The following is a 56829-nucleotide window of genomic DNA, read 5'->3' as shown; positions in this document are numbered from 1 at the left end:
TGCTGGCGGCCCGCGCGCCGGACGCGGTCGCCGAGGCCTGCGCCCTGACCCTCGATGCGCCGGACCCGCCACCGGTGGACGCGGCCACGGATCCGGCCGGGGCCGAGGCTCACCCCGTAGGACCGTCCTTCGCGTCCAGCAGTTCGCCGTCGGGCCCGTAGAGGAAGACGTGCACCATCCAGGTTGCGTACTGGGCCCTGTGCACGGTGAGCGTCGTCGAGTTTTCCGTGGGGTCGTAGGGGAGCAGGCCGGTCGATTCACTCCCGGTGTAGCCGGTGCCGGTGCCTCCCCCGTGCCCGTCCGGGTAGTAGGACGCCCATTTGATGACGCACTCCTGCCCTTGCAGCCCCGAGAGCTCGGCATCGACCTCGATGTCCTGGTACGAGGCGTTCCCGGCATCCCTTCCCTTGTCCACAATGCGCTTGATCCGCCCCGACACGGTCGGGGACGGGGGAACCTCGTTCTCGGTCGGCCCCGCCACGTCGGTGTCAGCCGTCTCGGTCACCGTGGTCGTCGGAGCGGGGTCCGGGCTGTGCGCCCCGCAGCTCTGCACCTGGTACAGCAGTCCCACCACCGTGGAGACCACCAACGCGGCGGAAGCCCAGCCCGTACCCCCGTGCCACCCCCCTTGGTTACCGGGCTGCCCGCCCTGCGCCCCGTTCGTCATCCATACCCCCGAGATGATGACGCATCAGCACTGTGTTCCCTCCACAGTAGGGCATCTGCCTTTACCCATAAGGACGTTGGGTGTCACTTCGGACTAGGCGGCGTTGCGCCAGATGGTCAGGTCGCCGGTGAGGAAGGCGATGTCGGGCATCGCGGTGGACTTCGTCTGGATCACGTACAGCCCGATGTCGCCCTCGTCGTCCTTCATGCAGAACTCGGTGCCGGCCGCCGCACCGCTCAGCGTCCAACTGTGCTTCGTCGCGTGCTTGAGGAGGAGCCGGCACTCGTCGAGGGTGGTGCCGGGTCGGCCGTAGATCTGAAGGAACACCACGCTGTCACTCTTGAGTTCGCAGCTGACCGTCTGGCAGTCGAAGCGGATGTCACCCTTGCGGTCCCTTCGCTGGGGCGTCTCGTCCTTGAGGCTCAGCGAGGTCTTCGCGTCCAGCCAGAGCTGGGCGAAACCTTCTGGCCGCGGGTCCCGCGGAGAGGCCGAGGGCCCGACGTCACCGGCCCCCGAGGCGGACGCGCCTTCGGAGCGGGACGAGGAATCTGACGAGGAGACCGGCGCGGACGCCGACGAGGAGGACTGTGGGGCGGATGCCGTGGCGGCCGTCCGGGAACCGGCCGTGTTCCGCCCGCTCGCCCGGCCCTTCGCGTCCATGACCGACCACGCCAGGAGGGCCACCAGCAGCGCGCCGCCCGCCACACCCGCGACCGAGATCAGCGCGGCGCGCCGGCGGCGGGCCTTCCGCTGTTCCGGCGTCGGCTGCGGCCAGCCGGCCGGCGCGGTCAGCGGCTGCCGGGCGTACGCGGGAGTGGGCACCGGCGGCTGCGCATACGCGGGCGTCGGCTCCGGGACGGGCGCCGGGACCGCGACCTCCGGTCCGGTGATCTCCCGCCACACGGCCGGCCCCCCGCCCCCGTCGGCGTCCGCACCCAGCCGCTGCCGGCACCACTCCACCACCTCCGCCGGAGTGGCCCGCTGTGCCGGGTCGGCGGTTAGGCACCGGGCGAGCAGCGGGCGCAACGGCTCGGGCAGCAGGTCCAGGCCGGGTTCCTCGTGCACGATCCGGTACAACACGTTCACGGCGGGGCCGTCCCCGTACAGCGGCCGGCCCAGCGCCGCGAACGCGGCCGTCTGCCCGAGCGCGAAGACGTCGGTCGCCGCCGTCACCTCGCCCCCGGACGCCTGCTCCGGAGCCATGAACGAGGGCGTGCCGATCGTGCCGCCCGTCGCCGTGTACGAAGTCCCGTCGGCCGCCAGCGCGATACCGAAGTCGATCACCCGGGGCCCGTCCGCGGCCAGCAGCACGTTCGACGGCTTCAGGTCCCGGTGCACGATGCCCTCGGCGTGGATGGCCTGGAGCGCCTCGGCCACCCCCGCCATCAGCCACAGCACGGCCGGCACCGGCAACGGCCCCCGCCGGGTCACGGCCTCCGTCAGGGACGGCCCCGGCACGTACAGCGTGGCCAGCCACGGCGGAACGCCGTCGGCATCGCCGTCGATCAGCTCGGCGGTGTACGCCCCCTTCACCCGCCGAGCCGCCTTGATCTCCCTGCCGAACCGCCGCCGGAAGTCCGGGTCGTCCGCCAGCTCCGGCCGTACGACCTTCAGCGCGACGGGCCGTCCGCCCTGCGTGTGGGACAGGTAGACCCGGCCCATACCGCCCGCGCCCAGCCGCGCGGCGAGGCGGTAGCCCGCCACCACGGGTGGATCGTCCGCCTGGAGTGGCTGGAACACCTCCGTCGACTGGTTCACCGGCCCGTACCCCCCAGTAAATGCGTTGGCCAACGGCAGCAGCCTAAGCGGAGTGTCAGTGCGGGCCGCTACGGTCCCTCCCCATGACCGACACCCGCGCCTTCTACGACACCATCGCCGAGGACTACGCCGACCACTTCCGCGATCCCCTCGCCGAACGGCCCCTGGAGCGGGCACTCCTCGCCGCGTACGCCGAACAGGTCGGCCCCCACGGCACGGTGGCCGACCTCGGCTGCGGCCCCGGCGACGTCACCGCCCACCTCGCCGGTCTGGGCCTGTCCGTCTTCGGCGTCGACCTCTCGGACGCCATGATCGCCATCGCCCGCCGCCGGCATCCCGCGCTGCGGTTCGAGCAGGGGTCCATGCGGGAGCTGTCTGTCGCCGACGGTTCGCTGGCCGGGGTGGTGTCCTGGTACTCCAGCATCCACACACCCGCAGACGAACTCCCCGACCTGTTCGCCGAGTTCCACCGCGTACTGGTCCCCGGCGGGCGCCTCCTGCTCGCCTTCCAGGTGGGCGACGTACCGCTCCGCCTCGAACGCCCCTTCGGCCGCGACGTGGCCCTGGACTACGAGCGGCGCCGCCCCGAGCAGATGGCTGAGCTGTTGTCGGGGGCGGGCTTCACCGTCCGCTCCACCACCGTGCGGGGGCCCGAGGTGACGCGCGGCGAATCACCCGTCCCGCAGGCGTTCCTTCTCGCCCAGAAGGAAGGCTGACCAGGCGGACGGGGTGACGGTGAGGTGGGCGGCGAGGGGTTGCTTCGAGTCGCGGATGTGGATGGCGGTGGGGTGGGCGGCGACTTCTAGGCACTGGCCGCCTTCGCCGTCGCTGTAACTGGACTTGCGCCAGGTGTAGGCGAGTTCGACGCATTCGCCGCCCTCGCCGCCGCTGTAGCTGGACTTGAACCAGGGAAGTTCCTTGGTGTTCATCGCTCTCCCAGCAGTTTCTCGATCAGGGCCACGGACTCCGTCGGGGTGAGTGCCATCGCGCGCATGATCCCATAGCGGTCGGCGATCTTGCGTACCTCCTCCGGGTCGGTGATCAGTCGCGGGTATCCCTGCACCTCCACGTAAGCGACCTGGGCTCGCTTGCTGGGCGTCAGCAGGTTGAACGGGCCGTCCATGTTGGGGTGTTCGGTCTGCGCGGAGGGCATCACCTGGATCTCCACGTTGCGCATGCTGCCGATCCTCAACAACCTGCGCAGTTGGTCCTTGTGCACCTTCGTACCGCCAATGGGCCGGTGCAGCACCACCTCTTCCAGGACGTAGCTGCACATCGGCAGTGGCCACTGCTCCAGGACCTGCTGACGTGCCAATCGGTCGGCGACGCGCTTCTCGATGGTGTCCTCGTCAAGGAGGGGACGGCGACGGGAGAACACGGCACGCGCATAGTCCTCGGTCTGCAACAGCCCCGGCACACCCTGGTTGGCGTAGAAGTGCAGCTCGACGGAGACCGCCTCCAAGTCGGCGTAGCTCCGGTACCACTCTGGATGCCGCGTCCGCGCCCTGGTCATCGCCTCCTCCACCTCAGGAATCACCGCGATGAACATGCCGTTGGCGCCCAGGATCTCGTCGGCCCGCCGCAGGAACTCCGGCCTCGGCGTACGCACCCCCCGCTCCATGGCGGAGATCTGGTCCGGGCCGTACCCCACCAGTTGGCCGAACTCCCGTTGGTTCAGCCCCGCCCGCTCCCGCACCAGCTTCAGCTGCTTGCCCAGTACGGCGAACACCGCAGCCGACCCGTTCTCCTCCGCCGGGGTCTCCGGCCTCCGCTCGCTCTCCTCCGTCACGCGCCCCTCCGACTGACCCGTACTCCCACGAACCGCACCCGTACGACTACGCACAGTCGCCAGGTCTCCCCTGGTCAGCGTAGGGAGAAGTGACCACGCTCGGTGATGTGAACGTAGAAATCTCCACCCCCACAACCGAACTCGTCCAACGGCTCAGCCCGACTCCCCGGGGCGCCCGTCTGGCCCGTCGGCTCACTGCCACCGCGCTCGCCACCTGGGGGTATCCCCATGACGGCGAGCTCAGCCACACCGCCCAGCTCGTCGTGGCCGAGCTCGCCGCCAACGCCGTCACCCACGGTCGCGTACCGGGCCGGGACTTCGAACTGCGGCTCGCGCTGCGCCGCGCCGAGGACACCCTGCGCATCGAGGTGAGCGACGCCCGGGGCGACCGCGCCCTCCGCTTCCTCGACGGGGGGCTGGAGGACGAGGACGGCCGGGGTCTCGTGATCGTTCAGGTGCTGGCCACGCTCTGGGGCGTGTCCGAGCGGGACGTCGGCAAGACGGTGTGGGTGGAACTGGCGCTCAGCGCAGGGCGGCGACCGTGTCCGCGAAGGCGCGGGCCGGCGGGCTGAGCGCGTCCCAGCGGCGGACGGCCCAGCCGACGGGGAGGGGACGCAGGCCGGGCAGCGGGACCAGGCGCAGCGGGCCGTCGCCGGGGACCGGCAGCCCCGGTACGGCCGGGACGACCGCCCTGCCGATGCCCAGCTCGGCGAGGAGCAGGGCCGTGTCCCAGTCGGCCACGCTCGGCTCGTAGGCGAACCGGACGCCCCGCTCGGCGCACGCCGCTTCCAGGTGGGCGGCGGACGTGGAGTTGGGCGGGAGCCGGATGACCCGGGCGCCGGACAGCTCGGCCGGGTCCAGGTGCGGGCGGCCGGCCAGTGGGTCGTCCGCCCGGACCGCGAGGAGCCACGGCAGCTCCGCGACCGTCCGCTGCTCGATGCCCCGGACCGGCGGGCCGATGGTGATCCAGGCGAGGTCCAGGGTGCCGTCGGCGAGTGCGTCGAAGCTGCCCCGGCCCGAACTGACCGTGCGGAACTCCAGGTTGACCGTGGGGTGGCGGCGGCGGAACGCGACGACCGCGTCGGACATGAAGTGCCGGACGGTCGTCGCGCCGGTGGCCACGCGCACGTACCCGCTGTGGCCGTCGACCAGGTCGCGCAGCTGCCGTACGGCGACGTCCAGGGCGTTGATGCCCTCGCCCGCGGCAGCCTCCAGTATCCGGCCGGCCCGCGTCGGTACGACGCCGCGCGGGCGGCGTTCCAGCAGGGCCACGCCGGTCTCCCGCTCCAGCCGCTTGACGTGCTGGCTGACGGCGGACTGGGTGCGGCCGAGGTCACGGGCGACCGAGCTGAGGCTGCCCGCACGGCACACGGCGACGAACACGCGGAGGTCTTCCAGAGTCACAAGACCCAAGCTAACACTGGGGTTTGGTGAGAAAACCCAAGGATTGACTGGGCTCAGCACGGCGCGCGAGGATCGTACGCGGGCCGCGACCGACCCAGGCGGCAACCCGCTCCCCGCCCCGCCGAGTCCGGAGGAGGCGGGACCAGCGAGGAGCGGGTGCCGACCGTCGCCGGTGCGGTGAAGCCCAAGCCCACCTTGGGCCGGGGTGGAACACCCCCTCAGCGCTCGTGCGACTCGTACAACCCCTCCACCTGCGCCGCGAAGTCCCGCAGGATCCGGTCCCGGCGCAGCTTCATCGAGGGGGTGAGGTGGCCGGCCGACTCGGTGAAGTCCACCGGGAGCACGGCGAAGCGGCGGATGGACTCGGGGCGGGACACCATCCGGTTGGCCTCGTCCAGCGCCCGTTGCAGGACGGCGCGCAACTCCTCGTCGTCCACCAGGAGTTCCGGCGGGACCGGGTGCTTGCCGATCATCTGGCGCCAGTGCGTGATGCCGTCGCGGTCCAGGGTGATGAGCGCCGCGACGTAGGGGCGGCCGTCGCCCACCAGCATCACCTGGGAGATCAGCGGGTGCCGGCGCAGCCAGTTCTCCATCGGGGCCGGGGCCACCGACTTGCCGCCCGCCGTGATCAGGAGTTCCTTCTTGCGGCCGGTGATGGTCAGGTAGCCCTCGTCGTCCAGTTCGCCGAGGTCGCCCGTGGGCAGCCAGCCGTCGCGGGTCGCCGGGACCACTCCGCCCGCCTGGGGGTCCCAGTAGCCGCGCAGCACGTGGTCGCCGCCGATCAGGATCTCGCCGTCCGCCGCGATCCTCACCCGCGTGCCGGGCAGCGGCCAGCCGACCGTGCCCAGGCGGGGTTTCAGGGGCGGGGTGACAGTCGAGGCGCCGGTGGTCTCCGTGAGGCCGTAGCCCTCGAAGATCTCGATGCCGGCACCCGCGTAGAAGGCGGCGAGACGGCGGCCGAGCGGGGAGCCGCCGCAGATGGCGTACCGGACGCGGCCCCCCATGGCGGCGCGGATGCGGCGGTAGACGAGGGGGTCGCAGAAGGCGCGCTGTGTCTTCAGGGCGCGCCCCGGGCCGTTGCCCGCGCCGGTCTGGCGGGCCTCCAGCGCCTCGCCGTAGCGCTCGGCCACGGCCGCGGCGCGGTCGAAGACGGACGCCCGGCCGCCGGCCTCCGCCTTGGCGCGCGCGGAGTTGTAGACCTTCTCCAGCATGTAGGGGATGGTCAGCAGGCAGGTCGGCTTGAAGGCGTCCAGGTCCGGCAGCAGGTCCTGCGGGGCGAGGCTGGGGGCGTGGCCGAGGCGGACCCGGGCGCGGACGCAGGCGATGGCCACCATGCGGCCGAAGACGTGGGACATGGGGAGGAAGAGCAGGACCGACGGGTCTTCGCCCTTCGCCTTGAAGACGGGGTGGAGGAGTTCGATCGCGTTGTCGACCTCGGCGAAGAAGTTGCCGTGCGAGAGGGCGCAGCCCTTGGGGCGGCCGGTGGTGCCGGAGGTGTAGATGAGCGTGGCGAGCGTGTCGGGGCCGAGCATGCCCCGGCGTACGCCGGTCTCGCCCTCGGGCACGAGTGCGCCCGCTTCGGCGAGCCGGGCCACGTGGTCCTTCTCCATCACCCACACGTGGCGCAGGTCGGGCAGGTGCGGGAGTTCGGGGCCGATGGCGGCGGCCTGGGCGGCGGTCTCGGTGACCAGGGCGACCGCGCCGGAGTCGTGCAGGATCCAGCGGGTCTGGAAGACGGAGGAGGTCGGGTAGACCGGGACCGTGACCAGACCGGCCGCCCACGCGGCGAAGTCGAGCAGGGTCCACTCGTACGTGGTGCGGGACATGACGGCGATGCGGTCGCCGGGCATCAGCCCTTCGGCGATCAGGCCCTTGGCCACGGCTTGCACCTCGGCGGCGAAGCGCGCGGCCGTCACGTCCGTCCAGCCGCCGTCGGAGCGCTTGCGGCTGAGGACGACATGGTCGGGGTCGGTCTCGGCGTTCTCGTACGGGAGGTCGGCGAGGGAGCCGTGGGTGACCGGGGGCGCGAACGGGGGGACCGTCACTTCCCGTACGGCCCCGTCGAGCCGGACCGTCGCGGGTTCGACGAGGACCGGGCGGCCGTCGTAGTCGGTGGCGGAGACCGGGGTGCCGGAGGAGACGGGCGGGGTCGGGTACGACGTGGACACGGGCGGCTCCTCTGGCGTGCGTGCACCTGCGGTGGGCCTTTCGGGGAAAGGGGGTTACCGCTGGTTAGGCAGGTGATCGTACGACTCCGCTGTGAGGGGGTTGTGCGGGTCCGGGGATGATCCGGGGCCGGGGATGTGCAGCCTCGGGGGTTATGTGACGGGTGCTCACCTTTACCATCCACGCGCCCGGCTCCGCCTGGTCCCGTACGCCCGCCGGCCCGGTTCCGGGGGTGTGGCGGCGGCTCGCCCGGCAGTGGTCCACCATGACTTACCTTCGGTAACCTTACTCCAGAGTAATCGCATTCCAGCTCTTCGGAACCGAGTCGCGCGGGAGTCGCAGATGGCCGACCGCTACCTCAGCTTGACCGCGCCCCCCGCGCTGGCCCCGCTGCTGGCCCGGGGCGCCCTGCGCTCGCCCTTCAAGCGCCCCGCCCCGGACGCGGCCTTCCCGCGCACCCGCCTGGTGCTGCCCGGCGTCCGCGTCGACCTGACCAGGCTGGCCGCGTACGAGCGGGTCTGCGGCTTCCCGACCGGCGAGCCCGACCTCCCGGTCACCTACCCCCATGTCCTCGGCTTCCCGCTGGCCATGCGGCTGATGAGCGGCCGGGACTTCCCGCTGCCGCTGCTGGGACTGGTGCACACGTCGATCGAGATCACGCGCGGTGCCCCGCTGGCGGCCGACGGGGAGTACGAACTCGGCGTCTGGATCGCCGGGTTGACGGCGCACCGGCGGGGGACGGAGGCGACGGTGGCGACGGAGCTGCGCTCGGGCGGGAGCGTGGTGTGGGAGTCCCGGAGCACGTACCTGGCCCGGCACCGCACCGGCCCGGTCCCCACACCCGCGCCACCAGAGCACGCGGACGCCGTGCTGCCCGCCGTCGCCGAGTGGCGCCTCGCCGGGGACGTGGGACGGCGGTACGGCGCCGCGTCCGGCGACCGCAACCCCATCCACCTGCACCCCCTCACCGCCCGCCTCTTCGGCTTCCCCCGCGCCATCGCCCACGGCATGTGGACCCTGGCCCGCTGCCTGGCCGCCCACGGCGCGGACGGCCCCGCCGTGGTGCGGGCGCGGTTCAGGGCGCCGGTGCTGCTGCCGGGGACGGTGGTGTACGGGGCGGACGGGAGCGGGCGGTTCGAGTTGCGCGGTGCCGACGGCGGGCGGGTGCATGTGAGCGGGGAGACACGCGGGAGTTGAGGCCCGGTGCCGGGTGCGGGCGGGCAGGTCACTCGCGCCCCCGCGGCGGAGCCGCGTATCGGATACAGCCCCGCGCCCCTCAGGCCGGCTCGGCCGGCGGTGTCCACACCTCGCCGCGCATCAGGTTGCCCAGGCCCGCCCAGGCGAAGTTCATCAGGGTGGCCGCCGCCTGGCGGGCCGTCGTTCCCGGGGTGGCGTTGGCCCAGGCGGCGAGGGACTCGGCGGCGCCGACCAGGGCCTCGGCCAGGCCCGCCACCTCGTGTTCCGGCAGGTCGGGATCGCGGTGGGCCTCGCGGGCCGCGACCGCGACCAGCCGGGTCACGAACGCGACGATCTCCGCGCGCATCGCGGCGACCTCGGCCGCGAAGGGCTCCCCGTGCGTACGGGCCTGGAGGTGCAGCACCGACCAGCCGTCGGGGTGCTCGGCGGTGTGCGCGAAGAACGCCCGCAGGCCGTCCCAGAGTTGCCGGTCGGCGGGCAGCCCGGGCCGGACGCCCGCGCGCACGGCCTCGGTGAGCGCGGCGGCCTCGCGGCGGATGCACGCGGTGAAGAGCTCTTCCTTCGAGTTCAGGTACAGGTAGACCAACGGCTTGGACACGCCCGCGAGTTCGGCGATCTCGTCCATCGAGGCGGCCATGTACCCGCGCTGCCCGAAGATCCGTACGGCAGCGTCGAGCATCTGCCGCTCCCGCACCGCCCTCGGCATCCGTTTGGTCTTGACGGCACCCATGGGGGCAAGCCTAGTGGGGCCGGCGGCGCCTTCAGCTGGACGCGGTGGCCCCGTCCTGTGCCCGCGACGTGTCGTCGGCGACGTCCTCCTGGCTGCGGTTGGCGTCCAGGTTGGCCTTCATCCGGTCGACCCTGTGCACGATCTGCACGGAGGCCCGGTCCCGTTCCCTGCGCAGCGCCACCCAGCTGATCGGCGCGGAGAGGACGAGCGCGAGCAGCAGGACCCACAGTCCGTTGGACTCACCGAAGCCGCGCGGGAAGATGCCCGCGTACACGGCTCCCCAGACGATCAGGAGGCAGCCCGCGAAGATACCGAGGCGCATCAGCGTGTAGCGGAGCATCTCAATCCACTCGTCCGATTCCAAAAGGGGTCATCGTCCAGTGAAGCACGAGCGCCGGGCGGTCGTGCAGGGGGGTCGGCGTCAGCGGAGCGGCAGCAGCATGACGATGTCGTCGCGGTCGTCGCCGGGCGCGACCCGGATGGCGTCCGGGACGCGGCCGACCTCCTTGTAGCCGCAGGAGCCGTAGAAGCGCTCCAGGCCCAGCCCGCCCCGGCAGGTCAGCCGGACGGCCTCGATGCCCTCCATCCCGCGGGCCGCGTCCGCGGCGGCGGCCAGCAGGTCGCGGCCGTAGCCCCGGCCCTGGTGGCGGGGGTGGACCATCACCGTGTACAGCCACAGCCAGTGGGTCATCAGCCGGTGGGTGTTGCGGGTGAGGAAGGCGGTCGCGGCGACCTCGCCGGCCTCGTCGTGGCCGACGAGCAGCCGGGTGCGGCCCTCGGCCATCTGCGCGAAGTGCCGTACCAGCTCCGGGCGTATCTCCTCGCGGTTCGCCGGCGCCACGAAGCCGACGGCGCCGCCCGCGTCGGTGACGTCCGTCCACAGGTCGAGGATGCCGTCGCGCAGGGCGGGGGTGATGGCGGGGTCCAGGGTGAAAGTAAGAGGCACGTCCGCAGTTTACTTATTACCCCAGGGCGTGTGCGGCCACTTCCAGGTCGGCCACCAGGCCCTGGTACGCCTGCTCGCGGTCGTCCGCGCGCAGCACGGCCGACGGATGCACGGTCGGCACCAGCCGCTCCGGCCGGCCGTGGACCTCCTCCTCCAGCACGGTCCCGCGCACCTGCACGAGCATCACGCGGGCGTCGGTGTTCCCGGCGGCGCCGTCGGGCACGAAGGGAGCCGCGCTGTAGGCGTCCGCAGGGGCCTTCGTTGCCGGCGTGCCGGGCGAGCACCCCTCGTTCCGGCGGGGAATCGAGGGGTCGTACAGGCCGCCGCCCGGCTGCGGCACCCGCCGTGGCCTGTCGCGCGGTTCCCCGCGCCCCTGGTCGGCTCAGCCGGCCCTCGCCGGAAAGTCACACCCGCATCGGCTGGGGCGACTCCCGGCGCGCCGGGTCGGGACCCTCGTACTCACGGATGATCTCGTACCGCGTGTTCCGCTCCACCGGGCGGAAGCCCGCGTCGCGGATCAGTTCCAGCAGGTCCTCGCGGGTCAGCTTGTTCGGCGTGCCGAAGTTGTCCGCGTCATGGGTGATCTTGTACTCCACCACCGACCCGTCCATGTCGTCGGCGCCGTGCTGGAGGGCGAGCTGGGCGGTCTGCACGCCGTGCATCACCCAGAACACCTTGACGTGCGGGACGTTGTCGAACAGCAGCCGCGACACGGCGAAGGTCTTCAGCGCCTCCGCACCGGTCGCCATCCGGGTGCGCGCCTGGAGGGTGTTGCGCACCTTGCCGTCCTTCACGTCCACGAAGTCGTGCTGGTAGCGCAGCGGGATGAAGACCTGGAAGCCGCCGGTCTCGTCCTGGAGCTCACGCAGGCGCAGGACGTGGTCGACGCGGTGGCGGGGCTCCTCGATGTGGCCGTACAGCATGGTGCACGGGGTCTTCAGACCCTTCTCGTGCGCCAGGCGGTGGATGCGGGACCAGTCCTCCCAGTGGGTGCGGTGGTCCACGATGTGCTGCCGGACCTCCCAGTCGAAGATCTCGGCGCCACCGCCCGTCAGCGACTCCAGGCCCGCGTCGATCAGCTCGTCCAGGATCTCGGAGGCCGACAGACCGCTGATGGTCTCGAAGTGGTGGATCTCCGTCGCCGTGAAGGCCTTCAGGGAGACGTCCGGCAGCGCCTTCTTCAGCTCGCGCAGCGAACGCGGGTAGTACCGCCACGGCAGGTTCGGGTGCAGGCCGTTGACGATGTGCAGCTCGGTGAGGTTCTCCGACTCCATCGCCTTGGCGAGCTTGACGGCCTCCTCGATGCGCATCGTGTACGCGTCCTTCTCGCCCGGCTTGCGCTGGAACGAGCAGTAGGCGCAGGAGGCCGTGCACACGTTGGTCATGTTGAGGTGGCGGTTGACGTTGAAGTGCACGACGTCACCGTTCTTGCGGGTCCGCACCTCGTGCGCGAGTCCGCCGAGCCAGGCCAGGTCGTCCGACTCGTACAGCGCGATGCCGTCCTCGCGGGTCAGCCGCTCACCGGAGCGGACCTTCTCCTCCAGCTCGCGCTTGAGCCCGACGTCCATACCCACACCTTTCCACGACGACTCGACCACGGTATCCCTAGACCTCTTCCGGCAGTTCCCCGACCCGGTTCTCCCACTTGGTCGACAGCACGATCGTGGTACGGGTGCGGGAGACGCCCTTCGTCCCGCTGAGCCGGCGGATGGTCTTCTCCAGGCCGTCCACGTCCGTCGAGCGGACCTTGAGCATGAAGGAGTCGTCACCGGCGATGAACCAGCAGTCCTCGATCTCCGGCAGGTCCCGCAGCCGCTGGGCGACGTCCTCGTGGTCGGCGGCGTCGGAGAGCGAGATGCCGATCAGGGCGGTGACGCCGAGGCCCAGGGAGGCCGAGTCCACCGTGGCGCGGTAGCCGGTGATGACACCGGCCGCCTCCAGCCGGTTGATGCGGTCGGTGACGCTGGGGCCCGACAGGCCGACCAGGCGCCCCAGCTCCGCGTACGAGGCCCGGCCGTTCTCCCTCAGGGCCTGGATGAGCTGCCTGTCCACCGCGTCCATGCGATCGAAGCCTTCCGGTGAATGTTCCTGGAGTGATGGGGGGTACTGCTGCTTGCCTTACGTACCGGGTGTGCCGCCGCCCAGCTCGCCCTTCCAGCGCCGGTACAGGCCGTGCGCGACACCGGCCGCGTCCAGCACACGGCCGGCGACGAAGTCCACCAGGTCCTGGATGTGGGTGGCGCCCGCGTAGAAGGCGGGCGAGGCCGGGACGACCGTGGCGCCGGCGTCGTCCAGCGCGACGAGGTGGCGCAGCGTCTGCCCGTTCAAGGGGGTCTCCCGCACGGCGACGACCAGCGTCCGGCGCTCCTTCAGTGTGACGCTCGCCGCGCGCTGGAGCAGATCCTTGGACAGGCCGAGCGCCACACCGGCCACCGAGGCGGTGGAGGCGGGCACGATGAGCATGCCCTTGGCCGGGTACGACCCCGAGGACGGGCCGGCGGCGAGATCGCCCGCGCTCCAGTACCGCACCCCGCTGATGTCCACGTCGAAGGTGCCGGGCTTGCCGTCGGCGCCACGGGCCAGCCACTGCCGCAGGTCGTCCCGCCAGTGGGCGTCCCGGAACGCGATGCCGGTCTCGTCCAGCAGCGTCAGCCGCGAGGCCCGGCTGACCACGAGGTCCACCGCCTCCCCGGCCTCCAGCAGCGCCCGCAGCACGGCAGCGGCGTACGGCGTCCCGGAAGCTCCGGACACCCCCACGATCCAAGGCACACGCTGCGTTTCTCCTGCGTTCACACCTTGAGCGTACCGGCGCGCCCGACCGCCCTCAGGCCGGGTGGTGCCGGGGCGCTCACACGGTCAGACCGCGTACGAGGAGATCGAGCAGCGCGCACACGAACAGGGCGATGCCGATGAAGCCGTTGACGGAGAAGAACGCCCTGTTGAGGCGGGACAGGTCGTGGGGCCGGACGATGGAGTGTTCGTAGAGGAAGGCGCCGGCGACGATCAGCAGGCCCAGCCAGAAGAACGCTCCGGCGTCGGTGGCCAGGCCGTACCAGACGAACAGGGCGGTCGTGATGGTGTGGCAGACCCGCGCTCCCCAGATCGCGGCCGGGACGCCGAAGCGGGCCGGGACCGACAGGACGCCGATCTCGCGGTCGGTCTCGACGTCCTGGCAGGCGTAGATCAGGTCGAAGCCGCCGATCCAGATGCCGACGGCGAGGCCGAGGATCACCGCCGTCCAGGACCACTCGCCGCTGATCGCCAGCCAGCCGCCGATGGGGCCCATGGACTGGGCGAGACCCAGGATGGCCTGCGGGAAGTTCGTGAACCGCTTCCCGTAGGGGTAGACCACCATCGGGACCACCGCCACCGGCGCGAGCGCCAGGCAGAGCGGGTTGAGCAGGGCCGCCGCGCCCAGGAAGACCACCAGGGCGATCAGGGCGCCCGTCCAGGCGTGCCGGACCGACATCGCGCCGGTGACCAGTTCGCGGTGGGCCGTGCGCGGGTTGCGGGCGTCGATCTCGCGGTCGATGATCCGGTTGACGGCCATCGCGAAGGTGCGCAGGCCGACCATGCAGACCGTGACCAGGAGCAGACGGCCCCAGTGGATGTTGCGGTCCCACTCGTACATCGCCGTGAGGGAGGCGATGTAGGCGAAGGGCAGCGCGAAGACCGAGTGCTCGATCATCACCAGGCGCAGGAACGCCTTGGTGCGGCCGGGCCGGGGGATGGCGGCAGAGGCCGACGTCACAGTCCGTACTCCTTCCAGCGGCGGTCCACCAGGGCCGCCGTATCCGGGTCCGAGAGGACCATGTCGGGCCAGCCGCCGTCGCGGGTGTAGCCCTCCTCGGGCCACTTCCGCGTCGCGTCGATGCCCGCTTTGCCGCCCCAGAACTGCTGGTAGGAGGCGTGGTCCAGGTGGTCGACGGGGCCTTCCACGACCGTGAGGTCACGGGCGTAGTCGGTGTTGCCGAGGGCCCGCCAGGCGACCTCGTGCAGGTCGTGCACGTCACAGTCGGCGTCCACGACCACGATCAGCTTCGTCAGGGACATCATGTGCGCCCCCCAGATCGCGTGCATCACCTTCTGCGCGTGCTTGGGGTACTTCTTGTCGATCGAGACGATCGCGCAGTTGTGGAAGCCGCCGGCCTCCGGCAGGTGGTAGTCCACGATGTCCGGGACGATGATCTTGAGCAGGGGCAGGAAGAAGCGTTCCGTGGCGCGGCCGAGCGGGCCGTCCTCGGTCGGGGGGCGGCCGACGACGATCGACTGGAGCAGGGGACGCCTGCGCATCGTCACGCAGTCGATCCTGAGGGCCGGGAAGGGTTCCTGCGGGGTGTAGAAGCCGGTGTGGTCGCCGAACGGGCCCTCGGGCAGCATCTCGCCCGGCTCCAGCCAGCCCTCCAGCACCACCTCGGCGTTGGCCGGGACCTGGAGCGGGACCGTCTTGCAGTCGACCATCTCGATCCGCTTGCCCGCGAGGAACCCGGCGAAGAGGTACTCGTCGATGTCGCCGGGGAGCGGGGCGGTGGAGGCGTACGTCACGGCCGGCGGGCAGCCGAAGGCGATGGCCACCGGGAGCCGCTCGCCCCGGCGCGCGGCCACCTGGTAGTGGTTCCGGCTGTCCTTGTGGATCTGCCAGTGCATGCCGATGGTGCGCTTGTCGTGGCGCTGGAGGCGGTACAGGCCCAGGTTCCGGATGCCGGTCTCGGGGTCCTTGGTGTGGGTCAGGCCCAGGTTGAAGAAGGAGCCGCCGTCCTTCGGCCAGGTGAACAGCGCCGGCAGCCGTTCGAGGTCGACGTCGTCGCCCTGGAGGACGACCTCCTGCACCGGCGCGTTGTCGGGCTTCACCTTCTTCGGCGGGACGTGGGCCATCGCGCCCAGCTTGCCGAAGGCCTCGCGGACGCCGACGAAGCCGTGCGGCAGCTCGGGCCGCAGCAGGCCGCCGATCTTCTCGGAGATCTCGCCGTACGACTTCAGGCCCAGCGCCTTCAGCAGGCGGCGGTCGGTGCCGTACACGTTCATGGCGAGGGGCATGTCCGAGCCGCGCACGTTCTCGAAGAGCAGCGCCGGGCCGCCGGACTTCTGCACCCGGTCGACGATCTCCCCGACTTCCAGGTACGGGTCGACCTCGGCCTTGATGCGCTTGAGGTCGCCCTCGCGCTCCAGCGCCCGGAGCAGGGAGCGAAGATCGTCGTAAGCCATGTGCCCAAGTATCGCCGACGTACCGCTTTGTCCTCGCGGCCACCCCCGCAAGCGGGGTCCGTGCGGCGCCGGGGAGTGGAAACATGGCTGCTGTGATTCCCACCATCGATCTGCGGATCTGGACCGAGGGGGACGCGATGCGGCGGGCCGTGCTCGCCCGCACCGTCGACCAGGCCCTGCAGTCCGCCGGCTTCCTGCTGGTCACCGGGCACGGCGTGGACCCCGCCCTGCGGGCCGGGATCCGGTCGGCCGCCCGGGAGTTCTTCCTGCTGCCCGCCGGCGTCAAGCAGCGCTACGCGGCGAAGGTCGGCGGGCGCGGCTGGCTCGGGCCGGGCGCCGAGGCCAACGGGTACGCGGAGGGCACCGAGACCCCGCCGGACCTGAAGGAGTCGCTGACCTTCGCCACCGCCGAGCCGTTCGAGGACCCTCGCGTCAACGCCGAGTGGTACGCGCCCAACGTGTGGCCCGCGGAGGTGCCCGCGCTGCGCGGGCTGTGCGAGGAGTACCTGGGCCGGATGGTCGCGCTGGAGAAGGAGCTGCTGGCCCTGCTGGCCTGCGCGCTCGGACTCGGCGCCGACTTCTTCACCCGGCACATGGACCACCCGACGTACGGCTTCAACATCAACTGGTAGCCGGGCACGGAGATCGTCGGCACACCCGAGCCGGGGCAGTTCCGGATCGGGCCGCACACCGACTTCGGGACCGTCACCGTCCTCGACCGGCAGGCCGGCAAGGGCGGGCTCCAGGTGTACACCGACACCGGCGGGTGGCAGGACGCGCCGTACGACCCGGCCGCGTTCACGGTCAACATCGGCGACCTGCTGGCCCGTTGGACCGGGGACCGGTGGCGGTCCGGGCGGCACCGGGTGCTGCCGCCGCCCGTGGACGCGCCCGCCGAGGAGCTGATCTCGCTCGTCTACTTCGGCGAGTGCACCCCGGGCACGCTGGTGGAGTCCCTCCCGGCGCCGGTGGGCCGGGTGGCGTACCCGCCCGTCGACTCGCACGTGTACCTCCGCGAGAAGCTGGACTCGATCACCGTCGAGTGAACCCCTGACCGGTCACCGACGGTTATTCACTTCCACGTTCGGCCCGCCACCCGTTCCGTTGAATTGAACCGGCCGGGCATGTCCCGCCCGCGTCCCACGGCATTGGCTTCCAGGGGGCCCGCATCCAGGGGCCCCTTGTGCGATGGGAGACGCGTGCGAATCACTGACATCCAGCGCTGCGAGGTCCGGCCGGGACGGCTCGTCGAGTGGACGTTGAGCCCGGCGACCGTCGCGGCGGCGACGGCGCTCCCGGACGACTCCCGGCCGCCCGCCTACATCCAGGAGTCGCACATCAGGACGGCCAGGTGCGTCCGGGAGGACGGGCTGTTCGTGCCGACCTGGCTCGGCACCGCCTTCGACCTGCCCGGCCCGGTCGACCTCGACGTGCTGGAGCGGGCACTGCGCGCCTGGACCGTACGGCACGAGACCCTGCGCAGCGGCTTCCGCTGGGCCGGTGACGAACTGCGCCGCTTCACGCTCGACGCGGCCGACGTGTCCCTGAGCCGGGCGGAGGCGGGCGACTTCCCCGACGCCGGCGACCTCGTCCGCCACCTCCAGGACCGCTTCGACACGGTCGCGGACGCGTTGCGCTGGCCCAACCTGATCTACACGGCCGTCGTCCGGGACGACGGCGCGAGCGTCTACATGGCCTTCGACCACAGCAACGTCGACGCCTACTCCCTGCACCGGCTCGCCGCCGAGATCCAGGAGCTGTACGCGGCGGGCCTGGCCGGCACCCGACCGGACTCCGCCGCGCCCGCCGCGAGTTACGTCGACTTCTGCGAGATCGAGCGCGCGGACGCGGACGGCATCGACGGCCGGCACGCGTTCGTGGACCGCTGGCGGGAGTTCATCCACCGCTGCGACGGCACGCTGCCGGGCTTCCCGGTGGACCTGGGCCTGACCCCGGGCGGCCCGCTGCCCACGCAGCGCATGCTGTGCGAGCCACTGGCGGACGCGGACGCGGCGGCGGCGTTCGAGGCGTACTGCCGGCCGTACGGCGGCAGCCTGGTCGGGCTGCTGGCCGCGACCGGGCTCATCGTGCACGAACTCGGCGGGCAGCCGGTGTACCGGACGGTGGTGCCCTTCCACACCCGGGTGAAGTCGCGGTGGACGGATTCCGTGGGCTGGTACGTGGGCGGCGCCCCGATCGAGGTGCCCGTGGGCCGCACCCGCGGCTTCCCGGAGGCCCTGCGGGCGGTCCGCGCCGAACTCCAGGCGAACCGGTCGCTGGCCCGGATGCCGCTGGCCCGGGTGCTGAGCCTGCTCGGCGCGGACTTCCGGCCGACCTCCCCGGACCTGTACTCGATCGTGTCGTACGTCGACACCCGCGCCATCCCGGGCGCCGAGCGGTGGGCGGAGCTGAAGGCGTACGGGCTGATGCGGGTGTCGTACGGCGACCAGGTGTGCGTGTGGGTCAACCGGCTGCCCGACGGGCTGTGGCTGGCGAGCCGGTACCCGGACACGGACGTCGCGGCGAAGAACATGCGGCTCTACGTCGAGCGGCTGCGGGACCGGATCGCCTCGGTGGCCCACGACAGCCTGTCCGCGGTCTCCTAGGCGCTCAGCCGCGCCCCGGCTCCAACGCCTCGATCAGCCGCTGGAAGCGACCCCGCCAGCGCTGTTCCGACTCCTCCTCGCCCTGGAACTCATGGGTGAAGCGGAGGACGCTGCCGTCCTCCCCGTCCCGCTCCAGGTGGAACCGGAGCCGGCCGCCGGCCCCGACCGTGTACTCCGCGACCCGGTCCACGTCCCACGCGGTGACCTGCCCCTCGCCCAGGTCGCGCAGGGTGACCGCGCCGCCGAGCCGGGGTTCGAGCACGTCGGCCGCGGTGAACCAGGACGCCAGCCCCTCCGGCGTGGCCAGCGCGGCCCAGACCTCCTCCATGCGCCGGGGGAGCCGCACCACGAAGTGCAGGATGTGCGTGTTCCCGTGCGTCTGGCTGGTGCCCTGTGCGATGGAACCGCTCATGACACCAGCCTGCCTCCGGGCCCGGGGATGCGCACGTGGTCACGGGCGCTCCCCCGCGGGCGCGGGCGCGCGGTCGCCCGGCGGTCACACGCCCGCGTAGGAGTGCTTGCCGGTGACGAAGATGTTGACGCCGTAGTAGTTGAACAGCCAGCAGCCGAAGGCGATCAGCGCCAGGTAGGCGGCCTTGCGGCCCTTCCAGCCGGCGGTGGCCCGGGCGTGCAGGTAACAGGCGTAGGCGACCCAGGTGATGAAGGACCAGGTCTCCTTCGGGTCCCAGTTCCAGTACCGGCCCCAGGCGTCGCCCGCCCAGATCGCGCCCGCGATGATCGTGAACGTCCACAGCGGGAAGACGGCCGCGTTGACCCGGTAGGCGAACTTGTCCAGGGACGCGGAGGCGGGCAGCCGCTCCAGCACCGAGGAGGCGAACTTCCCGGGCTTGCCGCCGAGCTGGAGCTTGTTCTCGTACGAGTCCTTGAACAGGTACAGGATCGTGGCGACCGCGCCGACGTAGAACACGGCACCGCAGAAGATGGCGGTGGAGACGTGGATGTACAGCCAGTACGAGTGCAGGGCCGGCACCAGCTGGTCGCTGGCCGTGTACAGCACGGTGACCGCGAGGCCCAGGTCCAGCAGGACCGTCGTCACGAGGAACAGACCGAGCCAGCGCACGTTCTTCTTCAGGGCCAGCAGCGTCAGGTACACGCCGACGGCGACCGTGGAGAAGGTGATGTTGAACTCGTACATGTTGCCCCACGGCGCCCGCTCCACGGAGGCCGCGCGGGCGACGACGCCGCCCAGCTCCACCAGGAACGCGAGCACGGTGAGGGAGATGGCGATCCGGCCGTAGAGGTCGCCCTGCTCGTCGCCGCCGTGGGCGCCGGGACCGTCCGGCACGTCCCGCGCGCCGGACACCGAGCGGACGACGACCTTCGGCCGCTCCAGCACGGCGGTGCCACCGGCCCGCTGCACGGTGACGGCGGGCCCGCCCGCCGTCCGCTCGCTGTCGGCGGTGAGCGCGGCGGCCGTACGGGCGACCTTGCTGCGGCTGCCGAACAGCCACTCGGCGATGTAGGCGAAGAAGGCCAGGGTGTAGACCGCCATCGACGAATAGATCAGCGTGTTGCTGATGCTCGCGAGGTGTTCGTTGGTCGCGGCGGCGAGATCGGTTGCGGCGGCGAGAGTCACTTCTCAGCCCCTTCGGCAGGTACGGCTTGGGGGTCGGGGGTTGCTGCGGGGTCGCCGGGGTCGGGTGCCCCCGGCGCCTGGTCGTAGAGGATCGCGGCGAGGTCGCCCAGCTCCTCGGGCACCTTCGCGGACTCGCTGCGGCCGAGCCCGGCCATCTCGACCACCGTGACGCCGTCGGCACCGCGCACCGCGCGCACCCAGACCCGGCGGCGCTGGATGAACAAGGACCCGGCCAGGCCGAAGATCGCGGCGAGGGCACCGGTGAGCGCCCAGCCGCCGCCCGGCTCCTGGACGATCTCGAAGCCGGCCCACTCCTTGACGTCCTTCTCGAAGGTGATGGAGCCGGCGCCGCCCGGCAGCTTCATGGTCTCACCGGGCTTGAGGTTGTCCCTCAGCTGCGCGCCCTTGGCGTCCTTGTAGTCCTTCATGTGGGACTTGTCGAGCTGGTACACGCTCTGCGGCAGGCCCGAGTCGACGCCCAGGTCGCCGTGGTACGGCTCCAGGTTCAGCACCGGGTTCAGCAGCGCGGGGAAGGCCGAGGCGATCTCCATGCCGGCCCCGCCGTAGGTCGGCAGGAAGAAGGCCTTGATGCCGAGCTGCTCCTTCTTGCCGTCGGCGTCGCGGTAGCCGTCCATGACCTTGACGACACCCTGGGAGGTGACGTTGCCGTCGAGCGGCAGCAGCGGCACGGCGTCGCGGTAGACCACCTTGCCCTTGCCGTCCCGGACGGTGATCACGGGCGCGTAGCCATGGCTGACCAGGTAGACCTTGGAGTCGTCGATCTTCAGCGGCTCGTTGACCTTGATGGTGGTCGTGGTCTGCTTGCCGTAGGCGCCCTTGTTGTAGGCGATCCTCGCCTGGAAGGTGCGCGCGGTGCCCCGGTTCGGGCCGCTCAGCTCGTAGGTCCCCTTGAAGTCCTTCAGGGTGAAGCTGAACGGGACCAGGTCGTCGGGCTGGAACAGGCTGCCGGACTTGAAGTCGTCGTACATCGGCAGCGCGTTGGAGAAGCCGTCGCCCTCCACCATCAGCTTGGTGCCGTCGGACTTGTACAGCTGGCCCGAGGCGAAGGCGACGAGCAGCACGATCAGGGCGATGTGGAAGACCAGGTTGCCCAGCTCGCGCAGGTAGCCCTTCTCGGCGGCCACGGCGTCACCGACGACGTGGGCGCGGAAGCGGCGCTTCCGCAGCAGCGCGAGCGCGGCCTCGCGGACCCGCTCGGGGTCCTCGGTGGTGCGCCAGGTGGTGTGGGCGGGCAGCCGGTTCAGCCGCCTGGGCGCGCCCGGCGGGCGGCCCCGCAGCTGGCCGACGAACTGCCACGTGCGCGGGACGATGCAGCCGATGAGGGAGACGAACAGCAGGATGTAGATCGCGGAGAACCACACCGAGCTGTACACGTGGAACAGGCCGAGCTTGTCGTAGACCGGCGCGAGCGTCTTGTGGGCGGCGCGGAAGTCCTCGACCTTGCTCACGTCGGCGCCGGTCTGCGGGATCAGCGAGCCGGGGATCGCGCCGAGCGAGAGCAGCAGGAGCAGCAGCAGCGCGACCCGCATGGAGGTCAGCTGCCGCCAGAACCAGCGCGCCCAGCCGGTGACACCGAGGCCGGGCAGGATGGTCTGCTCCTCCTGCGGCGCGGTGGACAGCTGGGAGCCGGCCGCTCCCAGCTCCTCCCGGTCCCGGCTGGTGTCGGTGTCGGTCTTGCTCATCGGTCAGATCCCCACATTGAAGCCGCCGGACCAGGTCTGCATCTGCTGCACCAGGCTGTTCCAGGCGCCGGTCAGCAGCAGCACACCGGTCACGATCATCATCGAGCCGCCGATGCGCGTCACCCACACATAGTGGCGCTTGACCCAGGCGAAGGCGCCGAGGGCCTTGCGGAAGCCGATCGCGGTGAGCACGAACGGCACGCCGAGGCCGAGGCAGTAGACGACCATCAGCAGGGAGCCGCGCGCCGCGCTCGACTCCTGGAAGGAGAGGAAGTTCACCGAGGAGAGCGTCGGGCCCATGCAGGGCGTCCAGCCGACGCCGAAGAGGGCGCCGAGCAGGGGCGCCCCCAGCAGGCCGCCCGTCGGCCGCTTGTGGAAGCGGAACTCGCGCATGGTGAACCAGGGCAGCAGCCCCATGAAGAAGACGCCCATGGCGATCATGAGCACGCCGAGCACCTTGGACAGGGTGCCCTGGTAGTCGATCAAGCTGGCGCCGAAGTAGCCGAAGAGGGCGCCGCCGGAGACGAACACGGCGCTGAAGCCGAGCACGAACAGGGAGGCGCCGGCCACCATCCGCCCCCGTCTGGCCTCGGCCAGGTCGGTGCCCGCGACGCCGGTCACGTAGGAGAGGTAACCGGGGACCAGCGGCAGCACACAGGGCGAGAAGAAGGAGACGAGCCCGGCGAGCAGCGCGACCGGCAGGGCGACCAGCAGGGCGCCGTGCAGGACCGTCTCGTTCTGACCCGTCTCCGCGGCCAGCGTCAGCAGCGCGCTCACGTCACTTCTCCGCGAGGACCGGCTTGATCATCTTGAGCAGGCCGGTGTCGTCGAGCGCCTCCAGGGCCCGCGCGGCGACCTTGCCGTGCCGGTCGATGACGAGCGTGGAGGGGATGATCTGCGGGTTGAGGGTGCCCTTCTTGAAGCGGAGCATCAGCTTGCCCGTGGGGTCGTACAGGCTCGGGTACTCCACGCCGTGCTCCTTCTCGAAGTTCACGGCCGGGGTGGTGCTGGTGTCCCGGGTGTTGATGCCGACGAACTGGACACCCTTGTCCTGGTACTCCTTGGAGACCTTGGCGAAGTACTGCGCCTCCTCGCGGCACGGTCCGCACCACGAGCCCCAGACGTTGACGACGACGACCTTGCCCTTGTAGTCGGCGACGTCCAGGGTCTTGCCGTCGATGGTCGTGCCCGACAGGTCCGGGGCCGTGGCGCGCTTGCCGGCGGGGACGGTGTCGACGCCGTTGTTCCCGGTGACGAAGTGGGTGTCGCCACCGCCTCCGGAGGTGCCGCCCTTACCGCACGCGGACAGGGACAGGGCCGCGACGGCGGCCACGGCGCTGAGCAGGACGGCGCGGCTACGGGTACTCATGTGAAAAGTTTCGCATGCCCGTTCCGGGGATCTCGCGCACCCCCCTGCCGGGCGGAAAACCGCATTTCAGGGCGTATTTACACAGGACATTTCAGACAGAGGACCCGGTCGGCGCCGCCTCAGGCGGCATCGGAGGAGGCGGAGCCGCCGGCCCGCAGGAACTCCTTCCAGCCGCCCGCCGGCCGCTGTCCGACCTCGAGCGTCCGCAGCCTGGCGAGCACCTCGGGCTTCTGCACGTCCATCCAGTCCACGAACTGCCGGAAGGAGACCAGCCGCACGTCGGCGCCCTTCTCCTTCTCGCGCGCGATGTGCTTGAAGGCCTCCTCCACGGAGTCCATGTAGATGCCGCCGTTCCACTGCTCGAAGTGGTTGCCGACGAAGAACGGTGCCCGGTTCGTCTCGTATGCCCGCTGGAATCCCTGGATGTACGCCTGCGCGGACTGCTTGCGCCAGCCGGGGTAGTTGTAGGCCGGCGCCTTGGTGGAGTTCAGGGACTGGTTGGCGAGCATGTTGTAGTCCATGGACAGCACCTCGAAGGAACGTCCGGGGAAAGGTATCTGCTGCAACGGCAGGTCCCAGATCCCCAGCTTCTTCCCCGGCCACATCTGACGGCCGCCCGGCGAGGAGGCGTCGTAGCGCCAGCCCAGCTTCCGGGCGGTGGGCAGCAGGTGGTCCTGGCCGAGCAGACAGGGCGTACGGCCGCCGACCAGCTCCTTGTCGTAGTCGAACGGCAGCGAGGGCAGGTCGGTCCAGCCGGTGTTGGTCCGCCACTCCTTCACGAACGCCTTGGCCTGCCGGATCTCGCTCTCCCACTGCTGCGGGGTCCAGTTGCCGACCGTGCCCGTGCCGGCGCAGAAGTGCCCGTTGAAGTGGGTGCCGATCTCGTGCCCCTCCAGCCAGGCCCGGCGCACGTTCGTCAGCGTGGCCTTGATGTGCTCGTCGGTGAGGTAGCCGATGTCGGAGGCGCCGCGCGGGTTGTTCGGCGGCTCGTACAGCCGCTTCTTCGACTCGGGCAGCAGGTACAGGCCCGAGAGGAAGAAGGTCATGGACGCGCCGTGCTCCTTGGCCAGGTCCAGGAAGCGCGGGAAGAGCCCGTTGCCCACCTCGCCGGCACCGTCCCAGGAGAAGATCACGAACTGGGGCGGGGTCTGTCCCGGCTCCAGCGGCTCGGGCTTGGCCGGCTGGTGCGGCTGCCTGCCGGTGAAGGAGGTGGAGCCGTCACCGATGGGCCGCGCCGGATGCGCGGTGCTCCCCTTCCCGTCCCCGTGCCCCCGCCCGGGCTCGCCCCGGCCGGAACCGTCCGGGTGGCCACCGCCGTCCGAGGACGTAAGGCTCCCGCAGCCGGCGAGCGAGGCGGCGGCCGCCGCGCCCGCGCCGAGGCCGAGCATTCCCCGCCGGGAGAAGGTCCGGGAGAAGGTGGGCATGGAAATCCCCGATTCGTCGCTGCCTGCTGGACACCCAGTCAGAGGGCAGGACGATCGGGGAGGTTCCGCGCATTCTTATGTTTTTCGTAACAGTAACCGTGAAAGTGCGCTAAGCGACACCAAACGGACCGTCAGTGACGAGTGAGCCCGGTCAGGCGCCGAAGGCCTTCCCCTGGGGGGTGCCCTTCCCCTTCTGGGGCTTGGCACCGGCGCGCAGGTGGACCGGGACCAGATCGATGGCGGGCTCGCTGTAGCCCACGGACACGATCTTGTCACCCAGATATGTGAAAGTCGTCAGGGAGGCCAGCGTGCACTGCCGCTTGCGCGGGTCGTGCCACAGCCGCCGCCGCTCGACGTACGAGCGCACGATCCAGATCGGCAGCTGATGACTGACCAGCACCGCCTCGTGGCCGCGCGCCCGGTCCTTGGCCGTGTTCAGCGCGCCCATCATCCGTACGACCTGGTCCACGTACGGCTCGCCCCAGGACGGCCGGAACGGGTTGACGAGGTGCTTCCAGTTGTCCGGATTGCGCAGTGCGCCGTCGCCGACGCCGAACGTCTTGCCCTGGAAGACGTTCTCGGCCTCGATCAGCCGCTCGTCCGTGTCGAGATCCAGCCCGTGCGCCTTGGCGATCGGCGTGGCGGTCTCCTGCGCCCGCTCCAGCGGGGAGGCGCAGACATAGGTGACGTCCCGCGGGGCGAGGTGCTCGGCGACCCGCTCGGCCATCTGCCGGCCCAGCTCGGACAGGTGGTAGCCGGGCAGCCGCCCGTACAGGACCCCGTCCGGGTTCGCGACCTCGCCGTGCCGCATGAGGTGGACGACGGTGACGTCCTTGCTGCTGTCGCTCATTCTGCCGTGGCCTCCGCAGCCGCCCGGGCCGCCGCCGGAAGGGCGTCGGCGATCTTCTGAAGGGCCCGCTCGTCGTGGGCCGTGGACACGAACCAGGACTCGAAGGACGACGGCGGCAGGTACACGCCGTTCGCCAGCATCGAGTGGAAGAACGCGGTGAAACGGTACGACTGCTGCCGCTTGGCGTCCTCGTAGTCGCGCACCTGCCGGTCCGTGAAGAACACGGAGAACATGTTGGAGGCGGTCTGCACCCGGTGCGCGACGCCCTCCTTCGACAGCGCCTCGCCGACGAGCGTCCGGATCTGCTCGGAGACGGCGTCGACCTTGGCGTAGGCGGCGTCGTCGAGCAGCCGCAGCTGGGCGAGGCCGGCGGCGGTGGCGACGGGGTTACCGGAGAGGGTGCCGGCCTGGTACACCGGCCCCGCGGGGGCGAGGTGGGCCATCACATCGGCCCGCCCGCCGAACGCGGCGGCCGGGAAGCCGCCGCCCATGACCTTGCCGAAGGTCATCAGGTCGGGAGCGACGCCCTCGACGCCGTACCACCCGGCGCGGCTGGTACGGAAGCCGGTCATCACCTCGTCGGAGATGAACAGGGCGCCGTTGCGCCGGCAGGAGTCCCTGAGGGCCTGGTTGAAGCCGGGGTCCGGCGGCACGACGCCCATGTTGCCCGGCGACGCCTCGGTGATCACACAGGCGATCTCCCCGGGGTGCCGGTGGAAGGCCTCCTGCACGGCCTCCAGGTCGTTGTACGGCAGCACGATCGTGTCGCCGGCCTGGGCACCGGTGACGCCGGGCGTGTCCGGCAGCGCGAAGGTGGCGACCCCGCTGCCGGCCGCGGCGAGCAGCGAGTCCACGTGCCCGTGGTAGCACCCGGCGAACTTGATCACCTTGGACCGCCGGGTGAACCCGCGGGCGAGCCGGATGGCGGACATGGTCGCCTCGGTGCCGCTGCTGACCAGCCGCACCTGCTCCACGGGCGCCACCCGGGCGACGATCTCCTCGGCGAGCGCGACCTCACCCTCGCCGGGCGTGCCGAAGGACGTACCGCGGGCCACGGCCTCCTGCACGGCGGCGATGACCTCGGGGTGCGCGTGCCCGAGGATCATGGGCCCCCAGGAGCACACCAGGTCGACGTACTCGCGCCCGTCGGCGTCGGTGAGGTAGGCCCCCTTGCCCGACACCATGAACCGGGGCGTACCGCCGACGGCGCGGAAGGCGCGCACCGGGGAGTTGACGCCGCCCGGGGTGACGACGGAGGCACGGTCGAAGAGCGCCTGTGACACGGGCGCGTCGTAGGGATAGGGCGTTTCGCTCATGGCACTCATGACGTGCGGCTACTCCGGCTTCTCGGACTCCGGTTGCGGGCTGACCTCCTCAGGGTAGGCCGAACCCCGCGCCGAGCCCCGGCCGGACCGCGGTGAAGACCGCGACCGGAGGCGGTGGTGACCGCGACCGGAGGCGGTGGTGACCGCGACCGGGCGCGGCGGGTCCCAAGATCACAGCGAGGACATCCCTCATCTGCGAGACTGAGAGCTGATACACAAAGCCCATACGCACGTACTCATCAGGGGCCGGATGATCAGGGCCGGGAATCCCCCCGCGTGGACTGTTGTTCCACCGCACGTTTCGGCGGGCGGCCGTGGGGGAGGTCACTGACACGATGATCGGGTTGCGCGGCGGGGGCCACGCGTCCTAGAAAAGCAGTCGGGTGGAGATATGCATCGCGGTGGCGGACTGGGCGAGGGGACTGATGACCTGGGTCCTCGACGTGCCCGGCGGGGAAGGCACCGGCGCGACGCGGAGGAAACGACCGAGACACGTCAGACCGACGCACGACAGACACAGGGTGTACCGAGTGAGCCCGAGCGGTACGACCGGCAGATCGACCGGGATCTCGACCGCCGGCTCGACCAGCGGGCCGACCGCCTCCGGGCGGGGAGCAGGAATGGTGGTCGGGTGGGGGTGACGTACAAATACTTCGGCGCGCCGGACGGCGCGACCGCGGCCCGGGTCCCCATCTCGATGCGCCCCGAGGAACTCGGCGGCGACGAGCTGGGCATGAACGGCATGTTCACCAAGATCAAGCCGGAGACGATGGCCGCGATGGTGCTGACCGGCATCGAGGGCGTCCCCCTGCACAAGGTGCCACCCCTGGAACTGGTCGTCCTGCACCCCGACTACGCGGTCGTCAAGCTCCCCATGACGGTCGTCGATCCCCTGCGCGGCATCGGCGAGGAAGCGGTCGGCGCGGCGGCCTTCATCTGGTCGACGGTCCCCGACCGGGGCGGTCCTCGGGACGCGTTCAACGTGTACCAGTTGCTGCACGAGTGGCAGGACTTCTCGCACCGGCTGCACGAGGCGGGGCATCAGCCGTACTGCCTTGTGTGGCCCTGACCTGGGGTTTCGGTGGGTTCGGGCGGGGCTCTCGGGTCCCTCTCTCGCTCGTGCCCGAGGGAGGCCGTCAGGCGGCCGGGGCACATTGAGGGCACACCGGTTTCGCTGAGGGCGGGGTGCCGTCCGAGCCCTGCGCACCGCGCCGGTCACCAGCAACGGCTCCGGGCTGGCGATGTTCCTCGACATCGCCGTCCTCATCGTCATCGCCACAGCCCGCTGGCACCAAGCCCGCCGGCACGACCAGCAGGTCGCCGCCGCCCACCAGACCCTGGCCCATCTCCAGACCGCCTACCGACAGGCTGCTGCCGGGCCGCTGGCCGCCCTGGCTCAGCGCCAACCACCGGCACGCGCCGTGGAACGGCACGCCCAGCGGATCCTCGTGATCCTGCCCGACCACGCCCAACAGGTCCTCGACGACCCTGCCTGGCCCGCACTGGCCGCAGTCCTCACCGAAGCCGAGAACTCTGGCCACGACCCCGAGCAACTCACAGCACGCCGCACGCCAGCGCACCCTCGACGACGCCCGCTCCACCGCCAGGACCCTCACCTGGCGCGTCCAACGCCTCGCCGCCCGGCAGGCTCCCAGCGCCCGAGCACGGGCTGCCCAAGCCCGCACCAGCGTTGCAGCCCGGCCGGCACAGCCTGGCCAGACTCCGTCCAGCCCGTCACAGCCTGGCAGGGCGGCACCTGCTCGACACCGGTGATGCCGTCAGCGGGCGCGGAGGTACCTGCCGCGTCCACCCTTCAGGTTTCCCACACCGAGGGAACAGCGTCACCGCACCGTGTTGACCAGAGGCTCCAGCAAGTCCAGTGCTTCCTCCCAGCGGAAGCGGTCCGCCGCGCCGCCGGCCCTCGGCCGGTGCGGTTCGCAGGAACCGATCAGGACACCCATCCCCCGTAGCCGGTCCAGGCTCTGCTGGTAGGCGAGATGGGCGGCCTGGGCGGAGTTCAGGTAAGGCAGCACCACAGTCGGGATGTCCATGCCGTACGCCTCGCACAGGATGCCCAGGGCGAGGGTGTCGGAGATCCCGGCGGCCCACTTGTTGATCGTGTTGAAGGTGGCGGGAGCCACGGCGATCGCGTCCGCCGGGGGCAGTGGGCGCGGGTCTCCCGGTGAACGCCAGGCGGAGCGGATCGGGTAGCCGGTCTGTGCCTCGATCGCCGTAGCATCGATGAAGCCAAATCCCCGCGGTGTGGCGATGACGCCGACATCCCAGTTCGCCTCCTGGGCGGCCGTGATCAGCCTGCCGACGTCACGGGCCACGCCGGCCGCGCACACGACGACGTACAGGAAGGCCTTCTTGTCCGGGGCAGTCGGTTCGGTCACGCGGGGACTCCCAGTTGGCGGCTGAAGTGGTGCAGTTCCGGCAGGGTACGTCGGCGGTCGCGGGCGGCCATATCGGCGACCAGGTTGCGGACGTCGGGGCGGCGGATGTCCTGGGCGGCGCAGGTCTCGGCGATCCTCAGGGCTTGGTAGCCGTCGGCAAGGTGGCCCTGCTGGCTGTAGGCGCGAGCCGCTTCGACCCATAGTGCGGCCCGGCGTTCGGGGACCGGGATGTGCCGGCGCATGAGGGGCCGGGCCGCCTGAAGGGCGAGGCCGGCGTCGCCGAAGGCCACCAGGGCGCTCAGCTCGTGCAGGGCGACGTTGGTCGGGCTGAAGGTGGCCCAGGCGTCGGGCCGGTCGAGAGTGACGTACCGCGAGACTTCTTTCGCTTCGGTGAGGAATTCCTTCGTGGCCGCGCGATCACCACGACTGCTGGCCGCGGTCACACCTCGCAGGAGCAGCAGTCCCACGGCGGCAAGGTACTTCGGTGAACGCCGGTCGTAGGAGCCGGTGAGCTGGTCGGCGGTGTGCCGGACCAAGGTGACGGCCTCCGTGGCGTGCTTCTCACGGACCAGCACGTGGGCCTGGACACGGACGCTGGAGGCGAGGACCACCGGATCCCCCGAGCGTTCGGCCTCGGCCATCGCCCGGCCGACGGCGAGCCATGCGTTGCCCTGGTCGTGCTGCTTGAGCAGCAAGCTCGTCGTCGTCTGGTACGCCGTGGCCAGGAGCCGGGACACCGTTTCCCCGTCCGTCGCATCACCGACCGCCAGTCGCAGGTCGGCAATCAGGCTCGGGAGGGTGCGCTCCAACTCCGTGTATTGGCAGGTGTGGAAAAGCCTCAGTGCTGATCCGACGCGTTCATACAGGACGGCCGTGTCCTGGGGGCCACCGGTGCCCGCGGGGCCGGGACCGGGCAGGAGGGCCTGGACGAGGGCGGTGTGCGAGGCCGAAGAGCCGGCCGGGGCCGCGAGCGCTGCGATGCTCGCGGCGAGGAAGGTGCGGCGGTGCATGTCGTCAGCTTCTTGATCGGCGGCGGAGACGTCCTGAGACGGGGCGAGGCCCAACTCATGAGGCAGGATGTTCAGTTCCTGCGCGATGGCGCGTAATACGCGGATGTCCTCCGTGCCGCGACCACTCTCCAGACGGCTCACCTTGGACTGGTGATACCCGAGCGCTGCGGCCACGTCGTGCTGTGAACGCCGCTGTAACACCCGCGCCTGACGGATCCGGTCTCCGATCCGTCTCGCCTCCCCATGCGCGTCGGCCATCTGCCACGGCTCCTTCCGCCGTCGCTGATCCTGCCTGCTCAATCGAGCATAGATCAGCCGTAGTTGGCCGTGATGCAGCCCCTGCATAAGTCATGCATCGCCCGCGTCAGGGCTCACCACTCACGGCGACGGACTGGTTGCTTGGTGTGGCCCCACCTACACCGGGAGGCCGCTCATGGAAGCGCACCAGCTCGCCCTTTCCCTACCCGCGACGCCCGCCGCAGCAAGCCAGGCCCGGCACCAGGCCGTGGACGCGATAGCGGGCTGGGGCTCGGGACTGGGCGCCGAGGTGGTGCACACAGCCGAACTGCTGGTCAGCGAGCTCGTCACCAACGCGGTCCAGTACGCCGGCACCGGATCCGTCTCGCTCGCGGTCTGTCTCGACGAGGCCGTCCTGCGGATCGAGGTCTGCGACACGAGCCCGGTCCTGCCCCAGCCGGCTCTGCCCGACGCGGACAGCGAGGGCGGCCGGGGTCTGTTCCTCGTCGCCGCTCTCGCCGACCGGTACCACGCCGAACCGACGAAGGACGGCAAGCGCTGCTGGGCCGAGATCGATCTGACCAGCAAACCCAGCCAGGAAGTCGCCTGTTTCCTGCCCCTCCAGAGGAGTTGATGATGACGACCACCCACGCCCCCGGCGTGGCCGCCGAGGTGATCGCCGTACGCCCCGGGCCGCCGCTCGCCGGCACCGTGAGCGTCGACGGCTCCAAGAACGCCGCTCTGCCGCTCCTGGCCGCCGCGGCGGCCCTCGGTCGCCCGGGCCGATTGAGCAACGTCCCGGACAGCACGGACGTCCAGATCATGCTCACTCTGCTGCACCAGGCGGGTTGGCATGTCACGCAGCCCGTCGGCGAACCAACCACTTACGTGATCCTGCCGACGGAGGCATCTCAACGACTGCCCGATCTGGCGCAGGCAGCCCACATCCGCGCCTCGTACTACCTCGTCCCCGCCCTGCTCGCGCGTTACGGCCGGGCGCGGCTGCCTTGGCCGGGTGGCTGCCGGATCGGTGCGCGCGGGATGGAGCTGCACTTCAAGGTGTGCGAGGCGTTCGGCGACCGGAGCCGGCAGAACAGCTCCGGTTACGGCATCGAAGCCCTCAGCTCTCACACGGGCACCGTCTCCATCGCACTGCCCTTCCGCTCTCGCGGTGCGACCGTGGCCGCGACACTGCGCGCCCTCACAACCGGCCGCCCCTTACGGCTGGGCCAACCCAACCTCTCGCCCGAAGTCCTGAGCATGCTCGACGCCCTGAGTTCGGTGGGCTGGGAGACGCGCGCCAACGAGCATGTACTGACTCTCTCGCCGCCCTCTTCGCCGCCGACTGCCCCCGCTGCCTGGACCGTGCCCGGAGACAAGATCGAGGCAGCCACGCTGGCCTGCGCGATCGCCGCGACGCGCGGTACTGCCCGTATCGACGGCGTGCAGGGCAAGGACGTAGGCCCGTTCGTGGCTGCCCTTCATCAGCTCGGCATCCCCGCAGACGCGGAGCCGGGTGGCCTTACTGTCCGCGCGCATGAGACAGCCCCCACTGGTCGTCCCCTGCGGGCCATCGCCTCTCTGAGCCCTGCGGGCCTCGACGCCGACTTCGAACCACCGCTCATGGCACTCGCCCTCGGACTGCCCGGCACGCATCTGTTCGCCGACGCCATCAATCCCGGCCGCCACGGCAACCTGCTGCCGCAGCTGACCCGCCTGGGCGCCCGGATCGAGGAGATCTCCCCCACCGAATGCCGCCTGACAGGGCCCCAGCAGCTGACGGGCGCGGGCGTCGAAGCCACCGACATCCGCACCGGGTCCGCCCTCATGGTCGTCGGCCTCACGGCCCGGGGCGTCACCACCATCGGCGGCCTCAACCAGCTGCGCCGCGGCCACGCCGACCTGTCCGGCAAGCTGCGCATCCTGGGCGCCGACATCTGCGAGGTCACCCCATGACCACCGACGACCGGAACCTGCGCCAGATCGTCGCCACGACGGACGTCCACTCCTCCTTCGACAACGCCGCGCCCTTCCTGACCCACCTCCACGCGCTGCGCCCGACCTCGCTCATCGTGGACTGCGGCGACTTCTTCGAAGGCAGCGGCTACTACCGCCTCGCCCGAGGCACCATCGAGCGGGAGATCCTGCTGAAGCTGTATGACGTGCTGGCCCCTGGCAACCACGGCTGGCCCCACCACTTCGAACCCGACCTTCACCGGCGCACTGTCTGCGCCAACGCCGTCGATGCCAACACTGGCGACGCTCTCTTCAGCCGCCTGCACATCGCCGACATCGATGGACGGCGCGTCGGCGTAACCGCCGTAATCGGTCAACAAGCCTTCCACTCGATCCCGGCCGCCCAACGAGCCGGCCACTGCGTCACCGATCCCCTCCAGGCCCTGCGCGAGGTGATTCTCGCCCACGTTCACGAGGTGGACAGCTGGGTTCTGCTCAGCCACTCCGGCTTCGACGAGGACCGGAAACTCGCGGCGGCTTGTCCGTTCCTCGACGTGGTCTTCGCCGGGCACTGCCACAGCGATCAGTACGGGCCCGTCCGAGTCGACGGCACCCTGGTCGTCAAGGGTCGGGAGCTCGCCGAAGGCTATGCGATCGCCACGCCCGTGGGCGCGGGATGGGGCGCGGGCACTACATCCTTCCCGGATCAGGTCCCGAGCTTCGTCCCTGCGGAGCTTGCGGGCCTGCGCTCACGCATCGAGGACGTCGGACAGCAGCTGGCCGCCGTCCTCGGCGCCATCAGTCCGACCTACCGCCACCAGCCCCTCGACCGGCGCAACGTGCTCCTGGACCTCGCCGCCCGCCTGCGTACGGCACTCGGGGCAGACACGGTCATCCTCAACGAGACGGCACTACGCGCCGTACCACTCGGCGACACCCTCACCCAGGGCCACCTGCTCTACATCGAGCCGTTCGCCAACCAGCTGGTGCACGCCCACGTACCTGAGCTGGCACGCAGCGACCTCCCCGGCTGGCTGTCACATCTGACCACCCAGACCGGCCCGCTCGTCACCGCCCCCGATCCCTTGCCGGATGCCGTGACCACCGTGCTGACCACCGACTACCTCGCCGACACCTACCTCGGCGAGCGCACGCACGAGGCCGGCCTGCGTCTGGACCAGGCTGTCCAGCACGTCCTCACCGCCCCCGACACCGCGGAAGGAGGCAGTTAATGATCCTCACCGGCCCGGAGATCACCGCAGCCGCTCACGACGGCCGCCTCCGCATCACCCCCTTCGCCGCCGACCAGGTCAACCCCAACAGCTACAACGTGCGTCTGGGCCCCACCTTGATCACGTACACGAGCGCGGTCCTGGACGCCCACCGGCCCAACCCCACCCGCGAAACCACCATCGGCCCGGACGGGTACGTCCTCCAGCCAGGCGAGCTCTACCTCGGCCACACCCTCGAAGAGGTCGGCTCCGACACCTTCGTCCCGCTGCTGTTCGGCCGCTCCTCCGTCGGACGTCTCGGCCTGTTTGTCGAGATCACCGCCCCCATCGGCGACATCGGCTTCCACGGCCAGTGGACGCTCATGCTCACCCCGATCCGACCGCTGCGCGTGTACGCCGGCATGAAGATCGGGCAGATCATGTTCTTCCTCTCCACCGGCGCCATCGAACCCTACCGGGGCAAGTACCAGGCCGCCGCAGGACCGCAGCCCTCCGCCTACTGGCGAGACCTCGCCCGGCTCCAGGTGGTGGCATCGTGATTCTCACCGGGCCCGCCATCGCCGCCGCCGTCGAGGCCGGCGAGATCACCATCGACCCGTACGAGCCCAGCCGCGTCTCCCCCAACGCCTACGACTGGCGCCTCGGCAACACCATCCGCGTCTGCGACGGCGACCTCGACGCCGCAATGCCCACCACCTTCACCGAGCAGGCCATCCCCGACGTCGGCCTGGTGCTGCGCCCTGGCCTCCTGTACCTGGGCATCACACTGGAGCGGACTGGTTCGGAGACGTACGCGCAGATGCTGAACGGCGACCGCACCACCGGCTCCCTGGGCATCTGGGTCCACGTGTCGGCTCCGCTTGGGCACCAGGGCCACGCGATCCGCTGGACGCTGGAGATCCGCGCCGTCCGACCGGTGCGCGTGTATCCAGGCATGACCTTCGGCAAGCTCGTCTTCCTCACCACCTTCGGCGCCCCGGCGAGCTACCAGCAGCAGCCGGCCAAGTACGCGTCCACGGAGGGCATCGACATCTCGCGCCTCTACGAGGAGATCGACGGAGGAGTGCGATGAACGCCACCTCGGCCACCGGCCCGATGGCCGCCACCTTCCTGGATCTCCCCGCCGGAAGCCCCGGCGGCAGCGTCGTGCTCTTCCTCGACCTCTACACCGGCGAGCAACCCCTCATCCCGGCCCGCGCCTTCATGCTCGCACCACCTGGTCACGCTCCCCGTCCACCCACCGGCCTCAACCTGCTCCCCGCAGCAGGCAAATGCCTGGAAGGAGCAGCCTTCAGTCGCTACGTCACCACCCTGCGCAGAGCGCTTACAGCCACGCTCGATCCCACACGGATCGACGTCCTCCACTTGCAGCACCTCGCGTTCGGCGCCACCCCAGCCCTCATCCGCGCCCTACCCGCACACCCCCGGATCGCCCTCGTCCACGGCACGGACCTGCTCTTCGCCGAGACCCACCGAGACCAGCTCCAAGTGCTGCGCGAGACAGCCAGGGCCGCCGACGCCATCGTGGTCCCCACCAACGCAATGGCCGACCGCCTCCTCAAGCTCGCCCCGCAGATCGAACGCCGCAAGATCACCCACATCCCCTGGGGCATCCCCGACCACCTGCTTACCGCCCCGCCCGGCCGGCCGGCACGCACGTCCACCAGCCACCTGCGGATCCTGTACGCAGGACGCCTGACCGCCGAAAAGGGTGTCGAGGCCCTGATCAAGAGCCTGGCTCCCGTTCCCGGTGTCGAGCTGAGCGTCGCAGCGCCCAAAGCCCAGTTCCACGCACTGGCGCCACTGCTGCAACGAGCCGGCGTACGAGTCCGCTACCTCGGCTGGCTCCGCCGCCCACAGCTATGGAGAGCCTTCACCGAACACGACGTACTAGCCGTGCCGTCCACCACCCTGGAAGCCATGGGACTCGTCGCACTGGAAGCCCAAGCATGCGGGCTCCCCGTCCTCTACCAGCCCGTCCCCGGCCTCAACCAAGCCCTCGCCGCTTCCGGCATGGCCACCGACTTCACTCACTCCGCCGCACTCGCGCGCGACCTCGACCGGCTGCGAAGGACACCCGGGCTGATGACCGCCCTCCAGCAGGCGGGCTATGCCAACGCGGCACGCTATCCCCTCTCGGCGACCGCACGATCCCTGACCGACCTCGGCCGACAGCTCACCTGAACCGACCGCCAGACAACCCGACACGTCACTACCCGAACCGCTCCACGAACGTCACTACGCTGACCGACGGGACACCCCGGCGAAGAGGGAGACCATGACGTACGACCGCGACCGCATCGAAGCCCTGCTCGACGAGGGAGTCCGCGACAAGGTGTACCCGGGCGCCGTGTGGGCCCTCGGCGACGCCACCGGCACCCTCGCCCGGGGCACCACCGGCGTCCTCGACCCCGACGAGCCGGAGGTGCCCATGCGCACCGACACCGTCTTCGACGCCGCCAGCCTCACCAAGATCCTGGCCGTCTGGTCATCCATCGGCGCCCTGTGGGAGGACGGAACCCTCGACCTCGACCAGCCGCTCGGCAGCTTCTGGCAGGAGGTCACCGGACACCCACTCGGATCCGTCACCGCCCGGCAGCTGCTGACGCACACCGCCGGCGTCCCACTGCGAGCCCAGCTGAAGAACCTTTACGGCACCAACCCACAGGAGATCCGGCGAGGCGTCCTCCGTGAGCAGCTCCACCGACCTCCGGGTGAGGCAGTCGAGTACACCGACCGGGCCGCCCTCATCCTGGGCTATCTCGCCGAACACCTCTCCGGCCAGCCCTTGGACCAACTGGCCACCACCCGCACCTGGCTCCCACTGGGCATGACCTCCACCCGCTTCGGCCCCTTGCCCGCCAGCCTCGCGGCGCGCTGCGCGCCCACCGAACTAGACCAGGACACCGACACCCACCTCAAGGGGGTCGCCCACGACTTCTCGGCCCGCCTCTTGGGCGGCGTCTGCGGCATCGCCGGCGCCTTCACCGTCTTCGACGACCTCGCCGTCTTCCTCCAGTACATGCTCGCCCCTGCCGCTTCCCAGTTCCGGGCTGGTTTCGGGAGCGAGTGGGTGACCCACTCTCTGACGATCCAGACGGGCCAGCTCCAGCCTGCTCGTGGCCTGTTCTGGCACCCCGCTCCCGGCACGACCGCCGACGAGGACGCCTGGGTCCACTACGGCTTCACTGGCACAGGCATGTGGATCTCCACCACCAAGGACCGCTGGGCGGTTCTCCTGACCAACAAGCTCTACTACACAAGGGATCGTGGGCCATTGACCGAGGTTCGCAACACCTTCCGTGAACTCGCCTTCAACTGATTGGTCAAAACGGAACCCAGGCCCCATCCGACGTCCGGTGTTGAGCGCAACGCTGCCCGCCCACCCGCTAGACGGCTGGCCGTATTCGGACAGCGGACACACGGTGCGATGCAGCTGAGACCGAACAAGCGCTACCAATGCGACGGAGATAACAGGACCGGCTCCAGTGGCCCACCCTTTTCGTCCGACTTAGCGTGGAATGCACCGCTCTTCAGACAGGGGTGATGTCAGTGCCATAGGGAAGACTCTGGATGTGGGGGAGGGAGACTCATGACTGACCAGCAAAATGGCTCTGACCAGCGCATACCTGCTCCGAATGGTTGCCGATGGTGTGGGCTTGAGGCGCGGGAGCATGCGCAGCGCTGGAAGCCTCCGGTGGGCTGGCACAAGTGGGAACCGCCGACATTGGAACAACGCAAGGAACGCATGCTCGCACGGCGGCGGCGCCGCGGCGGTACCAGTGAGACCAGGTCAGCGCTGCGCGCTCTTACCCTGCGGCCAGCTTTCTGATCTCGCCGAAGATCTCCCGCAGCTGTGCGGGCACCTGATCAGGGCTGGTGAGCGTGCTCACCAGCCCGAACATCATGTCGGGTTTGCCGCTGGGCCCGTTCGGGCTGTCGTTGCGGAGCATGTTCAGCACTTCCTTGCTGAACTTCTTGCCGCGCTGAGCGGTGAAGTCGTCCGTGGTCCACGGCTCGCCGTCCTTCGGCCAGAGCTCATTGGCGGTCGCGGCCCACAGGTCGTCCGGGAACAGTTCCTCCAACTCATTGAAGGCGTCCGGCTCGCCCACGAAACGGACGACCTCACTGAAAGCACTGCCGAAGAACTGCTGGAGTCGGGCTTCCTTGAAGAGCCCCTTGGGCAAGGTGCGGCTGTCGGCGTCCACCATGAGCATCACGGAGCGGCCATGCGCGACCAGATAGTGAGCGAGGTGCAGGGCCCCCTCATTGTTGAAGCACGCCCACAAGGCGATGCCGGCCGACTGGAGAGACTGGCCCTCCGACAGCCGGAACAGCATGGGGATCACCCGCTGTTCGGTGTCGCCCTCGACAGCCAGAAAGCAACGCTCATGCAGCAGAACAGAGTTGCGAAGGCCGACTGCCGCGGCCATGCGCCCCAAGTGCACGTCGATGTCGTCGTGGGTGTCGGCCCCAAGCCGCTCGATCACCGTCCGTCCGTGCTCCAGTCGCAGATGCACGACGTCGGCGATGTCGACACCGTCGATAAGGTTCATGGAGTGGGTGGCGACGATTACGTTCACATGGGGCAGCGCGCTCTGGTCACGGATGAGCTGCATGATCTTGCGCTGGTGCCCGTAGTCGAGGTGCGTGTCCGGCTCGTCGTAGATCACGATCGTCTGTACCGGAGGCGGGACATCCTCGGCGGCCTCAGGGTCAGCTGAAGAGTCGACGTCGGCGAACTCCTCGCGTGTGAGCAGCTGGCTGTTCCACTCCCAGATCGCCAGGGAGATACGGCGTGCGCTACCTAGGCCGGAACGATCCAGGCCCACGGTCTCGCCCTTCGTACGGGCGATTCGCAGCGGCGCACCCCGGAAACCGTGAGTGAACGAGACCACAGGCTCGACATCAACATCAGTGAGGTCGTCGCAACGGCTCTGAATGTGCTCGCACAGAGATCGGGCGTCGTCCTGAAGTCGCTCCTTGATCCCGGCCTCGATCGACTGCAACTGGCCCTCAAGCGTGGGGTCCGCCATATGGGCCTGGTAGCGGCCCATCAGCGCGGTCTTCACCGCAGCGTCGGGATCGGCCGACTTCCCGTCAAACGGCATCAGCCGGGGCATGCGGCGCTCCATCTCCCTCAGAGCAGGAACCCAGCCCGACATTGAGGCGTGAGCCATGCCGTACCTGCATAGGGCTGGCTCGATGTCGCCGCGCTTTATGGACGACAGCTCAGGAAGCAACTGCTTGGCGAGGGCTCTCACCTCGTTGAGGGACAGCTTGGAAGGGTCTCGCAGTCGTTCGTCGTCCGCGAGCGGCGCCCAGCACTCAAGGACGGGGTCCTCACCGTTGACAGCGCGCCGCCGTACGCGCAGCTCCTCGGTCGGGAAGCCGAACGTTTCCAACTCCCAAGAGTCGAGGGTGAACTGCCCCTCCACCCATGTGGTCGAACACCGCAGGAGAGGCGCCGAGTCATCGACGTCCACGCCATCCGAAGCGTCGAGCTCGTACGTACGATCGTCCTCGGTCAACTGCTCATTGCCCACAAGGAACGCCAGCGCGGCAAGCACCGCGCTCTTACCGCCGTCGTTCTGGCCGGCGAGGATGGTCGGTGTGCTGACCGGAATGTCACGGACGTCCTTGAGGGATCGGAATCCGCACACGGTGAAGCTGTGCAGGTGCACCGTTCTCAGCCGCTCCGTTCCCTAGCGCCTCGGGGCAGGCGCAAGCCACCAGGGGCGCCTCGCCCCAGACATCGACCTGGGCAACAGCCAACCCAGGCGCATCATCTTATGTCTTGTGGAGATAGCCTGTTGGCGCTGTGAACGGATCTGACCGATTCAGACCGACACCGAGCGAGGCCTGCCTGCCTCGGGCTCAACGTCACGGCTGACGGGGCCTTCATCGCCCCCGAACCGCACCACGCCCGCGTCCTGTTCTCAGGCATGCAGCCGTCCTGAGCAGTGTCCACACATGGGCGGGCAGGCCCGTCTACGATCAGCCGCCATGGACTGGCTGGAGCGGATAGCGAAGCTGAGGCAGTGGACCAGGAGCGGTACCCGCGCTCCGCACAAGCCGCTGCTGCTCCTGTACGCCCTCGGCCGGTTCCAGGATGATGCCGACGGCGGCCTGCGATACACCGCGGTGGAACAGGACTTGCAGCGCCTGCTGACCGAGTACGGCCCACCCAACAAGACGACACCCGCCTACCCCTTCCACCACCTGGCCAGCGACGGCGTATGGGAAGTCCGCACCGATCGCGGACCGGGAAGCCCTGGAAGCGGGGTACGGGACCTTCGCAAGACAGGCGCCACCGGGCAGCTAGCGCCGGACTTGAGAGCGGCGCTGCGACGCGAACCGGACCTGCTCGGCAGAATGGCGCGATTGCTGCTCGACCTACACTTTCCACCCTCCCTGCACCGAGAACTGTGCGAAGCCGTCGGCCTGGAACTGGAGCCAGCGGAGGCCGAGCAGCTCTCGGCCGTACGCAGGCAGCGGGACCGGAGGATGCGGGAGCTGGTGCTGACCGCCTACGAGCACCGGTGCGCCTTCTGTGGATACGACGGCAGGATCGCCGCGGTGCCCGTCGGACTGGAGGCCGCCCACGTGCGCTGGTGGGCGTTCGGAGGCCCCGACGAGATCGAGAACGGGCTGTGCCTGTGCTCGCTGCACCACAAGCTCTTCGACAAGGGTGTCCTCGGCCTGGGAGACGACCAACGCATCCTGGTGTCACAACGCTTCGTGGGCCACAGCCCCGCCGCCCGCGACCACGTCATAGCCCTCGCGGGCCGCCCACTCATCGGCCCCCAGCCGGGTGCTCGCCCTGTTGCCGCAGTTCACTGCGACTGGCACGCCCGACAGGTCTTCCACGGCGAACCGCGCCCTGCCACTGCCTGAACGCTGCTGCGCCCACAATCAACTGTTCAGAGAGTGGCCCTCACTTGCAGCGCTACTTTCATCATATGACGCCGAATCAGCCACGGAATATTTTGTGCTACTGTTTTGAGGTCTGATACGAGGTGGTGTCGTGTATGGCGGTCACTGAGCTGCAGGCGCAGCCCGGGATGCTCGTGCTGGCGCGCGAGTCCCGCGGGCTGACGCAGGCTGAGGTCGCCGCGGCTATGACCAAGGCGTCGCCAGGCGGCGCCACGCCGGTTTCCCAGGGCTACGTAAGCCGAGCCGAGGCTGGTCGTCTCGTCGTCACACATGAGCGTCTTGAGCTGTACGCTGCCGCGCTTGGCTACCCTCCTGAGTTGCTGTGCCTGGATCCGCAGGTCAGCGGCATCGGGGTGGGCCTGGTCCACCACCGCAAGAAAGCAGCTCTGACTGCCTCCGCTCTGCGACGCGTGCACGCCCATGTGGCGCTCTCACGGATTCAGCTGAACGGCCTGGCGTCCGCAGCGGCATTGCCGCCAGTCTCACATCGCTTCTTCAGGGTCCCACTGGATGACCTCACCACCCCGAAGGACGCTGCCCGGCGAGTCCGCAGGGAGTGGAGCGTGACCCCCGGTCCGGTACTCAACATGGTCGCGGTGCTGGAGAATGCCGGCGCACTGGTGATCACCCGCGACCTGGACAGCGACCTGTTGGACGCCGTAAGCCAGTGGGAAGCGGGCGGGCATCCTCTGCTCCTGGTCAACACCCGGGCACCGGGCGACCGACGTCGCTTCAGCATCGCGCACGAGCTGGGTCACCTGGTGATGCATGACGAGCCGGGCACAGGGTCCACGCAGGAGAAGCAGGCCGACGCCTTCGCTGCCGAGTTCTTGATGCCTGCCTCCGATATCCGGCAGGCGTTCTCCGGCGGCGTCGATCTGGCCAAGCTGACGGAGCTGAAGCGGGTTTGGGGTGTCTCCATGAGCGCGCTGCTGCGCCGTGCCCAAACGCTCAACGCCGTCAGCGAGTGGCAGTACCGCACCCTGATGATCGAGATGTCAGCGCTCGGCTACCGGACCGCAGAGCCTGTTGATGTCCTCCCTGAGCAGCCGCAGCGCCTCGTTGTCCTTGTCGACACCTTGCTGACCGACCGCCAGATGACTCTGGAGGATGCGGCTGCCTGCGCGCACCTGCTTCCTGAAGACTTCCAGCGCCTGTACGTCGAGGGCGTCGGTTCATCATCATTCCCGGCCTTCCGAAGGTGACCATGACCGACCGTTCCGCCCCGCTGCCTCGTCCGCGCTCCGATCTGACCGAGCCTCCCGACGCTGCGGGTGCGCCAGACCGGCCGGACAGCCTGAACGGTCTGCAGGGCCGCATGCTGATCCAGGTCAGCGCCGCCCGGCTCGGCTACGTCCAGGGGCAGGTCGACCCGGTACGCAGTGGGCTCATCCTGTGTGGCACCGACGCCGTGAAGAAGGCCGGCGCCCTGCGATACAGGGAGGGCTACGCCGCTCCGCTCCTGATCGACCCGGCGGTGTACGAGGTCAGCGCCGCGACCGAGGAGAACCCCTTCCCCTACGACGTCGAGCCCACGCTCTTCCTCGACGATCCCCTGGAACTGTCTCTGGCCGAGCAGCGGGACGCCGGAGCAACGCTCCCCATGACCCCCACCGGCTACATCAGGGCCGAGGACTCCGATGCCCTCCGGGCCGCCGTGACCCGTGTCCTGGAACTCGACGATCCAGAGGTGATCTTCGCCGCTCCGGTGGATGTCTCCTGGCTACGCGACGAGGAATCGACCCGCCAGCTCATCGCCTACCTGCGGATGGTCAAGGGGCCGAAGGCCATCATGCTGGGCGGACAGATGGACCCCCTGGCGCGTTACGCCAAGGCCGTAAGCCATCTCAAGCAGGTCATCGAGGAAGTCCCCGGGGCTGCCCTGCTACGCACGGATCTCGCGGCATTCGGCGCGCTGGCCTTCGGTGCCGCCTTCACAGCCTTCGGCGCCAGCAGCCGCTACCGGCACGTCGTCGCCCCCGGCGAAAAAGCGCAGACCAACAAGAGCATCCCCGTCCAGTCACCGCACGTTCTCTTCCCCGACCTGATGGCCTTCTTCCTGGGTGAGACGATCGCCAAGCGTTACGGTGGCGCCGATGCTCCGGTCTGCTTCTGCTCGGCCTGTGCCGGCAAGCTCGCACTGGACGCCTTCACAAGCAACCGCGGCGAGCTTCCTGCCGCAGCGGCGGCACACAACGTCGCGGTCCTCATGGAGTGGCTGCGTGCCCAGACTTCGGTCAAGCCCGGCACAGCACGCCAGCAGTGGTGGTTCGACCGCTGCCGTAAAGCTCTCGATCAGTACGAACTGATCAACACGTCCATCAGGCAGCCGAAGGCGTTCAAGCCTCCGGCACAGCTCGATCGATGGGCGTCGACCGCTCGCGAAACCGCCAAGACACCGGCTCAGACAGCCGCCGCCGAGCGTAGGCGCTGGTACACATCCTCGACGAACCACCAGGCCGCAGCGGTGTGCCGGGGCGGCCTGTAGTCCTCCGGCTCCAGTACCAGCTCGACCTCGTCTCCAGAGGCGACGAACACGCCGATGCCATAGAAGTCGGCCTCGACGAGAACCTCATCCAGTCGGGCTGGAAGACGGTCCAAGAGCATGGCCCGGCGGCAGAAGGGAGCAAATTGGCCCGCTCGCTCAAGGCCCTGGCGCCACCCGGAAGCGCGAACCACAGCAAGATCCACCTGCAGGGGCCGCACGGCACGTCGGGTGACCGTCTTCCGGTCTCGCTCCACCGCTCCCGACGGCAGCCCTCGCACCGCCCGCCGCGCCGGCGAGTCCAGCGATTGCAGCGGAACAGGAACGTCCACCGGGAGTGTCAGCAGGCACTCAAGATCGGGCAGCTTATCCACCCGGGCGGCGGAGACTTCCTCGCGCCGCGCATGCTCGCCCTCGTTCAGACGGTAGAAGCACAGCGCCTCGGTCCCGAAGACAGAAACAGTTCGGGCCTGCCCGCCCGGCTCCAGCAAGGCGCGAGAAGCCTCCCGCACAGAACCGCCCGTCAGGGAACTCGCCAAGGTCACCATGGCCCCCACCCTGCCTCACTGGGATTCGACCGCATGCAGCGGCCCCGCGTTCATCCAAGCCGTATGCGTACGGGTACACCTACCAAACAGCTCAAGACGCCTCGCGGACACTGCCCGACTGAGATCCTTCTCCGCATCACTGCCCTCATCACGGCGCCCTAGGCGCGAAAGCTGGGCCTGAACGCGCCTCCCCAGCCACGTCCCCGGAGGGCACATCCAGGGCACATGAGCCTGGGAAACGGCGTTGACCCGTGAGAACTACCGACACGAGTTCCCGCAGGTCGACGCACACTTCACCGAGAAACCCCAGGTCAGCGCCCCGTCCCTCCCATTCGCTGCACGAGGGGCAGGACTTCAGCCACCGGTTGCACGAGGCGGGGCATCAGCCGTACTGCCTTGTGTGGCCCTGAGCGGAGGCTCCTTGGCGGGTGGGCGGGGCTTCCGGGTCCCGCCCTCGGCATGTGCGGGGAGGGGCCGTCCTCCATGCCACGCACACGCCGACACGACGAGCGGCTTCCCGGCCACCCGCGCGGAGCACGTGTGAGTGTGGCGGGAAGGCGTCGCTGGGTGTTGACGGAGGTGTCACTCGCCGTCCGGGGAAGGGATCCGGGCCCTGAGGAGGTCACACCCTTCCTTCGTCGTTCCGAGGCTTGGGCGTCTTCTCCGGCCCCGGTGCGCACGTGCCGTACGGGCTGATCAGGAGCAGGGCGACGTCGTCGCTGCGGGGCGCGGTGTGCTGGGCGTGGGTGATGAGGGTGTCGGCCAGGGCGTCCATGGAGTGGTACCGCTCGTGGGCGAGCCGGCCGGCGAGGGCCGTGATCGCGTCCTCGATGTCGGTACCGGGGGCCTCGACGAGCCCGTCGGTGTACAGGGCGAGCACGGCGCCGGGAAGCAGCGGGACGTTCATCGTCGGGTAGTCGGCGGCGGGGTCGATGCCGAGCAGCAGCCCCGGAGGGGGCTCGAGGATCTCGGTGCGGCCGTCCGGATGGCGCAGGACCGGCGGGGGATGCCCGGCGGTGGCCAGGCAGGCGCTGTGGCGGACGAGGTCGAGGTGGGCGTAGAGGCAGCTGGTGAACAGGCCGGCGTCGAGGTCGGTGAGCAGGCGGTTGGTGCGGGCGAGGACTTCGCCGGGAGGTGCGCCGGCGGAGGCGTGGACGGCGGTGCGGACCTGCCCCATGAGGGTGGCGGCCTGGACGTTGTGCCCCTGGACGTCTCCGATGGTCGCGGCGACGGTTGTCTCGTCGAGGCGGATGAGGTCGTAGAAGTCGCCGCCGACGTCCATGCCGTAGCCGGCGGGAAGGTAGCGGGCGGCCACGTCCAGGCCGGGGACGCGGGGCAGGGTGCGGGGCAGCAGGCCGGCCTGGAGGTCGTGGGAGAGCTGCTGCGTGGCGTCGTGGAGACGGGCGCGGTCCAGCGCCTGCGCGATCAGCCCGGCGGTCGAGGTCAGGACGGAGCGCTCCTCGGCGGGGAAGGCGCGCGGCCGGTCGAAGGCGAGGACGAGCGAGCCGACCGGGCGTCCGGAGGTGATCAGCGGCAGGAACGCCCAGGCTGCCATGTCGTCCTGGAGGACGGCGGGAGGATAGGCCGTTCTCAGGTCGTCGAAGGTGCCGAAGAAGCTCGGGATCCCTGTCGTCAGGACGTGCACCGCCGGGGTGTCGGACGTGAGGGGAACCGCGTCGAAGCGGTCCATGAGCGCGGCGGAGTAGCCGTGGAAGCCGATGATCCGCAGTCTGCCCTCCTCCGCGGCCATCAGGGCGAGGGCCTGGGCGCCGAAGGCGGGCAGGATCTGGTCGGCGACCCTGTCGACGACGTCCTGGACGCCGACCGCCTCGGTGAGCGTGGCGGCCAGGTGCATCAGGTGGTAGAGCGCCGTGGCCCGGCCGGGTTCCGCCGGGGGCGCGGGGTGCAGCAGGTGCGGAGGGGGCGCGGCGTCGGCCGAGGACGTGGGGACGATGCGCACGCTGATGCCGGACGCGTCCGGGTACAGGTGGAACGACAGCCACTGGTCGGGGGGCCGCCGGGCGGTGAAGGACGTCGGCCGGCGGCTCAGCACGGCGGCCCGGTAGCGGTCTTCGGCGACCGGGTTGTCCAGCCACGCCAGCGCCTCCCAGGGCCGGGCGCCCAGCAGTTCGGGAATGCCGGCGCCGAGCAGCTCCGCCGCGGCGGTGGTGAGGAAGGTGATCCGGCCGTCCGGGTCGAGCGCGCAGCAGCCGCTGGGAAGGCGCTCGGCGAAGTCGGCCGCGGCCTGGGCCTCGGCCGGTCCGGCGGCACGCTTGCGCGACGGGGACAGGATCCGCGGCTCGGGCCCGGCCAGGACGCGTCCGCTGTCGGCGGCCCGCCGCAGGATCGGGCCCAGGCGGCGGCAGGCGTCGGTGATCAGCGCCCGCTCCCGTGTGCTCAGTGCGGGAGGGTGCGCGCTGGACCAGTGCAGCACCAGGCCGCCCCACCTGCGTGCGCCGGTGCTGATCGGCGCGGCGACCAGGGCGAACGGGTGCGGCAGGACGAGCGCCAGCTGCGGATAGCGGCGCGCCAGCTCCTCCTGGCTGCCGATCCACACCAGGGCCCCCTGCCGTACGGCGTCGCTCACCGGGCTCGCGGCCTGCAACGGGACGCGGGCCCAGGGCGAGGCGATCCGCCGGGAGATCCCGCTCAGCACCGCGAGCCGGAGCACCTGCTCGTCCGGGCACAGGACGTAGAGCCCGCCGGCGTAGGCACCGGTGTCGCGGGTGCAGCGGTCCAGGACGCAGTCCACGGCGTCCGGTCCGGAGCCGGGGGAACGGGGGTCGGTGGCCGTGCCGGACACGCTTCACGCTCCTGTGCGGGGGCACCGGCGACGGCGAGAGGGCGGCTCCGGCGGCGCGGCACCACGCCGGCCGGACCAGACGGCACTCATATACGGACCATACGTCCAGCGGGCGGTGGCGGCAGCGCGCCGTGCACAGGGGCCGGCCGGCCTGCGCGGCCGGGGCCGCGGGCGCGGGGAGCCGCGTCACCCCGCCGTGCCGACGGTGCCGGTGTCACCCCGCCGTGCCGACGACGGGGGCCAGCAGTTCCAGGGCCTCCTCCCAGCGGAAGCGGTCCGCCGCGCCGTCGGCCTTCGGCGGGTGGTGTGCGCTGGAGCCGATCAGGACGCCCATCGAGCGCAGGCGGTCCAGGCTCTGCCGGTAGGCGGGGTGGGCGGCCTGGGCGGAGTTCAGGTACGGCAGGGCCACGGTCGGGACGCCCATGCCGTACGCCTCGCACAGGATGCCGAGGGCGAGGGTGTCGGAGATGCCGGCGGCCCACTTGTTGATCGTGTTGAAGGTGGCCGGGGCGACGGCGATCGCGTCCGGGGGCGGCAGCGGGCGCGGCTCTCCCGGTGAGCGCCAGGCGGAGCGGATCGGGTAGCCGGTCAGGGCCTCGACCGCCTCCGCGTCGATGAAGCCCAGGCCCCGGGGTGTGGCGACGACGCCGACGTCCCAGTTCGCCTCCTGGGCCGCGGTGACGAGTTCGCCGACGCCGGGGGCGACGCCGCTCGCGCAGACGACGACGTAGAGGAAGGGCTTCTTGTCCGGGGCGGTCGGCACGGTCACGCGGGCACTCCCGTTCGGCGGTGGATACGGCGAAGTCCAGGCAGGCTACGTCGGCGAAGGCTGGAAGGGGGAGCCGGTGCGTGTCCCCGTGCGGGGCGGTGGCCGGCCGGCCACGGGACCGGGGCCCGGGTCCTCGTCCGGGCGGACCGGCCCTCGTCGGCTCGGGTCCCGGTGGCGCGGGCGACCGTGATGTGGTGGTCCCGGCCGGGGGTCTCTGGTTCGTCCACGGCCGCTACGGCCAATTCCTCCGCGTTGATCCGGGAGTGGCCGCCGGGCGTGGTCAGGAGAGTCGTCGAGCCGCGGACGGTCGGGCATGGTCAGGAGAGTCGTCGCGCCGCGGACGGTCGGGCATGGTCAGGAGAGTCGTCGCGCCGCGGCGGTAGCGGCCGGTGCGGGGGCCGGGCTCCGGCACCCCCGGGCCGGCCCTGGTCCCGATGGCCGGCGGACCACGCCGCGTCGAGTACCTGGCCCGGAGCCACTTCGACCGAGCCCGGCCACCCGCGCGGTGCTCGGCGTCCTCGGGGTGCCGGCGGGGGCGCGGGACGCCGGGTGACGCGGGTGGTCAGCGCGCGTCCAGCACGGGCGGCGCCGGCTCGGCGGACGCCGTCGTGCCGGCCAGGAGGCTCAGGGCCGCGTCGGAGGGGGTGCCGGGTTCGGCCGTGTAGGCGATGAGGCGCTGGCCCGCGGGGCCCGGCAGGCACAGGTTCTCGAAGCTCAACTCCAGCGTGCCGACCGCCGGGTGACGCAGGGACTTGCTCCCCGAGGCACAGGTGCGGACCGGGTGCCGGGCCCACAGGGCGGTGAACTCGTCGCTGTGGATGGACAGATGGCCGATCAGCTCGGCCAGTGCGCGGTCGTCGGGGTGCCGGCCGGCGACCAGGCGCAGGGAGGCGACCGCGAGGTGGGCCTCCTCCTTCCAGTCGGCGTACAGGGCCCGGTAACGCTCGTCCAGGAACAGCATCCGGATGAGGTTGGGGCGGGCGGCGGGGGTGGCCGGGGCGTCCCCCGGCAGGTGGGCGGCGAGCAGGGCGTGGCCCAGCCGGTTCCAGGCGAGGACGTCGTTGCGCCGGTCCAGGATGAGCGCCGGTACGCCGGTCATGGCGGCGAGCAGCTGACGGGCCGACGGGGTCGCGTGCTCGGCGCGGGGTGCGGCCGGGCGGCGCCGGGCGGCGGGGCGGGCCAGGTCCCGGAGGTGGGCGGTCTCGTCCTCGGTGAGGCGCAGGGTGCGGGCGATGGCGTCCAGCACGGAGTCGGAGACGCCGGCCGCGCGGCCCTGTTCGAGGCGGGTGTAGTGGGTGATGCTGACGCCCGCGAGCAGGGCCAGCTCCTCGCGGCGCAGCCCGGCGACCCGGCGGCGGGCCGGCGCGGTCGCGAGGCCGACGTCCTGCGGACGCAGCGCGGCACGGCGTGACTTGAGGAACGCTCCCAGTTCGGACGACGCGTCCATGCGGGCCTCCGGGGGGTGTGGCGGGTGCCCGCGCGGGTGCGGGGCGCGCGCCTTCCGGGTGTACGGCGGTCGTCGTCCATCCTGCCCGGCGGGCGGCGCGAGCGGGACACCCGAGGGTGGTCACGCGATGACCACCCTCGCGGCGGCCGGTCGCAGGGAGGTTCTGGCCGGGACGGGCGGCACGGACGACTCTTGTGCCCGGCGCCCCCACCGGGCACCGGCAGCTCCGCCGGCACCGGCACCGGCACCGGCGCCTGCGCCGCACTGCGGCACCTCCGCGCAGCACCGGCAGCCCGCAACACCCGCGACCCAGTTCACCGGCACCTCCGCCGAAGCCCGGCGCCTTTGCCGAAGCCCGGCGACCACGGCGCGGGTGCTCGCCGCCCGTCGGCGCCCGCGCCGCCCACGAACGCATCCGGCACCAGAAGGGACCGTCTCGTCATGTCCGTCACCGTCACCCCGCAGCCACCCGGCGTCGGCGCCGTCCTCACCCCCCGGCTCCGCCTGGTACTGGTGCTGCTGCTCGCGGCCCAGTTCATGCTGGCCGTGGACTTCTCCATCCTGAACGTGGCCCTGCCGGTGATCGGCGCCGGTCTCGGCTTCCCGCTCGCCCGTCTCCAGTGGATCGGCACGGCGTTCGCCCTGTGCGCGGCCGGGTTCACGCTGCTGTTCGGGCGGGTCGCCGATCTCTTCGGCCGCCGCCGGCTGTTCCTGGCCGGTCTCGCCGTCCTCGGCGCGGCCTCGCTGGCGGGCGGACTGGCGCGGAGCCCCGACGTGCTCATCGTGGCCCGGGTGTTCCAGGGGCTGGCCACCGCCGCGGTGACCCCGGCCGGTCTGTCGCTGCTGACGACGTCCTTCCCGGAGGGCCCGCTGCGGGAGAAGGCGCTGGGCCTGAACGGGGCGCTGATGTCGGCCGGTTTCACCACGGGGGCGGTCCTCGGCGGCCTGCTGACCGACCTGCTCTCCTGGCGCTGGGCGTTCTTCGTCAACGTACCGGTGGCCCTCGCCGTGCTCCTCGTGGCGCCCGCCGTCATCGCCGAGTCCCGGCCCGAGGAGCGGACCGGGCTGGATGTGCCGGGTGCCGTCACGGTGACGCTCGGACTGCTGGCCGTCGTCCTCGGTCTGACGCGGGCCGGTGAGCACGGGTGGGGCGCGCCGGACGCGCTGCTGCCGCTGGCGGCCGGGGTGGTGCTGCTGGGTGTGTTCGTGGCGGTGGAGCGGCGGGTCCCCGCACCGCTGGTGCCGCCGCACGTGCTGGGCAGGCGGTCGGTGGCGTGGGGGAACGTGGCCGGTCTGATCGCGTTCCTGACCGAGACGTCCCTGGTGTTCCTGCTGACCCTGTACCTCCAGGAGGTGCTCGGCTTCTCGCCGTTGGCCGCCGGGCTGTCGTTCGGTGTGCTGGGCGCGGGGACCGTCGTCGGCGGGGCCCTCGCACCGCGGCTGATCGGCCGCCTCGGCGCCACCCGGGTGCTGCTGGCCGGCGGCCTGGTCCAGGCCCTGTGCACGGCGGCCCTGCTCGGGCTCGGCACCGGCCGTTCCTCGCTGTGGCTGCTGTCGGCCGCGACCTTCACGGGCGGTGTGGGCAACATGCTGGTCATCGTCGGCTTCATGGTGACCGCCACCTCGGGTCTCGCCGACCGGGAGCAGGGGCTGGCCACCGGGCTGGCGACGATGACCCAGCAGATCGGGATCACCATGGGGACCCCGGTGATGAGTGCCGTCGCCACCGCCGCGATGAGCGGTACGGGGGCCGTGGCCGTCCTCGGCGGTCTGAGGACGGCGATCGCGCTGAACGCGGCCCTCGTGCTCCTGGGCACCCTCACGAGCGTGCTGTTCCTGCGGGACAGGGCGCGCCGGCACCCGTCCGGCCGGTCCAGCTGACCGCGGCCGGTCCGCCGCGGCCCCGCTTCCTCGGACGCCCGCGCCCCGTACTGCCGTATCCCGGTGAAGTGGGCCCGGCGGTCGCACTGGGCCGGGACCACCCGGCGGGCTTCGAGGAGGCGGCCGGCGGTGGCCGCACCGGCGCCGTCGAGGACGGTCCCCGGGCCGGGGCCGTACCGGCCGCCGCCCACCCCGCCACCCGGATCGTGCCGCGCCCCGGCCGCCCTCGCAGCCGGCGCCGCCGGCCTGCTCACCGGGCCGGGCGCGGAGCGCCTCACGGCCCGCGCGTCCCCGACCCGCGACCGCTGCCTGCTCCGCCACCGCCGACGCCGCCGGCCCGCCGGCGGACGTCAGCAGTACGGCGGCTGGTTGGTGAGCGACGCCGCCACCCGCGTCCACACCCCGAACTGCCGGTACAGCGCGGGCAGCGGACCGCTCGCCCGGACCGTCCTCGGGTCCTCGGCCGTCACGCCGGGGATGCCGAGCAGGGTGGCGGCGACCGAGGCGGACTGCCAGCGGACGGTCAAGGTGGCCTCGGCGGCGCAGGGCGCGGGACGGCGCGGGTCCTGGGACAGCGCCCGGGCGACCGCCTCCTCGATGGCCGCCCGCGCCTCCGCCGCCGGCCGCAGCTCAGCCGCGAACCGGTCGCGTGCGTACTTCACCGGGACGGTGACGACCGACGCGTCCCACTCCGTCATCTCCGCGCACGCCGCGTCGTCACCCGTGAGGGCCACGACGGGCACCCCGAGGGCGGCGGCCGTGGCGTGCGCCAGACCTATCTCGCCGACCGGGCGGCCGTCCAGCCACATGTCCTCGATCTCGTGGCCCATGAAGCTGTGGCTGAGCACGCCCAGGGCACCGGCCCGGGAGTGGTAGCCGACGCACAGGGCGGCGTCGTACTCCCCGGTCAGCCCCTCCAGCATGCCGAGCTGCTTGGGCTTGCCGCGCACCAGGCGGGCCGCCGGGTGCAGCGCCTCGGGGAGCAGGTTGCGCATCGGCCCGTGGGCGTCGTTGACCAGGATGCCTGTCGCGCCGGCCGCCAGCGCGCCCCGTACGGCGGCGTTCACGTCCTCGGCCATCATGGTGCGGCCCCGCTCGTAGTCCCGGCCGCCCGGCTGGACGTCGTCGGCGTCGACGAGCCCGGTGATGCCTTCCATGTCCACGCTGATGAAGATCCGCACGGCGTCGACCCTATCCGACCCTACGTATTGTAGGTTCCCAAGCGCCGACGGCCACCGGGCTGTTCACACGTCTGTTCAACGGGGGACCCATGCAGGACACCACGGAAGCGGAGCCCGGCACCGAGGTCTGCGCACGCAGTCTCGCGCCGACGCTGACCGTGCTGATCGTCAGCCTGGTGATCGCCGCCGTCGGTGTGTACGAGCTGTGCGGCTTCGGGCTGCACAGCCTGGACCGGCGCCCGCACCTGTTCAGCGACGGCCTGGCGACCGGCGGGGTCATCGTCGCCGCGGTGGCCGCCGGGGCGGCGGTGGGCAACCTGGCCTGGCTGCTGACGGCGGCCCGGCGCGGAGGCGGCGACTGAGGACCGCCGCGGGAGGAGAGGCTGTGCGCCGGCCGTGCGGATACGCGTCCCGCCGGTACCCTACAGGCTGTAGGGTCTGCGGTGCCCCGTCCCCGTCCCCGAGGGTGACCAGTCGCCATGCCCGCAGCACAGACGACGTCCGAACAGCGGACGACCACCGCACGACAGTCCTCCCCCGTTCCGCCGCGGCCCCCCGCTCCCCGCCGCGCCGTCCGCGTCCTCACCCCCCGCCTCCTGCGCATCGGCGGCGACCACCGGCTGCGCGCCCGCGCCGCCACGGCCACCGTCTGGTACCTGCGCCTGCTCGCCGCGCTGAACCTCGCGGCGGTCGTGTCCCTCCCCTTCCGCGAAGAGGTCCACGAACACAACGCGGGCCAGTACTTCACCCCCTACCTGGCCACCGCCGGACTGGTCTCGGCGGCCCTCGCCCTGTTCCTCGCGGTGGTGATGCGCCGCCGCAAACGAGCCGCCTGGCTCTTCAACCTCCTCCTCGCCGGCCCCCTCCTCGGCCTCTACGCCGCCGCCCTCACCCGCGCCCCCTACCGCGAGCACGCCTTCAACTGGGTCTCCACCGCCCTCACCGGCCTGTTCGTGGCCGCCCTGCTGCTCGGGCGCCGCGAGTTCGACGCCATCGGCGACCGCTCCAACCCGCGCCTGGCCCTCGTCACCGGCATCGGCGGCACCCTCGTCGGCGGCGGCCTCGGCACGCTCCTCGTCCACGCGACGAACAAGGTCACCGGCGCCGGCCTCGCGGACGAGATCGCCTACACCCTGCTGCGCGGCATCAGTGTCGGCCCGCTCGCCGACCACGTCACCGCCGTACAGGCCCCGCGCTGGGTGGACGTCGTCGTCAACATCCTGATGGCCGTGGCGTTCCTCGCCGTCCTCTACGCCTGCTTCCGCGCCCCGCGCGGCGCCTGCCTGCTCGCCGAGGAGGACGAACACAGGCTCCGCGACCTGCTGGAGCGCCACGGCGAGCGCGACTCCCTCGGCTACTTCGCCCTGCGCCGCGACAAGGCCGTCGTCTTCTCCCCCAGCGGCAAGGCGGCCATCGCCTACCGTGTCGTCGGCGGGGTCAGCCTCGCCTCCGGCGACCCGCTCGGCGACCCCGAGGCCTGGCCCGGCGCCATCGACGCCTGGCTCGCCGAGGCCCGCCGGCACGCCTGGACCCCGGCCGTGATGGGCGCGAGCGAGGAAGCGGGCACGGTCTACGCCCGGCACGGCCTGGACGCGCTGGAACTCGGCGACGAGGCGATCGTCGACCTCGCCGACTTCACCCTCGAGGGCCGGGCCATGCGCGTGGTCCGCCAGGCCCACAACCGGGTCCGCCGGGCCGGCTGCACGGTCCGCGTCCGCCGCCACGAGGACATCCCGGCCGAGGAGATGGCCGTCCTCGTGGAGCGCGCCGAGCGCTGGCGGGACGGCGCCACCGAACGCGGCTTCTCCATGGCCCTCGGCCGCCTCGGCGACCCGGCCGACGGCCGCTGCGTGATGCTGGAGTGCCGGGACGCGCAGGGCGAACCCCGCGCCCTGCTCAGCTTCGTGCCCTGGGGAGAGCGCGGCCTCTCCCTGGACCTGATGCGCCGCGACCGCGCCTGCGAGAACGGCCTGATGGAGTACATGGTCGTCGAACTCCTCCTGCACGCCAAGGAGCTGGGTATCGACCGGGTCTCGCTCAACTTCGCCATGTTCCGCTCGGTCTTCGAACGCGGCGCCCGCCTCGGCGCGGGCCCGGTGCTGCGCCTGTGGCGCTCGACCCTCACGTTCTTCTCCCGCTGGTGGCAGATCGAGTCCCTGTACCGGGCCAACGCCAAGTACCGCCCCGTGTGGGAACCCCGCTTCCTGCTCTTCGCCAAGAGCAGCGACATCCCGAGGATCGGCCTGGCGAGCGCCCGTGCCGAGGGCTTCCTCACCCTGCCGGGCCGCTCCTAGCCCCCGTGCCACAGGGCGGGCGGCCACGCGGAGCCCGCGGCGTCACCGGGGGTAGGAAGCCCGTGCCGTCGCCCGCCCCCCGGGGTCGCAGGCGCGCGGTGCGGGGCGCGGTGGTGCCGCCGGCGAGGCACCGCCGGTCCGGGTCCCAGCCGAACGGCATCCGCTCGTCCGCGCCGTCCCGCCGCACGGGCAGCGACCGGTCCTTGCCCTCCCCGCCCTCGCGGTACGGCGGACGCCTGGCGCGCGGGCAGATCGAGTCCCTGCACCGGGCGAACGCCGAGTACCACCCCGTGCCCGCGAGTGCCCGGAGACACGGCCTGGATCGGCGAGTGCCCGCAGACAGGCCCGCTGCCGCAGGCGTCAGGCACCGCCGCCGCCCGGGACGATCCCACCGCCCACCGTGAAGCCGATGACCGCTCCCCCGCCCTCCCGGCGGAAGGCGAACGGTGCTCCGCCGTGGGCCATGGCGACCTCGCGGACGATCGACAGGCCGAGACCCGAACCGGGCAGGGAGCGGGCGTCGGCGGCGCGGTAGAAACGGTCGAAGATGCGGACGAGGTCGCCCTCGGCGATCCCCGGCCCCCGGTCGCGCACCTCCACCCGCACCGTCCCCGGCCGCGCCGGCCCCGTGACGCAGATCTCGATCGGCGACTTGCCGTCCCGGTCGAACTTGGCCGCGTTCTCGACCAGGTTGGAGATGGCCCGCTGGAGCATCCCGGGCCGCCCGTCGGTCGTCGTGTCACCGCTCGCGCGCAGCACGATCTCCCGCCCGGTACGGCGCCGGGCCAGCCCCACGACGTCCTCGGCGAGGTCGGCGAGGTCCACCCGCTGGGGCGGCTCGCTGTCCGACTGCCCGGCGGCGAGGTCGACCAGCTCGTTGACCAGGTCGGTCAGCTCCCGGGCCTCCTGGGAGAGGTCGGCGACCAGCTCCTCCCGAGAGGCGGGCGGCAGCTCGTCGATCCGCCGCAGCAGCGAGATGTTCGTACGGAGCGACGTCAGCGGCGTGCGAAGTTCATGGCCCGCGTCCTGCACCAGCCTGCGCTGGTCCTCCTCCGACTGCGCGAGCCGCCCCAGCATCCGGTCGAAGGCACGGCCGAGGCGCCCCACCTCGTCCAGCCCGGCCACCGGCACCTGGATGCCCAGCTGCCGGGTACGGGCGACGTCCTCGGCGGCCGACGTCAGGATCACCAGACGCCGGGTGATCCGCCGGGCCAGCCACCAGCCGAACAGCCCGGCCGCCACCACGACCGCCGCCATCAGGATCAGCGTCCGCTGTTGCAGCGCCCGCAGCAGGTCCTCGGTGTCGCTGAACTCCTGCGCGACCTGGACGGCCCCCCGCCCGTCGCCGAGCGAGACGGTGGCGATGCGGAACAGGTCCGCGTCCACGCGCACGTCCTTGTGCTCGACCACCTGCCCGGCCGTCCGCGCGAGCGCCGTGGCCCGGTCCCGGGAAGTGACCGGCAGGACCGGGCTGCCGTGGTCCACGATCTGTCCCCGCGCGCCGAGCACCTGGACGTCGGTGCGGGCCGGACGGACCAGATCGTGCCCCGGACGGGAGGAGGAGAAGTCCTCCGGACCCATCGTGTGCTGCCGTACCTCGTCCCGGACGTCCTGCACGACCTGCGTGAACACCGACTGCTGGTCCACCCGGACGAGCCGCGCGGCGGAGTTGTACGACATGATGCCGACCAGGATCGTGACCGCGGCGGTGACGGCGGCGAAGGACACCGCGAAGGTGGTGCGCAGGGAGACCAGCTTCGGCCGGGGCCGGTCCGGCAGCCACCGGCGGCCCACCTAGTCCTCCCGCAGCACGTAACCCACGCCCCGCACGGTGTGGATCAGCTGCGGGGCTCCGGGCTCGTCCAGCTTGCGGCGCAGGTAGCCGACGTAGACGGCGAGGTTCTTGGAGCCGGGGCCGAAGTCGTATCCCCAGATGCGGTCGTAGATCGTGGAGTGGTCGAGCACGATGCCCGCGTTGCGCACCAGCAGCTCCAGCAGCTCGAACTCGGTCCGGGTCAGCTCCAGCTCACGCCCGCCGCGCCAGGCCCGGCGGGCCTGGAGGTCCATACGCAGACCGGCGGCCTCCACCTGCCGGTCGGAGGACACCTGTGCCTCGCGGACCGGGCCCTCGGGGACAGCGCCGGGCACGGGCACCGGACTGGTACGGCGCAGCAGCGCGCGCAGCCGGGCGAAGACCTCCTCGACGTCGAACGGCTTGACCACGTAGTCGTCGGCGCCGGCGTCCAGACCCGCGATGCGGTCGGCGGTCTCCACGAGGGCGGTGAGCATGAGGATGGGCGTGCGGTCCCCCTCGGCGCGCAGCACCCGGCACACCTGGAGCCCGTCGATGCCCGGCATCATCACGTCGAGGACCAGCACGTCCGGCGGGTTGCGGTGCGCCTGCGCCAGCGCTTCCACGCCGTCGGCGACCGCCGTCACCTGGTACCCCTCCAGCGTCAGGGCACGCTCCAGGGCATGACGGATGGCACGGTCGTCTTCGGCGAGCAGCACAGTCTGGGGCACATTCCCAGTCTGCCAAGGCCTCCGTCGGTTCGACCGGGCCCGCCGGACCTACGATCACCCTTTTTACCGGCCTCTCACCGACAAGGAGGCAACCGGCGAAACCCCCCGGACCACTCAGCCGGCGCAACGGTCACAGGACGTGGAGGACGACCATCCGGCCGCCGCGGACGGCACCCGGCCCGGGCGGCGACCGCTCGGCCGGCCGAGCCGGCACCCACCCGGGACGGCGGCCTCTCGACCGGACGAGCCGGGTGGGTGGGCCAACTCAGCGCCGCAGCGCCGCGAGCTGCTCGGCGAAGGGCACAACGGCCTCCTCCCCCCGCCGCGGAGCCAACGGCATCAGCGCGGCCAGCTCTCCCGCGGCCCGGTCGATGCGTTCGGCGAGTCCTTCGGCG

Annotated in this window: 51 protein-coding genes and 4 pseudogenes (1 of these 55 only partly in view); 21 read left to right on the top strand and 34 right to left on the bottom strand. The window is 71.1% G+C overall.

Annotated elements, in window-relative coordinates:
• Positions 1–161: the 3' portion of a trypsin-like peptidase domain-containing protein gene (locus tag LG395_RS26085; RefSeq protein WP_225811448.1), read on the top strand. 4723 nt of this gene lie to the left of the window's left edge; only the last 161 of its 4884 coding nucleotides appear in the window; its start codon lies off the left edge, out of view; its stop codon occupies positions 159–161.
• On the opposite strand, the gene LG395_RS26080 is transcribed toward LG395_RS26085, so the two are convergent.
• The gene (locus LG395_RS26080; RefSeq protein ID WP_225811447.1) at positions 110–667 is read right to left on the bottom strand and encodes a hypothetical protein; all 558 of its coding nucleotides are present in this window, start codon (positions 665–667) and stop codon (positions 110–112) included. The genes LG395_RS26085 and LG395_RS26080 overlap by 52 nt on opposite strands.
• A 93-nt stretch (positions 668–760) precedes the next feature.
• Complete coding sequence (locus LG395_RS26075; protein WP_225811446.1) at positions 761–2425, bottom strand: protein kinase domain-containing protein; 1665 nt, start codon at positions 2423–2425, stop codon at positions 761–763.
• A gap of 83 nt (positions 2426–2508) precedes the next feature.
• Here LG395_RS26075 and LG395_RS26070 point away from each other — a divergent pair, with 83 nt between their 5' ends.
• Entirely contained in the window at positions 2509–3141 is a 633-nt protein-coding gene (locus LG395_RS26070) for a class I SAM-dependent methyltransferase (RefSeq protein ID WP_225811445.1), read from the top strand.
• On the opposite strand, the gene LG395_RS26065 is transcribed toward LG395_RS26070, so the two are convergent.
• Together LG395_RS26065 and LG395_RS26060 are read right to left on the bottom strand one after the other, a co-directional pair.
• Entirely contained in the window at positions 3097–3354 is a 258-nt protein-coding gene (locus LG395_RS26065; protein ID WP_225811444.1) for a DUF397 domain-containing protein, read from the bottom strand. The two genes, LG395_RS26070 and LG395_RS26065, sit on opposite strands and share 45 nt — an antisense overlap.
• Complete coding sequence (locus LG395_RS26060; RefSeq protein WP_225811443.1) at positions 3351–4214, bottom strand: helix-turn-helix domain-containing protein; 864 nt, start codon at positions 4212–4214, stop codon at positions 3351–3353. Before LG395_RS26060 ends, LG395_RS26065 begins: the two co-directional genes overlap by 4 nt.
• 107 nt (positions 4215–4321) lie before the next feature.
• Here LG395_RS26060 and LG395_RS26055 point away from each other — a divergent pair, with 107 nt between their 5' ends.
• Positions 4322–4786 carry an ATP-binding protein gene (locus tag LG395_RS26055; protein WP_225811442.1) on the top strand — a complete coding sequence of 155 codons (465 nt, stop codon included), beginning with the start codon at positions 4322–4324 and terminating at the stop codon, positions 4784–4786.
• On the opposite strand, the gene LG395_RS26050 is transcribed toward LG395_RS26055, so the two are convergent.
• Together LG395_RS26050 and LG395_RS26045 are read right to left on the bottom strand one after the other, a co-directional pair.
• Positions 4737–5618, bottom strand: a complete 882-nt coding sequence (locus LG395_RS26050; protein ID WP_308071335.1) for a LysR family transcriptional regulator — start codon at positions 5616–5618, stop codon at positions 4737–4739. The two genes, LG395_RS26055 and LG395_RS26050, sit on opposite strands and share 50 nt — an antisense overlap.
• 218 nt (positions 5619–5836) lie before the next feature.
• A complete protein-coding gene (locus tag LG395_RS26045; protein ID WP_225811441.1) occupies positions 5837–7786 on the bottom strand; it encodes an AMP-dependent synthetase/ligase in 1950 nt (649 codons plus the stop codon).
• 340 nt (positions 7787–8126) lie between these two features.
• Between LG395_RS26045 and LG395_RS26040 the strand changes: the two genes are divergently transcribed.
• Positions 8127–8981 carry a MaoC family dehydratase gene (locus LG395_RS26040; RefSeq protein WP_171153846.1) on the top strand — a complete coding sequence of 285 codons (855 nt, stop codon included), beginning with the start codon at positions 8127–8129 and terminating at the stop codon, positions 8979–8981.
• 79 nt (positions 8982–9060) lie between these two features.
• On the opposite strand, the gene LG395_RS26035 is transcribed toward LG395_RS26040, so the two are convergent.
• The 9 genes and pseudogenes from LG395_RS26035 to LG395_RS25995 all read right to left on the bottom strand — a co-directional run bounded on the left by LG395_RS26035 (position 9061) and on the right by LG395_RS25995 (position 15862).
• The gene (locus LG395_RS26035) at positions 9061–9711 is read right to left on the bottom strand and encodes a TetR/AcrR family transcriptional regulator (protein WP_171153847.1); all 651 of its coding nucleotides are present in this window, start codon (positions 9709–9711) and stop codon (positions 9061–9063) included.
• 31 nt (positions 9712–9742) lie between these two features.
• Complete coding sequence (locus LG395_RS26030) at positions 9743–10051, bottom strand: DUF4229 domain-containing protein (RefSeq protein ID WP_225811440.1); 309 nt, start codon at positions 10049–10051, stop codon at positions 9743–9745.
• Between the two features lie 81 nt (positions 10052–10132).
• Entirely contained in the window at positions 10133–10657 is a 525-nt protein-coding gene (locus LG395_RS26025; protein WP_225811439.1) for a GNAT family N-acetyltransferase, read from the bottom strand.
• Between the two features lie 16 nt (positions 10658–10673).
• Positions 10674–10838: pseudogene (locus LG395_RS26020) on the bottom strand (UdgX family uracil-DNA binding protein); the annotation flags it as partial.
• Between the two features lie 223 nt (positions 10839–11061).
• Positions 11062–12225, bottom strand: coding sequence for an aminofutalosine synthase MqnE (gene mqnE, locus LG395_RS26015; RefSeq protein ID WP_171153852.1), 1164 nt, complete (start codon positions 12223–12225; stop codon positions 11062–11064).
• A gap of 37 nt (positions 12226–12262) precedes the next feature.
• On the bottom strand, positions 12263–12718 hold the full coding sequence (locus tag LG395_RS26010) for an Lrp/AsnC family transcriptional regulator (protein WP_171153854.1): 456 nt from the start codon (positions 12716–12718) through the stop codon (positions 12263–12265).
• Positions 12719–12775: 57 nt separating this feature from the next.
• Positions 12776–13426, bottom strand: a complete 651-nt coding sequence (locus LG395_RS26005; RefSeq protein ID WP_225811438.1) for a UbiX family flavin prenyltransferase — start codon at positions 13424–13426, stop codon at positions 12776–12778.
• Between the two features lie 79 nt (positions 13427–13505).
• Entirely contained in the window at positions 13506–14408 is a 903-nt protein-coding gene (gene mqnP, locus LG395_RS26000) for a menaquinone biosynthesis prenyltransferase MqnP (RefSeq protein WP_171153858.1), read from the bottom strand.
• Positions 14405–15862, bottom strand: coding sequence for a menaquinone biosynthesis decarboxylase (locus tag LG395_RS25995; RefSeq protein WP_030640935.1), 1458 nt, complete (start codon positions 15860–15862; stop codon positions 14405–14407). The genes mqnP and LG395_RS25995 overlap by 4 nt, the downstream gene beginning before the upstream one ends.
• An 83-nt stretch (positions 15863–15945) precedes the next feature.
• On the opposite strand from LG395_RS25995, the pseudogene LG395_RS25990 reads away from it, so the two are divergent.
• Both LG395_RS25990 and LG395_RS25985 read left to right on the top strand, forming a co-directional pair.
• A pseudogene (locus LG395_RS25990) lies at positions 15946–16908 on the top strand (isopenicillin N synthase family dioxygenase).
• A 153-nt stretch (positions 16909–17061) separates the two neighbouring features.
• On the top strand, positions 17062–18468 hold the full coding sequence (locus LG395_RS25985; protein ID WP_225811437.1) for a condensation domain-containing protein: 1407 nt from the start codon (positions 17062–17064) through the stop codon (positions 18466–18468).
• Between the two features lie 4 nt (positions 18469–18472).
• Here the strand turns inward: LG395_RS25985 and LG395_RS25980 are convergent, their stop codons facing one another.
• From LG395_RS25980 to hemL, 8 genes are all read right to left on the bottom strand, one after another.
• Positions 18473–18880, bottom strand: a complete 408-nt coding sequence (locus tag LG395_RS25980; protein ID WP_171153862.1) for an SRPBCC domain-containing protein — start codon at positions 18878–18880, stop codon at positions 18473–18475.
• Positions 18881–18964: 84 nt separating this feature from the next.
• The gene (ccsB, locus tag LG395_RS25975) at positions 18965–20065 is read right to left on the bottom strand and encodes a c-type cytochrome biogenesis protein CcsB (protein ID WP_225811436.1); all 1101 of its coding nucleotides are present in this window, start codon (positions 20063–20065) and stop codon (positions 18965–18967) included.
• Complete coding sequence (gene resB / locus LG395_RS25970) at positions 20062–21768, bottom strand: cytochrome c biogenesis protein ResB (RefSeq protein ID WP_225811435.1); 1707 nt, start codon at positions 21766–21768, stop codon at positions 20062–20064. Before resB ends, ccsB begins: the two co-directional genes overlap by 4 nt.
• 3 nt (positions 21769–21771) lie before the next feature.
• Positions 21772–22545 carry a cytochrome c biogenesis CcdA family protein gene (locus tag LG395_RS25965; RefSeq protein ID WP_171153868.1) on the bottom strand — a complete coding sequence of 258 codons (774 nt, stop codon included), beginning with the start codon at positions 22543–22545 and terminating at the stop codon, positions 21772–21774.
• Between the two features lies 1 nt (position 22546).
• Positions 22547–23137 carry a TlpA family protein disulfide reductase gene (locus tag LG395_RS25960; RefSeq protein ID WP_171153869.1) on the bottom strand — a complete coding sequence of 197 codons (591 nt, stop codon included), beginning with the start codon at positions 23135–23137 and terminating at the stop codon, positions 22547–22549.
• Between the two features lie 119 nt (positions 23138–23256).
• A complete protein-coding gene (locus tag LG395_RS25955) occupies positions 23257–24561 on the bottom strand; it encodes a polysaccharide deacetylase family protein (RefSeq protein ID WP_225811434.1) in 1305 nt (434 codons plus the stop codon).
• A gap of 151 nt (positions 24562–24712) precedes the next feature.
• The gene (locus LG395_RS25950) at positions 24713–25411 is read right to left on the bottom strand and encodes a histidine phosphatase family protein (RefSeq protein WP_171153873.1); all 699 of its coding nucleotides are present in this window, start codon (positions 25409–25411) and stop codon (positions 24713–24715) included.
• Positions 25408–26727 (bottom strand): glutamate-1-semialdehyde 2,1-aminomutase, encoded by a 1320-nt coding sequence (hemL, locus tag LG395_RS25945; RefSeq protein WP_225811433.1) that lies wholly within the window; start codon positions 26725–26727, stop codon positions 25408–25410. Before hemL ends, LG395_RS25950 begins: the two co-directional genes overlap by 4 nt.
• A 640-nt stretch (positions 26728–27367) precedes the next feature.
• Here hemL and LG395_RS41490 point away from each other — a divergent pair.
• The gene (locus LG395_RS41490; protein WP_003974483.1) at positions 27368–27805 is read left to right on the top strand and encodes a hypothetical protein; all 438 of its coding nucleotides are present in this window, start codon (positions 27368–27370) and stop codon (positions 27803–27805) included.
• A 112-nt stretch (positions 27806–27917) separates the two neighbouring features.
• Positions 27918–28509: pseudogene (locus tag LG395_RS25935) on the top strand (mobilization protein); the annotation flags it as partial.
• 68 nt (positions 28510–28577) lie between these two features.
• Here LG395_RS25935 and LG395_RS25930 read toward each other — a convergent pair.
• Both LG395_RS25930 and LG395_RS25925 read right to left on the bottom strand, forming a co-directional pair.
• Positions 28578–29132 (bottom strand): flavoprotein, encoded by a 555-nt coding sequence (locus LG395_RS25930; RefSeq protein ID WP_225811432.1) that lies wholly within the window; start codon positions 29130–29132, stop codon positions 28578–28580.
• Positions 29129–30400, bottom strand: coding sequence for a helix-turn-helix domain-containing protein (locus LG395_RS25925; protein ID WP_225811431.1), 1272 nt, complete (start codon positions 30398–30400; stop codon positions 29129–29131). Before LG395_RS25925 ends, LG395_RS25930 begins: the two co-directional genes overlap by 4 nt.
• Before the next feature lie 175 nt (positions 30401–30575).
• On the opposite strand from LG395_RS25925, the gene LG395_RS25920 reads away from it, so the two are divergent.
• The 7 genes from LG395_RS25920 (at position 30576) to LG395_RS25890 (ending at position 36889) form a co-directional block, all read left to right on the top strand.
• Positions 30576–31013 carry an ATP-binding protein gene (locus tag LG395_RS25920; RefSeq protein ID WP_225811430.1) on the top strand — a complete coding sequence of 146 codons (438 nt, stop codon included), beginning with the start codon at positions 30576–30578 and terminating at the stop codon, positions 31011–31013.
• A gap of 2 nt (positions 31014–31015) precedes the next feature.
• On the top strand, positions 31016–32335 hold the full coding sequence (locus tag LG395_RS25915) for a carboxyvinyltransferase (RefSeq protein WP_225811429.1): 1320 nt from the start codon (positions 31016–31018) through the stop codon (positions 32333–32335).
• Positions 32332–33567, top strand: a complete 1236-nt coding sequence (locus LG395_RS25910) for a metallophosphoesterase (RefSeq protein ID WP_225811428.1) — start codon at positions 32332–32334, stop codon at positions 33565–33567. The genes LG395_RS25915 and LG395_RS25910 overlap by 4 nt, the downstream gene beginning before the upstream one ends.
• A complete protein-coding gene (gene dcd / locus LG395_RS25905; RefSeq protein WP_225811427.1) occupies positions 33567–34106 on the top strand; it encodes a dCTP deaminase in 540 nt (179 codons plus the stop codon). The genes LG395_RS25910 and dcd overlap by 1 nt, the downstream gene beginning before the upstream one ends.
• Positions 34103–34639 (top strand): dCTP deaminase, encoded by a 537-nt coding sequence (locus LG395_RS25900; RefSeq protein WP_225811426.1) that lies wholly within the window; start codon positions 34103–34105, stop codon positions 34637–34639. Before dcd ends, LG395_RS25900 begins: the two co-directional genes overlap by 4 nt.
• Complete coding sequence (locus tag LG395_RS25895) at positions 34636–35751, top strand: glycosyltransferase family 4 protein (protein ID WP_225811425.1); 1116 nt, start codon at positions 34636–34638, stop codon at positions 35749–35751. The genes LG395_RS25900 and LG395_RS25895 overlap by 4 nt, the downstream gene beginning before the upstream one ends.
• A gap of 94 nt (positions 35752–35845) precedes the next feature.
• Positions 35846–36889 (top strand): serine hydrolase domain-containing protein, encoded by a 1044-nt coding sequence (locus LG395_RS25890; RefSeq protein WP_225811424.1) that lies wholly within the window; start codon positions 35846–35848, stop codon positions 36887–36889.
• A gap of 487 nt (positions 36890–37376) precedes the next feature.
• Here the strand turns inward: LG395_RS25890 and LG395_RS25885 are convergent, their stop codons facing one another.
• The gene (locus tag LG395_RS25885; protein ID WP_225811423.1) at positions 37377–39251 is read right to left on the bottom strand and encodes an ATP-dependent nuclease; all 1875 of its coding nucleotides are present in this window, start codon (positions 39249–39251) and stop codon (positions 37377–37379) included.
• 322 nt (positions 39252–39573) lie between these two features.
• On the opposite strand from LG395_RS25885, the gene LG395_RS25880 reads away from it, so the two are divergent.
• The 3 genes from LG395_RS25880 to LG395_RS25870 all read left to right on the top strand — a co-directional run bounded on the left by LG395_RS25880 (position 39574) and on the right by LG395_RS25870 (position 42991).
• On the top strand, positions 39574–40464 hold the full coding sequence (locus LG395_RS25880; protein ID WP_225811422.1) for a phosphorothioated DNA-binding restriction endonuclease: 891 nt from the start codon (positions 39574–39576) through the stop codon (positions 40462–40464).
• Between the two features lie 134 nt (positions 40465–40598).
• On the top strand, positions 40599–41708 hold the full coding sequence (locus tag LG395_RS25875) for a helix-turn-helix domain-containing protein (protein WP_225811421.1): 1110 nt from the start codon (positions 40599–40601) through the stop codon (positions 41706–41708).
• Between the two features lie 2 nt (positions 41709–41710).
• A complete protein-coding gene (locus tag LG395_RS25870) occupies positions 41711–42991 on the top strand; it encodes a hypothetical protein (RefSeq protein WP_225811420.1) in 1281 nt (426 codons plus the stop codon).
• On the opposite strand, the gene LG395_RS25865 is transcribed toward LG395_RS25870, so the two are convergent.
• The 4 genes from LG395_RS25865 to LG395_RS25845 form a co-directional block, all read right to left on the bottom strand.
• The gene (locus LG395_RS25865) at positions 42907–43536 is read right to left on the bottom strand and encodes a hypothetical protein (RefSeq protein WP_225811419.1); all 630 of its coding nucleotides are present in this window, start codon (positions 43534–43536) and stop codon (positions 42907–42909) included. The two genes, LG395_RS25870 and LG395_RS25865, sit on opposite strands and share 85 nt — an antisense overlap.
• Before the next feature lie 622 nt (positions 43537–44158).
• Entirely contained in the window at positions 44159–46339 is a 2181-nt protein-coding gene (locus tag LG395_RS25860) for a SpoIIE family protein phosphatase (RefSeq protein WP_225811418.1), read from the bottom strand.
• 214 nt (positions 46340–46553) lie between these two features.
• Positions 46554–47108: a flavoprotein gene (locus tag LG395_RS25855; RefSeq protein ID WP_225811417.1), complete on the bottom strand. Its 555-nt coding sequence runs from the start codon at positions 47106–47108 to the stop codon at positions 46554–46556.
• A gap of 562 nt (positions 47109–47670) precedes the next feature.
• Complete coding sequence (locus LG395_RS25845; RefSeq protein WP_225811416.1) at positions 47671–48555, bottom strand: helix-turn-helix transcriptional regulator; 885 nt, start codon at positions 48553–48555, stop codon at positions 47671–47673.
• Positions 48556–48996: 441 nt separating this feature from the next.
• On the opposite strand from LG395_RS25845, the gene LG395_RS25840 reads away from it, so the two are divergent.
• Positions 48997–50436, top strand: a complete 1440-nt coding sequence (locus LG395_RS25840; RefSeq protein WP_225811415.1) for an MFS transporter — start codon at positions 48997–48999, stop codon at positions 50434–50436.
• A gap of 350 nt (positions 50437–50786) precedes the next feature.
• Here the strand turns inward: LG395_RS25840 and LG395_RS25835 are convergent, their stop codons facing one another.
• Positions 50787–51617 carry a M55 family metallopeptidase gene (locus LG395_RS25835; protein WP_171153905.1) on the bottom strand — a complete coding sequence of 277 codons (831 nt, stop codon included), beginning with the start codon at positions 51615–51617 and terminating at the stop codon, positions 50787–50789.
• 89 nt (positions 51618–51706) lie between these two features.
• On the opposite strand from LG395_RS25835, the gene LG395_RS25830 reads away from it, so the two are divergent.
• Positions 51707–51979 carry a hypothetical protein gene (locus LG395_RS25830; RefSeq protein ID WP_103812681.1) on the top strand — a complete coding sequence of 91 codons (273 nt, stop codon included), beginning with the start codon at positions 51707–51709 and terminating at the stop codon, positions 51977–51979.
• A 117-nt stretch (positions 51980–52096) separates the two neighbouring features.
• A complete protein-coding gene (locus LG395_RS25825) occupies positions 52097–53911 on the top strand; it encodes a phosphatidylglycerol lysyltransferase domain-containing protein (RefSeq protein WP_225811414.1) in 1815 nt (604 codons plus the stop codon).
• Positions 53912–54271: 360 nt separating this feature from the next.
• Here LG395_RS25825 and LG395_RS25820 read toward each other — a convergent pair whose 3' ends face one another.
• From LG395_RS25820 to LG395_RS25810, 3 genes and pseudogenes are all read right to left on the bottom strand, one after another.
• On the bottom strand, positions 54272–55705 hold the full coding sequence (locus LG395_RS25820) for a sensor histidine kinase (protein ID WP_225811413.1): 1434 nt from the start codon (positions 55703–55705) through the stop codon (positions 54272–54274).
• Positions 55706–56434, bottom strand: a complete 729-nt coding sequence (locus LG395_RS25815) for a response regulator transcription factor (RefSeq protein ID WP_225811412.1) — start codon at positions 56432–56434, stop codon at positions 55706–55708. It lies immediately after the preceding gene.
• Between the two features lie 265 nt (positions 56435–56699).
• Positions 56700–56829, bottom strand: a pseudogene (locus LG395_RS25810) (oxidoreductase); the annotation flags it as partial.

The sequence above is a fragment of the Streptomyces spinosus genome, assembly GCF_020400655.1.
GTDB classification, from domain to species: domain Bacteria; phylum Actinomycetota; class Actinomycetes; order Streptomycetales; family Streptomycetaceae; genus Streptomyces; species Streptomyces argyrophylli.
The sequence above is the reverse complement of the archived record's forward strand: the minus strand, read 5'-3'. Positions and strand labels throughout refer to the sequence as shown.

Excerpts from the sequence above, each read along its gene's own strand:
- LG395_RS26080 (WP_225811447.1), bottom strand. The coding sequence starts at position 667 with ATGACGAACGGGGCGCAGGGCGGGCAGCCCGGTAACCAAGGGGGGTGG.
- LG395_RS26070 (WP_225811445.1), top strand. The coding sequence starts at position 2,509 with ATGACCGACACCCGCGCCTTCTACGACACCATCGCCGAGGACTACGCC.
- LG395_RS26065 (WP_225811444.1), bottom strand. The coding sequence starts at position 3,354 with ATGAACACCAAGGAACTTCCCTGGTTCAAGTCCAGCTACAGCGGCGGC.
- LG395_RS26040 (WP_171153846.1), top strand. The coding sequence starts at position 8,127 with ATGGCCGACCGCTACCTCAGCTTGACCGCGCCCCCCGCGCTGGCCCCG.
- LG395_RS26035 (WP_171153847.1), bottom strand. The coding sequence starts at position 9,711 with ATGGGTGCCGTCAAGACCAAACGGATGCCGAGGGCGGTGCGGGAGCGG.
- LG395_RS26030 (WP_225811440.1), bottom strand. The coding sequence starts at position 10,051 with ATGCTCCGCTACACGCTGATGCGCCTCGGTATCTTCGCGGGCTGCCTC.
- mqnE (WP_171153852.1), bottom strand. The coding sequence starts at position 12,225 with ATGGACGTCGGGCTCAAGCGCGAGCTGGAGGAGAAGGTCCGCTCCGGT.
- LG395_RS26010 (WP_171153854.1), bottom strand. The coding sequence starts at position 12,718 with ATGGACGCGGTGGACAGGCAGCTCATCCAGGCCCTGAGGGAGAACGGC.
- LG395_RS25995 (WP_030640935.1), bottom strand. The coding sequence starts at position 15,862 with ATGGCTTACGACGATCTTCGCTCCCTGCTCCGGGCGCTGGAGCGCGAG.
- LG395_RS25980 (WP_171153862.1), bottom strand. The coding sequence starts at position 18,880 with ATGAGCGGTTCCATCGCACAGGGCACCAGCCAGACGCACGGGAACACG.
- resB (WP_225811435.1), bottom strand. The coding sequence starts at position 21,768 with ATGAGCAAGACCGACACCGACACCAGCCGGGACCGGGAGGAGCTGGGA.
- LG395_RS25960 (WP_171153869.1), bottom strand. The coding sequence starts at position 23,137 with ATGAGTACCCGTAGCCGCGCCGTCCTGCTCAGCGCCGTGGCCGCCGTC.
- LG395_RS25955 (WP_225811434.1), bottom strand. The coding sequence starts at position 24,561 with ATGCCCACCTTCTCCCGGACCTTCTCCCGGCGGGGAATGCTCGGCCTC.
- LG395_RS25950 (WP_171153873.1), bottom strand. The coding sequence starts at position 25,411 with ATGAGCGACAGCAGCAAGGACGTCACCGTCGTCCACCTCATGCGGCAC.
- hemL (WP_225811433.1), bottom strand. The coding sequence starts at position 26,727 with ATGAGCGAAACGCCCTATCCCTACGACGCGCCCGTGTCACAGGCGCTC.
- LG395_RS25925 (WP_225811431.1), bottom strand. The coding sequence starts at position 30,400 with ATGGCCGACGCGCATGGGGAGGCGAGACGGATCGGAGACCGGATCCGT.
- LG395_RS25920 (WP_225811430.1), top strand. The coding sequence starts at position 30,576 with ATGGAAGCGCACCAGCTCGCCCTTTCCCTACCCGCGACGCCCGCCGCA.
- LG395_RS25915 (WP_225811429.1), top strand. The coding sequence starts at position 31,016 with ATGACGACCACCCACGCCCCCGGCGTGGCCGCCGAGGTGATCGCCGTA.
- LG395_RS25910 (WP_225811428.1), top strand. The coding sequence starts at position 32,332 with ATGACCACCGACGACCGGAACCTGCGCCAGATCGTCGCCACGACGGAC.
- dcd (WP_225811427.1), top strand. The coding sequence starts at position 33,567 with ATGATCCTCACCGGCCCGGAGATCACCGCAGCCGCTCACGACGGCCGC.
- LG395_RS25895 (WP_225811425.1), top strand. The coding sequence starts at position 34,636 with ATGAACGCCACCTCGGCCACCGGCCCGATGGCCGCCACCTTCCTGGAT.
- LG395_RS25890 (WP_225811424.1), top strand. The coding sequence starts at position 35,846 with ATGACGTACGACCGCGACCGCATCGAAGCCCTGCTCGACGAGGGAGTC.
- LG395_RS25880 (WP_225811422.1), top strand. The coding sequence starts at position 39,574 with ATGGACTGGCTGGAGCGGATAGCGAAGCTGAGGCAGTGGACCAGGAGC.
- LG395_RS25875 (WP_225811421.1), top strand. The coding sequence starts at position 40,599 with ATGGCGGTCACTGAGCTGCAGGCGCAGCCCGGGATGCTCGTGCTGGCG.
- LG395_RS25870 (WP_225811420.1), top strand. The coding sequence starts at position 41,711 with ATGACCGACCGTTCCGCCCCGCTGCCTCGTCCGCGCTCCGATCTGACC.
- LG395_RS25865 (WP_225811419.1), bottom strand. The coding sequence starts at position 43,536 with ATGGTGACCTTGGCGAGTTCCCTGACGGGCGGTTCTGTGCGGGAGGCT.
- LG395_RS25845 (WP_225811416.1), bottom strand. The coding sequence starts at position 48,555 with ATGGACGCGTCGTCCGAACTGGGAGCGTTCCTCAAGTCACGCCGTGCC.
- LG395_RS25840 (WP_225811415.1), top strand. The coding sequence starts at position 48,997 with ATGTCCGTCACCGTCACCCCGCAGCCACCCGGCGTCGGCGCCGTCCTC.
- LG395_RS25830 (WP_103812681.1), top strand. The coding sequence starts at position 51,707 with ATGCAGGACACCACGGAAGCGGAGCCCGGCACCGAGGTCTGCGCACGC.
- LG395_RS25825 (WP_225811414.1), top strand. The coding sequence starts at position 52,097 with ATGCCCGCAGCACAGACGACGTCCGAACAGCGGACGACCACCGCACGA.